Raw genomic sequence first — 56889 nt, forward strand, 5'->3', positions numbered from 1 at the left:
GGTCGCGAGGCGCGATGGCGCCTCGCGGATCATCGCGGCCGGTGGATCGTCCTGTTCTTCTATCCCGCGGATTTCACGTTCGTGTGCCCCACCGAGGTGATGGGCTTCCACCGAGAGCGTGACGCGTTCCGCAAGCTGGGCGTGGAGATCCTCGGCGTCAGCGTGGACTCGGTAGAGAGCCACCGGGCCTGGGCGCTGGAACTGGGGGGAATCGACTACCCGTTGCTGTCGGATGTGGATCGCTCGGTCTCCACGGCGTGCGGCGTGCTGGATCGTCGAGCGGGCGTGCCGCGTCGCGTCACGTTCATCATCGACCCCGAGGGGGTGGTGGCCTACGTGGTAGCGAGCCACCATAACGTCGGACGCAGCGTGGAGGAGACGCTCAGGGTGGTGGCGGCCCTGCAAACGGGCCGACTGTGCCCCGCGGATTGGCATCCGGGGGATCCTACCTCTGATTTGGGTCCCAAGTACTGACGCGTGGCCGCTCTGGATGACAAGCGGCGCCGCATCGAACAGCGCGGCCGCGTCCGCGAATTCGTGTTCGGGATCCAGGATGGCCTGATCAGCAACCTGGGGCTGGTGTCGGGCATCCAAGGCGCGACCGCGGACCTCACCATTGTCCTGATCGGCGGCATCACCGCCGCGGTGTCCGGCGCCATCTCGATGGCCGCAGGGTCGTATCTTTCCTCCAAAGCGGAAAAGGAGATTTTCGACGCCGAGATTCGCGCCGAGACCGAGCGATTGACCGGGGAGCCCTACTTGGCGCAGGAGGCCGTGCTGGAGTCGCTTCAGGCCGAGGGTCTGCCCCGCGAGAACGCGTACCGGGTCGTGCGCCTCCTGCAACCGCGTCCGGAGATCATCCTGCACACCTACCACGAAAAGGTGTTGGGGCTTGGCCGCGCCGAGATCAACCGCCCAGTACTGGCTGCGTCGGTGATGGGGGCGTCGTTCACCGTCGGCTCGATCGTTCCCCTCGTGCCCTACGTGTTGGCGCCGGGGCATCTGGCGTTGCCCGTGTCGGTCGCGGTGTCCACCGCCACGCTCTTCGGCGTAGGAGTGTTCAAAGGTGTCTTGGCGAGGAGGTCGCCGTGGCTGTCGGGTCTTGAATTCTTCGCGATTGCGTTGGGTTCCGCCGCCCTCGGGTACGGCCTCGGCCTTGCGATCAGCGCGCTCAGCGGGTGACGTGCGCCTGAACCGACATGACCCTGGGCATCCGCCTGCTCCTTGAGCGGGCAGTGGAAACCCGTGTACAATGCGTGCGCTGAGATGATCGGACCGATCCCTTCGCGATGAAATTCCACCGCCGCAACGACCCCCTCCTTGAGGCCGTCCGAGAGATTCAAGAGTACTGCGAGATTCACCATCTGCCCGTGTTCTCCGGATACCTGACGCGCGAACACGAGACCGTCGCGGTGTGGAACGTCACGCGAAGCCGAGACTGGAAAGCGTTCTTAGACCTGGCGGCGTCTCGTGGAGTCGGTCTGGTCTACCTGGACTGGGTCATGTTTGACGAGCACCACGTCGACGAGGCGCTGATCCGCGGGGATGAGACTCACGAGACGGCGGAAACCGATCCGCAGGTGGACGAGTACAACCGGGAACTTGAGAGTTTCCGAACGCACGCGGGGTTGACCGGCGTCATCGAGATCGCATTCTCCCTGGCCGGGGTGTGGCACGTCTTCGAGTGGCAAGCCGAGTGGTTTACCGAGTTCGAACGCTGTGTGGACGCGTGGGACGAGGGCGCGTATCATCCGAGGCGGCTGCCGAGGGCTCGTCTCCACGACTTGGCCAATCAACTGGTCAACCACCCCAAGTACCAGGTCTGCCAGAGCAAGGCGCAACGACGATATCTCCTGGAGCAGTTGCTCGGCCGGGAGTTCGAGTCCGTTCGTGCATCGGACGTCACGGGAGTGCTGGACCGCGCAGAGGCGATCTTTGAGTTGGAGATCAAACCCTTGGAACGCAGCTATCTCAAGCAGCGCGCCCGTGAACTCAAGGCACAAGGCCTGTCGATCGACGCCATTGCCGGCAGCCTGGGGGTGTCGCGGGCCGCCGCCAAAGGCCTCCTCGCGGGGTAGGAGCCCGTCCGGGCAGGGCCATCTGCGGCGTTGCCGCTCTCTTCAAGGTGCCACGGCCGCCTCACCGTCTCGTCGGCGCTCGTGGCTCGGCGCCACTTCTTCGTGGCGCCACTCGCCTCACGTACGCACTTAGTACGCTGCGCTCCGGTGCTCGCGGCGCCTGGCATCTGGCCCTTCGCGAACGGGCTGATGCTACAAAGCCTTGTCGATTTCTACGTGCAGAGCGATTTCTCGCAGGATGTCGGCGACCTTCGCGCACGCGTCGTGCGGGCCCAGGTAACACGCGGCGCGACCGGTTTCGTGGGCTTGCAGGGTGATCGCGAACGCGTCTTCGGTCGAGACGCCGGTGGCTTTCTGAACCTGTCGGACCACGTCGTCGAACGCGTGGACGTCGTCGTTGTACAGAATCACGTGGAACGCGTCGCCCGAGGAGCCGCCGCTTGTCGACTCCTCGCGACGGCTCGGAACCTCCACGGCGCGCGACGCGGCGATCATCGGGACCCGAGCAGTCGGGTGAGTTCGGCTTCCAGGGTGCGCACCCACTCGACCAAGGGCACCTCCGCGTCGACCACGATCTGAAACTTCCCCGCGGGTGTCCGCGTGACGCGGCCCGGGCTCTCGGGACTCAACGGGATTTCGATCGCCTCCCGGTGGATGCCGAGGCGATCGGTGACCGCAAAGATTTGGTTGATCTCGTTCATCCGGACGACGTGGAGCGGCATGTCGCTTTCAGGCTGATGCAAGCAGCGCCCGCAGCGCGGCGGGGTCGGTCAGGGGCGCCGAGCAGGTGAACCGGCGGCAGACGTACGCGGTCGGTCGGCCGTCCCGCAGGGGCTTGCCTCTCGCAGCCTCGGGCACCATCGCACCGTCGGCACGCTCGGCCTCCGTGACGGTGAGCGTACGGTTGGGCAGATAGCTCCCGTGAACCGCCCGCAATAACGCGCGCGCGTCTGCGTGTCCGCGCGGCCCGATGATGACGACATCCACCGTCCCTTCGTGATACAAGTCCAGGGCGCACAGCAGATTGGCGTACCCGAACGGATTGTCTTCCATCGCGCGGCCGGAAAGCGTGAAGAGGCGTTCGGCGAAGTCGCGGTAGGCGGCCACGCCCAGGTACGCGGCCAGACGGAGCAGGGTGAACGAGGCCTGGGACGAACCCGATGGAATCGACTGGTCCGCGCCGGAGAGGGGCCGCGTCACGAGGACCTCGTGATCGTGGCTGGTCACGTGCAAGCCGCGACCGTCTTGGGCCCAAAACTGCGCCAGGACGGTATCCGTGAGTTCCCGAGCCCACTCCAGGTGTCGCAGGGTCCCCGTGGCCTCGTACACGTCGATCAGCGCATTGGCCAGGAAGGTATAGTCATCCAGGTATCCGTTGAGTTTGGCACGGCCATCCTTCCACGTGCGCAACAAGCGACCGTCCCGCCACAATTCGCGGGCGATAAACGCCACGGCGTCTTCCGCGGCCCCGACGTAACGCGGTTCGTCGAGCGCGGCCCCGGCCCGCGCGAGCGCGGAGATCGCCAGGCCGTTCCAGCTCGTGAGGATTTTCTCGTCCCGAAACGGTTTGACGCGCGTTTCGCGCGCCGCAAACAGCCGGCTCCGCGACGCCGCGAGTTTGGCGCGGACCTCCTCGATCGGACGGTTGAACTCCACGGCCAGGGCGTCCTCGCGCAACATCACCCGAAGGATCGTCCGGCCTTCGAAGTTACCGCGCTCGGTGACGCCGTACGCGCGGCAGAAAACCTTGGCGTCCTCGGGTCCCAACACTCGTTCGATCTCCTCGGGCGTCCACACGAAAAATTTCCCCTCGTGCCCCTCGCTGTCCGCGTCCTGGGTGCTGAAGAACCCGCCGCCGGGATGGCGCATCTCCCGCAAGAGGTAATCGGCGGTCTCGCGCGCGACCCGGGCGAAGTCGGCGTCGCCGCTGGCCTGGAAGAGATCGAGCGCCAGGGGAATCAACAAGGCGTTGTCGTAGAGCATCTTCTCGAAGTGCGGGACGAGCCATTGGCCGTCCACCGAGTAACGGTGAAACCCGCCGCCGAGCTGGTCGTAAATCCCGCCGGCCGCCATCATCTGAAGGGTGAAGGCGGCGCGGCGTCGAGCCTCCGTATCACCGCTGGCTCGGGCATGGCGAATGAACAGTTCCAGGGCCATGGTGCTGGGAAATTTCGGTCCGGTGCCGAAGCCGCCGTGCATGGGTTCGAACAGGCGGGTGAGCGACTCCGCCGCCGACGCGATGAGATCCCGGCCCGGAACCCCGTCGGCGGGTTCAGGCGTTTCGATTTTGTCGAGGATCGCCACCGCCTGCTCACCGGTGTGCGCCAGATCCTGGGCCTTGTCCCGGTAGGCGGTTGCGACCGCTTCGATCACGCGGGGAAAGCCGGGCATGCCGTGTCGGTCTTCGGGAGGGAAATACGTGCCGGCATGAAAGGGTTTCCCGTCCGGGGTCAGGAACATCGTGAGCGGCCAGCCGCCGCCTCGACGGTTGAAGACTTGGAACGCGGTCTGGTAGATCTGATCCAGGTCGGGCCGCTCTTCCCGATCGACTTTGATGTTCACGAAGTGCCGATTCATCAGCGCGGCGATGTCTTCGTCCTCAAACGATTCGTGTTCCATCACGTGGCACCAATGGCACGCGGAGTAGCCGATGGAGAGCAGCACGGGCTTGTGCTCGGCCCTCGCTTTCGCAAAGGCCTCCTCGCCCCACGGATACCAGTCGACGGGGTTGTGCGCGTGCTGGAGGAGGTACGGGCTCGTCTCGTGAACGAGGCGGTTGGAGTGCCGCGGGGGAGAGGTCATTTCCGTCACATCGGAGATCGCGCAGCGCGCCGAGCGACGGGTATCTTAATACGATCGCCTGGCGCGTGTAAACACCGCGCGGCCCGGCGGCCGCGCGCGTGGGCCATCCCGTCGTGATCCGATGAGCGGGTGGACCTTCTCCGGCCGTCGGTCTCTTCCGGCCTTTCCCGGCTGGCGAGTCGCGTTGGGGCCGGGCATCGTCTGGATGGCGCTGGCGCAGGGCAGCGGCGAGTTGATCTGGTGGCCGTACGTGGTGGCCAAATACGGGTTGACGTTCCTCGCGCTGCTCGTTCCCGCTTGCCTGCTGCAATACCCGGTCACCGTCGAAATCGGTCGGTACACCTTGCTCACGGGAGAAACGATTTTTCAGGGCTTCTTTCGGCTCAACCGCTGGTTGGGGATCGTTCTCTGGATTTTGATGACGCTCTCGTTCCTGTGGTTCGGGGCGTTCGCCTCGGCCGGCGGGACGGCTTTGGCGGCGCTCACGAATTTCCCTTCCGGGTGGACGGCACGAGGTCAGACGCTCTTCTGGGCCTATGCGTCGATTGCGGTGTTCGTCCTCGCCGTGCTGTTCAGCGGCGTGGTCTATGCGACGATCGAACGGTTCATGAAAGCCGTGGCCGTCGTGACCGTGGCGGGCCTGCTTTGGGCGTGTCTCCAACCCGAGGTCCTGTCGGTGGCGCCCGCGTTCCTGCAGGGGCTCGTGTCGCTCTCGACCCCCCTGCCGCGGCCGTGGGATCCGGCGGATGCCACCAAACTGCTCACCGCCGTCACGTTCGCGGGGTTGGGGGGCTTCTGGATCTTGTTCTATTCCTACTGGCTGCGCGACAAAGGCTGCGCCATGGCGGCGCACATCGGTCGGATCACGGGACCGCTGGCCGGCAAGCCGGAGGCGATTCCCGCCGAAGGCCACCTGCCGGAGGATTTGCCGGAGGCCGAGGCGAGGTGGGGGACGTGGCGGCGCTACCTGTCGGGCGACGCGCTGATCGGCATCGGAGGGAACCTCGCCACCACGCTGATGACGTGCCTGCTCGCGTATGCCTTGTTGTTCCCCCAGGGGCTGCTGCCGCAGGACTACGAACTGGCCGTGGTCCAGGCCCGGTTCTTCGAGGTGAGTTGGGGCGCGTTCGGCAGGATCCTCTTTTTGCTCGTCGCCGCCGCGTTCTTGACCGATACCTGGCTCGCCACCGCCGACGCGGTCAGCCGCATCCAGGCCGACATCGTGTACACGTTGTTTCCCCGAGCCCGCCGCCTGGAAGTGCGGCAGTGGTACTACGTGGTGCTGGGCGTACTCACGGTGATCACGTCGCTCACCATGTTGGTGGCGGCTCCCGGTCCCTTGATTCTCACCAGCGCCGTGATCGGATTCGTCGGCACCGTGATTTTCCCGGTGGCGTTGTGGCGACTGAACCGAAGATTGGCGCCGCAACTGCCCGCGTGGGCCGCGCCGAGTCGGGCGTCACAGGCGCTGCTGGGCCTGTCGTTTGCAGCCTACGTCGCGCTGGCGCTGGCGTACCTGGCCGCATTGGTCGGGTCGTGGTAGGGCCGATCGACTTTATTGAATGATGGTCAGCTTGGTCGCTGCGGCGGTCACGACCTTGACCTGCTCGATGACCGCGCTCGCGATCCTGCCGAAGGCCTCGGCTTGCGGGGAGTTCGGGTGTGCGTCCACCACCGGACGGCCTTCGTCGCCGCCGACGCGAATCGCCAAGTCGATCGGGACTTCCCCCAAAAACGGCACGCCCAGCGTTTTGGCCGCGGCTTGTCCGCCGCCGTGCGAAAAAATATCCGTGCGTTCCTTGCAGTGCGGGCAGAGAAACGAGCTCATGTTCTCGACGATCCCCAACACCGGGACGTGGACCTTCTGGAACATGGCAAGCCCCTTGCGGGAATCCAGCAGGGAGACCTCCTGCGGCGTGGTGACGATCACCGCGCCGGTCAAGGGGACGAGCTGCGAGAGCGAGAGCTGCGCATCGCCGGTGCCCGGGGGCAAGTCCACCACCAGGTAGTCCAACTCGCCCCAGTCCACGTCGCGCAAGAACTGCTGGATCGCGGAATTGATCATCGGCCCGCGCCAGACCACCGGGCTGTCTTCCGGGATGAAAAATCCGATCGACATCAGTTTGACGCCGTAGCGCACCGGCGGGCGGAGTTTCTGCCCCTCGCTGCCGTGCACGTCGGCCTGTTTGATCCCCATCATCAAGGGTACGTTGGGTCCGTACACGTCGCAGTCGAGCAGGCCCACCCGCAAGCCGCGTTGGGCCATGGCCACGGCCAGGTTGACGGCGACCGTGGTCTTCCCGACGCCGCCTTTGCCGCTGCTGACTGCGATCGTGTGCTTGACGTGAGGAATCAGGCTATCCTGATCCGGCATGCCGTGCTCCTGTGGAACAACCCCGAGCGCGTACACGCGGCTGCCGTGCACGCGGGATGGGAGTGGCATTATAAGAGGCCGTTCTCCGGGAAGTCAATTTTGGCGGGGCGGGGGTAGGTGTGACGGCTCGTCACTTACCAGGGGTCGAGGGCTCGACGACCACCACCCGGTTTTTGCCCTGTTTTTTAGCCTGGTACAACGCCTGGTCCGCCAGGTCGATGAACGCGGTGGTCGATCGAATGGCATTGCCGGGCAGCGAGGCTACGCCGATGCTCACCGTGATCGAGTTCGGCGGGCTTTGTTGCGGGAAGAAGGTGTGGTGCATCACCATTTCCCGGATGCGGTCCGCTACGTGGCCGGCTCCGCCCGGGTTGTTCTGCGCAAGGATGACGAGGAACTCGTCGCCGCCGTATCGGACCGCGAAGTCGTAGCCGCGCAGCGTGGTCTGCAGCAAGCGGCCCACGGTGCGCAGCACCTCGTCGCCTGCCAGGTGCCCGTAGGTGTCGTTGATGGCTTTGAAGTTATCCACGTCGATCATCAAGCAGGAGAGTTTCAGGTCGTGACGCTGAGACCGTCTCAGCTCCCGCGTCAGTGCCCCACCCAGGTAGTTCTGGTTGTAGAGGCCGGTCAAGGCATCGATAATGGCCTGCTGTTCGATCGACCGCATTTGCGCCCGCAGGCGCAGCATCACGCGTGTACGGGCGACCAGCTCAGCCGGGTGGTACGGTTTGGTCAAGAAGTCTTGCGCGCCGTGATCGAAGGTCAATAGTTTCTCTTCGATCTGGTTCTGCGACGTCACCATGATGACGGGAGTATGCTGGAATCGGTCGTCTTGTCGGATGGCGGCGAGGAGCTTCAGGCCATCCATACGCGGCATCACGAGGTCCGTGATGATGAGGTCGACCGGCGATCCGGCCACATGCTTGAGCGCCTCGACGCCGTCCGACGCCTCCAGGATCTCCAGGGAAGGGTCGGACTCCTTCAGAATCCGGACCAGGTCCGCTCGCAGCGCGGCGTTGTCGTCAACGACCAGTATTCGCTGAGCCAAGGGGATGCTCCGCAGCACTTCGCTAATTATAGCGAGAAGAAGTGGCGCGCCCAGAGGGATTTGAACCCCCGACCTACGGATTCGTAGTCCGGCGCTCTATCCAGCTGAGCTATGGGCGCGCAACAACTCTCGTGGTCAGCGCTACGTCGCTGGTACGCCCTCTTTGAGGGACAAGCCGTAGCGCGGGTGCGTGAACGGATGCACCGACGGATACATAGAAAACAACCAAGCGTCAAAGATCGGGTTGCCCGCTTCGACAACGGTCACTTTCACCGCCGGATTCTCGGGTCGGTCCGACACGGAGGTGAACACCGAATCCTGGATCGTGAAATCGGGCAAGAAATCCCCGACCTCGAGCGTCAATGACGTGTTCGGTACTGCAAAGCGACTGCGCAGCGGCACCGCATATTCGGTCGTTGCTCCCGTGGATTTGTCTTCCACCACGAGCCGGACCGCTCCCCACTTGCCCTTGACCGACTCCGGAACCACGGTGACCCCACCCCCCTGGATCTTGGGGATATCCGACGGCAGGCCTTGCTCCTCCGCGGGGGGAGCCGTAGAACCGGCCGGATTGCCCTGGGGGCAGCCAACGAGGCTGAGCGCGGCGAACAGAAGACCGACTAGGAAACGATTTGGCATGGTCAGAGCGATTTCAATGTCTGCAACATCTCAGCCCCGGAACCGCCCCGTTGTTTTTGCCGCCCGCTTCGCGGGGTGTGGCGGAGAGGGAGGGATTTGAACCCTCGGTAGAGGTTTAAGCCCCTACGACGGTTTAGCAAACCGTTGCCTTCAGCCACTCGGCCACCTCTCCTCAAAGCTCGCTGAGCCGAACCTGCACTGCGCCGGAGGCGCAGAACCCGGTGCCTCTCCACTCAGGTGGCGAAGCAACGTAGGCGCGAATTCCAGCGCCGAGGCTCGGAGAGCATCGGCCCTTAACCATCGATTTACGCTCGCTTGCGGGACGCTTTGGTTTTCCCTTCGCGAAAAGCCCCTGATTGTAGGAAAATCCCTGGCGATTTGCAATGGCTCGCAGCCTGTCCTTATAATCCGCGGCATGCGTCCGTATGTTCTTCTCCTCGCGGCGATGGTGGTGGTCGGCTGTACGCGGACCAAAAGTCCCGACCCCACGCCGGATCTGTTTTCCCTCAGCGGGACCTACCAGGTGGGCAACAACCCGACCTTCTTGGCGTCGGCCGACTTCAACGTGGATGGCGTTCCGGACCTGGTCACGGCGAACATCAACGGCCAGAACGTGTCGGTCCTGTTGGGCCAGGGCGACGGCACGTTCGCGGAGCGGGTGCGTTATCGGGTGGGCGAACTCCCTCGCACGTTGGTGGCCGTGGATTTGACCCAAGACGGGATACCGGACTTGGTGGTGGCGAACAACGGGAGCAACTCGCTCTCCATCCTTAAGAACCGAGGCGACGGCACGTTCGCGGACGCGGAGCACCGGCCGGTCGGCCGGTCGCCCCTGGCGCTGACGGCCGCGGACTTCAACGGCGACGGGCTCGCCGACCTGGCCGTGTGCCTGCGTTTCGACCACCTGGTCGTGCTGCTCGGCGACGGCTCGGGCGGGTTTCTGGATTGGGGGGCGTTCGACCCCGGGGACACCCCGGCCGCGGTCGTGGCAGCCGACTTCAACGGCGACGCCTTCATCGATCTGGCGGTCGCCAATAGCGGAAGCATGAAGGGAAACGTCGCGATCTTTCTCGGGGACGGCGCCGGGCACTTCAAACCCTCGGGGGAATACGGAAACCACATCCGACCCATCCACATGACGGCGGGAGACTTCAACGGCGACGGCTACATGGACCTCGTGGAAACCGACGGCCCGCGCAACCTGCTGACGCTGTTCCTCGGCAAGGGTGACGGGGCGTTCGACCAAGGCCACGGATTCGCCGCGGAGAGCGGTCCGGTGTTCGTCGCCACGGGCGACTTCAACCGGGACGGACGTCTCGACGTGGCAGTGACCAATACGGTCAGCCACAGCCTGTCGGTCGTGATCGGGAATGGGGACGGCAGCTTCCGGTTCCCGCCGTTCGACTATCAAACCGACCGCGGTCCATTCTCCGCGGTGGTGACCGACTTCAACGCGGACCGGGTGCTCGACGTGGCCATCGCGCATTTTCAAAGCGAGAACGTCACCGTGTGGTTGGGAAAACCACCAACCGGGCCCGGGAATCAGGAAGGGTCCGGGATTTCGCCGGGGTCCGCGTAGGAACGGTCCCCACGCTGCTGGCCTGTCTCGCGCCGCTCAGCTACTCCACACCCTTTTTGCCGCCCTTCACTTTGACGACGAACCCACAGGCTGGAGTACGCCGCGGTCAAGGATCTCTCGAGGTTCTGGGACACCGCGGGGATCGCTACGTCGGATTCCTGTCGGTTGCCCTCAACTACCTGCTCTGCACCAAGGGCGCGAAGCACAATGGGCGTCTCGCTCGCTCAGGTGGCGAAGCAAGACGCGCCTTTGTTGCGAGGATCGGAGGGGGTAGGATTGCTGCGCCACACGCGAGGTTAGGCACAATTACATGGCGCGCCCTTGGCGCGCAGCGTGTTCGAACCCAGCGCGGGTTCTCAGCCTACCCCCAAGTCATGTGGCTGTGATGAAGGTCAAGTTCGTCTTGCAGCCTCGGCGCGGGAAGACGCGCCTCCGTTGCACACCGCAAGCGAGGATCGGAGGGGGTAGGATTCGAACCCACGTCCCTTTCGGGATACGGTTTTCAAGACCGTCGCCTTCGACCACTCGGCCACCCCTCCCAACCTCGCTTGCGTGGCGGAACGTAGGCGCGGTTTCCCGCGCCGAGGCTCCGAGATGCTTCTGACCTTTTGCCTTCTCCCATCCTCGCTTGCGTAGCGCAACGTAGGGCCGGTTCCCAGGCCCGAGGCTGCGAGATGCTTTTGACCTTCGCCCTCTGCGATCCTCGCTTGCGTAGCGCAACGTAGGGCCGGTTCCCAGGCCCGAGGCTGCGAGATGCTTTTGACCTTCGCCCTCTGCGATCCTCGCTTGCGTAGCGCAACGTAGGGCGGTTGCTTGCGTAGCGGATAGCCCTAAATCCCCCCATCCCCCCTTTGTCAAAGGGGGGCAAGGGGGGATTCGCCGTTGATCTACCTCTTAGTACGTCCGTTCCTTCGGCGGATATTTTGTAATCGCCACGGGCAAGTATTCAAGCCTCGGGCCGCCCGACGTGTAGTAGGCCATCGTATGCTTCAGCCACTTCGCGTCGTCTCGATTCGGAAAATCGCGACGCGCGTGGGCGCCGCGCGACTCTTCGCGGGCGATCGCCCCGGTTACGATCGTCTCCGCCAGATCGACCAGCGAGCCCAACTCCAAGGCCGAGACCAGTTCGGTGTTGAATACGCGACTCTTGTCCTGAATCATCACCGCCGCCGCGCGAGCTCGTATGTGGGTCAACGCGGCGGACGCGCGTTGAAGCCGTTCGCGCGTGCGAAACACGCCGACGTCGTCACCCATGGTTGCGCCCAACGCGTCGCGAACCGCGGCCACGCGTTCGCCCGAGCGCCGGTTACGGATCGCCTCGATGCGTTCGCGATCGCGGGCCAGCGCTTCGCGCCCCACGCCGTCGGGTTTTGCCGTGCCCCGGATCTGTTTGACGGCGTCCTGCGCGCTGCGGCGGCCGAAGACGATGGTGTCCAGCAGCGAGTTGCCGCCCAGGCGGTTGCCGCCGTGCACGCTGACGCAGGCGCATTCGCCGGCGGCGTACAGACCCGGGATCGAGGTCCGGCCCCACGAGTCGGTCTTGATTCCGCCCATGCTGTAGTGCGCGCCCGGGCGGATCGGGATCGGGGCTTCGATCGGGTCCACTCCCACGTAGGTGATCGCCAGTTCGCGGATCTGCGGAAGGCGCTCCAGGATCTTCTGCCGACCCAAGTGGCGGAGGTCCAGCAGCACGCAGTCGTTCACCCCGCGTCCGGCCTCGATCTCCTCTTGTTCCGCGCGCGACACCACGTCGCGGCTCGCCAGCTCCAGCTTGTTGGGCGCGTACCGAGCCATGAAGCGCTCGCCGTTCGCGTTGAGCAGGTGCCCGCCTTCCCCCCGGGCGCCTTCGGTAATCAGGATGCCCGTGCGCTTGAGCGTGGTGGGGTGAAACTGCACCATCTCCATGTCCATGAGGGGCGCGCCCGCGCGGTAAGCCATGCTCATCCCGTCGCCGGTATTGATCAGCGCGTTGGTGCTCAAGGCGAAGACGCGGCCGTACCCCCCGGTGGCCAGAATCACGGCGTTGGCGGCGATGACCTCCAGCTCCCCGGTGAGGACGTTCATCGCCACACACCCCCGGCACGCGCCGCCCTCGATCACCAAAGACGTGACGTACCACTCCTCGTACGTCCGCGCCGCGCGTTTGACGAGCTGTTCGTACATCACGTGAAGCAAGGCATGGCCGGTACGGTCCGCCGCGTAGCAGGTGCGGGCGTAGCTCGCGGCGCCGAACGGACGCTGGGCGATCCTGCCGTCCGGGGTCCGGCTGAAAATCGCGCCCCTGCGCTCCAGGTCAAAAATGTCCTGAGGCCCTTCCTGACACATCACCTCGATGGCGTCCTGATCGCCGAGGTAATCGCTGCCCTTGACCGTATCGAACGCGTGCGACTCCCACGAATCTTGGGGATTGATCGCGGCGTTGATCCCGCCCTGGGCGGCGACCGAGTGGCTGCGCAGCGGGTGCACCTTGGAAATCAGCGCGACGTCCACGTCGGGCGGCGCTTCGATGGCGGCGCGCATGCCCGCGAGACCCCCGCCGATGATCAGAATGTCGTGGGAGAACAAGTCGCGCACCCCCTCCCTTACCCTCCCCCCTTGAGGGGGAGGGATGGGTGGGGGGTCCACCTCACCACCGGCTTCCTCGCCGCCAGCACTTCGTCCAAACGCGACCTCGGCGTGGTGTGCGGCGCGCCCAGCACCAACTCCGGTTGCTCCTCGCATTCGCGGGCGATGGCCAGCATGGCGTCGCAGAACGCGTCGAGCGTTTGGCGCGACTCGCTCTCCGGCGGCTCGACCATGATCGCGTCTTCGACCACCAGCGGGAAGTTGATGGTGGGGGGATAAAACCCGTAGTCGATCAGCCGTTTCGCGATATCCCAGGCGTGCACGCCCTTGGCGCGCTGACGTTTGGCGGAGAAAACGCACTCGTGCATGCACGCTCGGTCGTACGCCACGTGGTACGCGCCCGCCAGTTTCGCGCGGATGTAGTTGGCGTTGACGATCGCGTGACGACTGATGTCCGAAAGGCCCTCCGCGCCCAGCCGACGCACGTATGTATACGCGCGTACCAAGATGCCGAAATTACCGTAAAAGGAATGCAGTCGGCCGATCGACTGCGGGTGATTCGCCTCCAGATAGTAGCGGTCGCCCTCGCGTTCCACGGTCGGCGTCGGCAGGTACGGGATGAGCGGGGCTTTGACGCCGATGGGGCCCGCGCCGGGCCCGCCGCCGCCGTGCGGCGTCGAAAACGTCTTGTGCAAATTGAAATGCACCACGTCAAAGCCCATGTCTCCGGGCCGGACCAGGCCCAACAAGGCGTTCAGGTTCGCGCCGTCCATGTACAACAACGCTCCCGCGTCGTGCACGATCTTGGCGATCTTCACGATTTCCTTCTCGAACAGCCCCAGCGTGTTGGGGTTGGTGAGCATCAACGCGGCGCACTGCTCGTCGATCAGCTTCGACAAGTCGCCGACGTCCACCAATCCCTCGCTGTTGGAGTGCACGGTCTGGACCTCGTACCCCGCGAGCGCGGCGGAGGCGGGGTTGGTGCCGTGCGCAGAGTCGGGAATCAGGACCCGGCGTCTAGGCACGCCTCGCGCGGCGTGATACGCGCGGATCATCAGGATGCCGGCGAACTCGCCCTGCGCGCCGGCCGCGGGTTGCAGCGAGACGCGGTCCACGCCCGCGATTTCCTTCAATTCCTGTTCGAGCTCCCACATGAGGCGCAACGCGCCCTGGGAAAGCGTGTCGCCCTGCAGGGGGTGCGCCATGGCTGCGCCGGGATGTCGAGCCATCTCTTCGTTGATTTTGGGGTTGTACTTCATGGTGCAGGACCCCAAGGGGTAGAAGCCCACGTCCACACCGTAGTTGTCGCGCGACAAACGGGTATAGTGCCGGACCACGTCCACCTCGCTCAGCTCAGGCAGGAGGGGATCTGTTGTCCGGCGCATCCCCGACGGGATGGCGTCGGAGGTCGGCGCGGACACGTCGAGGTCGGGCAGACGGTAGCCGCGGCGGCCCGGCGTGCTTTTTTCAAAGAGCAACGGTTCAGGCATCAGAGTCCTCTGAAAGATTTTGTTCAAGGGTTCAAAAGTTCAAGGGTTCAAGGATTCTATCGCGATGTGTTGAATATCTTGAACCCTTGAACGCCTTATCGTTTCCCGAGCACCTCCACCAGACGGTCAATCTCCGCGCGCGTTCGTTTTTCAGTCACGCACAGGAGCCAATGGTTCGTCCACGCGGGGTCGAGCGTTCCTAAGTCGAGTCCGCCGATGATCCCGGCCTTCAGCAGGGCCGCGTTCAGGTCCGCGGGCGGGCGCGGCGTAAGCACGACGAACTCCTTGAAGAACGGCGCGGCATACGGGCGCGAAAAGCCGGGCAGCGCCGCGAGCCGGTCGGCGGCATAGTGGGCCTTGGCCAGGCACTGCTCGCCCACCTCGCGCAGGCCGCGAGGACCGAGCGTGGCCAGATAGATCGACGCGGTCAGCGCCATGAGCGCCTGATTGGTGCAGATGTTCGAGGTCGCGCGTTCGCGCCGGATGTGCTGCTCGCGCGCCTGCAGCGTGAGGCAGTACCCGGGGCGGCCTTTGGTGTCCACCGTGGCGCCCACGATGCGGCCCGGCAGTTGGCGCATGAAGTCTTTCTTGGTCGCCATAAAGCCCACGAACGGTCCGCCGAAAGACATCGGATTCCCGAGGGCCTGGCCTTCGCCCACCGCGATATCCGCGCCCCAGGCGCCGGGCGGGACCAGCAGCCCGAGCGAAAGGGGATCGACCGACGCCGCCACCAGCGCGCCGTGTGCGTGGGCGATTCGCGCCACGGCCTCGACCTCCTCCAGATTGCCCAGAAAGTTGGGGTGTTGGATGAGGACCGCGGCGGTCTCTTTCGTGACGGCTCGTTCGAGGGCCTTCAAGTCGGTTCGCCCGTCCGCGAGTCCGACGTCATGAATCGGATGCGCGATGCCTTGGAGGTACGTCGCCACCACGGCACGATAATGGGGATGGATCGCCCCCGCCGCCACCAGCTTCGCGCGCTTGGTCACCCGGCAGGCCATGAGTGCGGCTTCGGCCAGAGCCGACGCGCCGTCGTACATCGAGGCGTTGGCCACGTCCATGCCGGTGAGCTCGCAGATCATGGTCTGAAACTCGAAGATCGTCTGCAGCAGGCCCTGACTCATCTCCGCCTGGTAGGGCGTATAGGCGGTGGAAAATTCCGATCGCGAGGCCAGAAACGGCACGATAGTAGGGATCGCGTGGTCGTACGCGCCGGCGCCCAAAAAACAAGCGTGGCGATCCGCGTGGGTGTTGCCGTCGAGCAGGCCGCCGATCTCGCGGCGCACCTCCAGTTCGGTGAGCGCGGGCGGGACCGCCAACGGCCGCGTCAATCGCGCGCTCGCCGGAATTTCCTTGAGCAGGTCGTCAAACCGCTCGACGCCGATCGCAACGAGCATGGCGCGGTGGTCGTCGGCGGTATTCGGCATGTACTCCATTACTGGTCCTTTCGTCCCCCCACTTATCCCCCCACCCTTCCCTCCCCCGCAAGGGGGGAGGGTGATGGAGGAGAAGACCGTCTCGTGTAGAAGGGCGGCTTCACGATCACGGCCTGTTTGCGTTTTCCGCGAATGTCGATTTCGATCGGGGTTCCAACCGCGGCGCGGGCTGCTTCGATATACCCCATTCCGATGCCCTTGTCGAGGGTCGGCGAGAGATTCCCGCTGGTGACCGTCCCCACGGCGTGGCCGCCGGCCATGATGGGATGGCCCTGCCGCGGCACGCCTTTGTCGATGAGCTCGAATCCCACGAGCCGACGATCAACGCCTCGCTCGCGTTGCGCCGTGAGCGGCGCCTTCCCCACAAAATCCGCCCCGCCGAAGTCCACGACCCAGTCCAACGCCGCCTCCAGCGGAGTGGTCGTCTCGTCGATCTCGTGGCCGTAGAGGGCGTAGCCCATCTCCAGGCGCAACGTGTCACGCGCGCCGAGTCCTACCGGAACCAAGCCCAGATCCTTGCCTCGGGCCAACGCCTGCTCCCACAGCGCCGCGATCGCCGTCTGGTCCGCCATCACTTCCACGCCCCACTCGCCGGTATACCCGGTGCGCGCGATCAACAGCGGCCGGTCCTGCCATGTGCTCTGGACGAACGTGTGGAGCCGAAACGGCGCGGGCAACGGAACCGCGAGGCGCGCCAGCACGTCCCGCGTGCGAGGTCCTTGCAGCGCGATCAGCCCGGTGTCCAGCGTCCGATCGATGACCGAGACTCCGGCCGGCCGATGACGTTCGAGCCACGCCGAGATTTTGAGGCGGTTCGCGCCGTTGACGATCAGCAGCCAGTCTTCGGCGGCTTTACGGTACACAAAGATGTCGTCGAGGATGGTGCCTCGTTCGTTGCATACCAGAGCGTAGCGAGCCGAGCCCGGCGTCAGGTCCGCCAGATTCCTGGTGACCAGCGAGCGCAGGTACGCACCGGCGCCGGGTCCGCGCACCTCGATGCGCCCCATGTGGCCGATGTCAAAGGCGCCGGCGGCGCGGCGAACCGCGAGATGTTCGCCCACGGTGCCGGCGTACGCAATGGGCATGTCCCAGCCCGCGAAGTCCACCAGCTTGGCCCCAAGCGCCCGGTGGTGGTCGTGCAGCGCGGTAGCGAGCAATCCGCCCGTCGATGTCTTCACGTCGTCGCCTCCCCCAAGTAAGCGGCGCGCACCTTGGGATCTTCCAGGAGCGCGGCGGACGGCCCCTGCAGCGCGATCCGCCCGGTTTCCATCACGTACGCGCGTCCGGCAAGAGCCAAGGCCGCTTTGGCATTCTGTTCCACCAGCAACATCGTGGTGCCCGCGCGGTGGATGGCGCGAATCATCTCAAAAATTCGCTCGACCATCAATGGGGCCAGTCCCAGCGACGGTTCATCGAGCAGCAACAGGGTCGGGCGCGCCATCAACGCGCGGCCGATCGCGAGCATCTGTTGTTCCCCGCCGCTGAGCGTGCCGCCGAGCTGCCGGCGCCGTTCGCGCAGCAGCGGGAAGTAGCCGAAGACCTGGTCGAGCGAGGCCGCGATCTCGCCGCGGTCGCGCCGCGTGAGGGCTCCGGCGTGCAGGTTCTCCAAGACCGTAAACCGGCGGAAGATCCGTCGTCCTTCCGGTACGTGCGCGATTCCGCGGCTCACAACGTCTGAGGCGGCGAGTCCGCTGATGGTCTGCCCCTGAAAGCGGATAGATCCTCCGGACACGGGCGTCGCGCCCGAGATCGTCATCAACGTGGTGCTCTTGCCGGCTCCGTTGGCGCCGATCAGCGCCACGATTTCGCCGGCGCGGATTTCCAGGTCGATGCCCTTGACGGCCTCGATGGGGCCGTAAGACACGCGGAGCCCGTCAGTGACCAGCATGGGACGACGAGCCCGCGCCTAGATACGCCTCGATCACGGCGGGATCGCGTTGCACCGCGCCGGGGGAACCCTCGGCGATCTTGACGCCGTAGTCAAATACCACCACCCGGTCGGACACGCCCATCACCACCTTCATGTCGTGTTCGATCAACAGCACGGTCACGCCATTGTCGCGAATCCGGCGGATGAGCGCCATCAGCGCCAGAGTCTCGGTGGGGTTCATGCCTGCGGCGGGTTCGTCGAGCAGCAGGAGTGACGGTCGACTCGCGAGCGCCCGCGCAATCTCCAAGCGTCGTTGCATGCCGTACGCCAGCTCTCCCGCGATGGCGTCCCCTGCGTCGGGAATCCCCACGAACTCCAGCCAACGGTCGGCGGTCTGTTCCGACGCTCGCGCCTCGTCGCGGGCGTAGGCCGCTCCCATGATGGCATCGAAGAGGCCCGACCGCTCGCGGCAATAACCGCCCACCAGCACGTTCTCGCGGCCGGAGAGTGTGGGGAAGAGTCGCACGTTCTGGAACGTGCGGGCGATCCCTCGCGCGGCAACGGCGTGAGGCGACAGTCCGGTCAGCGGCGCGCCGTCGAAGATGATGGTTCCCGCGTCGGGACGCACGAGTCCGGTCAAACAATTGAAAAAGGTGGTCTTGCCCGCGCCGTTGGGGCCGATCAGCGCCGTGATTGCGCCGCGGTCGATGGCAAAGCTGACGGCGTCAAGAGCCTTCAGGCCGCCGAATGCCTTGGTCACGCCCGAGGCGTCCAGCAGGGCGGTGTCCTTCATCAGGCGCCTCTGGCTCGCCCCATGGGCGCGCGACGGCCAAGCCCCTCGGGTCGCCACGCCATCATCGCCACTAGCGCGGCGCCGAACGCGAGCATGCGGAAGTCGTCCACGCCGCGGAGCAGCTCGGGCAACACCACGATGATGACCGCGCCGGCGGCCACTCCCATGACGCTCGACATGCCGCCCAGCACGACCATCGCGAGGATCACGACGGACTCGAAAAACGTGAAACTCTCGGGCGAGACGAACGCGTAACGAGCGGCAAAACACACGCCCGCGACGCCGGCCCAGCTCGCGCCCAATGCAAACGCCAGCACCTTGAGGCGCGTGGTGGGGACGCCCACCGCTTCCGCGGCCAACTCGTCGTCCCGGATGGCCATCAAGGCCCGGCCGATCCGCGACGCGCGCAGGCGTGTGTTCACCACGATGGCGAGCAACGCGACCGCCAGCGTGACGTAGTAGAACTGCGGAGGGCTGGTGAGCGTGATCGGGCCGATCTGCGGTCGGCCGACGTTGAGAATGCCGTTGGGCCCGTTGGTCACCGAGTCCCAGTTGACCAGGACGAGATGCACGATTTGAATGAATCCCAACGTCACGATGGCGAGGTAGTCTCCGCGTAAGCGCAGCGTGATCATGCCCAGCAGCAGACCACACGCCGCGGACGCCAGCGCTCCCAGCGGAAGCCCGACCCAGAACGAGACGCCGAGGCGCGTGGACGCGATGGCGTAGCTGTAGGCGCCGAGGGCGTAGAACGAGGCGTACCCAAGATCGAGCAGGCCTGCGAGCCCGACCGTGGTTTGCAGGCCCAGCGCGAGGACGACGTACAGCCACGCGAGCGTGAGCACGTCGAGCACGTAGTTGTTCAGCGTGAGCGGGGCGGCGAGCAACGCCAAAATCACGACGGCTTGCACCCCGCGGTTGGAGATGCGGGCGCTGGGTGGGACCAGGGCGGCGAGTGATTTGGCGGAGGCGGTCAGTCCGCGGATCGCCCTGGGATGGCGACGGCCAAAGGTCCACCCGCCGAGCGCGAGGGCGATGATCACCGCCGTCGCGAGAGCCGGACGCCATCCGCCCAACGGCAGGAGCAGCGCGCCGACCACTGCAACGGTCCACCACGCCGACCACCGGACTGCTCCTGCCCTGATCATTGACAAGGCGTCACTCCCGTCCAATCGTGCGGCGCTGGGCGACAAGACGGCTGCGGATGCAAGGCGGAGCGAAGTCTCGCGCGCGCAGCGTACTGGTTCGTACGTGAGCACGAGAGACGACGCGACAACGCAGCAGACGCTGCCGTATCGGCGCCCAGATCATACTTTCTCGGGGATGCGTTCACCCATCAATCCCGTCGGACGAACGAGCAGAACCAGGATCAGGATCACGAACGCGATCACGTCTTTGTATTCGTTCGAGATATATCCCGCGCCAAGGCCCTCGGCGATCCCGAGCACCACGCCTCCCACCATCGCGCCCGGGATGTTGCCGATCCCGCCCAACACCGCGGCGGTAAACGCCTTGATCCCGGCCACGTATCCGATGAAGAAGTTGACCACCCCGTAGTACATCGCGACCATCACGCCCGCCACCGCCGCCAATGCCGAGCCGATCACAAAGGTGGCGGTGATCACGCGGTCGATCGGAACACCCACCAGGCTCGCCATCTTGGGGTCCTGCGCCGTGGCCCGCATGGCCAGCCCGAGCCGCGTGCGGCGAATGACCACCTGCAGGCCGGCCATGAGGCCGGCCGAGATGCCCATGATCGCGAGCTGCAGGCTGGTGATCGTCGCGTTGCCGACGGAATACGTGGTCGGCGGATCGCCGAACGCGGGGAAGACTTTGTCGCTGGACCCTTGCGTGAGCATGACCACGTTCTGAAGCAGGATCGAGACTCCGATCGCGGAGATCAGCGGGGTGAGGCGGTGGGTGCGGCGGAGCGGCCGATACGCCGCGCGCTCCACGGTGGCCCCGACCGCGCTGCAGTAGACGGCCGCCAGGGCGACCGCCGCGATCACTGACCACAGCGGCGCGCTCTGGGTCCAGCCCCAGGCGGTGAACACGGCCAACGACAGAATACCGATATACGCCCCCAGCATATAGATCTCCCCGTGGGCGAAGTTGATCAGCTCCAAAATCCCGTACACCATGGTGTACCCGAGGGCGACGAGTGCATAGACGCCGCCGAGGGTCACGCCGTTGACGAGTTGCTGGACGAACATGGATCGATATCAGACGAAACGAGTGTGCGCCGGTTGGCCGGTCGGCCGGTAAGCCGGTCGGATCAGGAAAGGCATGCGGTCAGGATGTAACGGGCGCACCGGCGAACTGGCGAACCGGTTAACCACCCTCGACCGGCGTCCAGTGTTGCTCGAACACCCCGTTCTCGACAATCCACACGATATAGGGGGCGTTGAGCACGTCGCCTTTGGTATCGAAACGGATCTCGCCTTGGGCCCCCTGGTGAGTCCGGCCCCGAATCGTTTCAGCCACCTTCGCGCCGTCGGTCGTGCCGGCAGCGGCAATCGCGCTCAACAGGACGTTGGCGGCGTCGTACGCGTAGATCGAATAGGGGCCGTGAGGGCCGAAGCGTTGGCTGTACGCGGCGAGGAAGGCTTGCGCTTGCGGAAGGTGTGACGCGTCCGGACCGAACGTGAGAAACGTGCCCTCGGCCGCCGGCCCAGCGATCTCCAGAAATTTTTGGTCGTAGGTTCCGTCGCCTACGATGAAGGGAGCGGGCAGGTTGAGTTCGCGCGCTTGTCGGACCAGGAGCCCGGCCTCGGGATAGATGCCTCCAAAGTAAATGACGTCCGGTTTGGCGCTTTTGACCGTGGTCAACACGGCGCGAAAATCCTTGTCCCCTTGCGTCACCCCGCTGGAGAACACGACTCGTGGTCCCTCGCCGAGGGCCTTGGCGAATTGTTCGGCCAGTCCCTGGCCGTAGGTAGTCTTGTCGTGCAGCACGGCCACGGCGCCCGTGGGGTAGCGGGCGCGCACGAACTGCGCGGCGACCGGGCCCTGCTGGTCGTCGCGGCCGCAGACGCGAAAGATCGTGGGGAATCCCTGCTCCGTGAGCTGCGGGTTGGTGGACGCGGGCGTGATCATCACGACCTTGGCCTGGTTGTACACGCCGGAGGCCGGAATCGACGCGCTGGAATTCCAGTGGCCGATCACGCCGACCACGCCGGAGTTCACGAACTTGTTGGCGACCGCGACCGCTTGTTTGGGATCGTGCTGATCGTCTTCAACCTGAAGGACGATTTTCTTGCCAAGCACGCCGCCCCTGGCGTTCCACTCGTCGACGGCCAATTCCACGCCGTGCCGCAGATCCGTGCCCATCTTGCTCTGATCGCCGGTCATGGGTCCGGCGGCGCCGATCTTGATCTCGTTGGAGGCCTTCGGGGTGCAGGACGCGGCCAGGAGCCCGAGAAGGAGTGCGAGGATGGTCAATGGTCGGGAAATGGTCACCGCTCTGATGCGTCCTCTGTGGAACAAGAACCCGGACCGGCTGAAATCGGCCTAGCTTACAAACCCCACCAGGGGTTGTCAACGGCGACGACTAAAAGTACGCGTTGACGCTGATCAGCGCCTCCCGCCAGTCGGGTCTCGCCTTCCATCCCGCCCGCACGTCCCAGTCTTTCGACAACGTGTAACGCAATTCGAGGTTGCTCACGAGGTCCGACGAACGGTCTCCAAGAAGGAACGCCCTGTAGCTGGCAAAGGCGTGCGCTCGCGCCTTGGCGGTGAGGTCGAAAAGCAGGCCGCCGGTGGCGCCGGGGCCGGCGCGATACCGTTCGTCAAAGATGGCGCCATACTGCGCGGCGAGTTCGCCCAACAGATACCAGACTTCTCGGCGCCACCATCTACTCTGCGCCGCACCTCCGATTCCGAAATCGAGACTGGGCGCGCTGCGATCACGGAACGCAAGGTCCTCCACCGGGAAGAACCCGGTACTAATCTGCCACGATGGCTTGGCGACCAGGCGGTTGTATGGGGTCAGCGAGATGATCCGGATCACGTCGAGGCGGTTGAGGTTCACCCCGGAAGCCCGGTTGTAGCGCAACACGGTGTTCATGAACTCGAGGTGGGTGTTTCGGGCGTAACCGCTTTCGTCGCCCAGGAGATCGTGCAGCGCCGGCCGGAGCGCGAGTTGCCCGAACCACTGCCCGGACGATCGGCCGCCGCCTAACCCAACGCGCGCCGTGCCATGCCCTGTTTCGGGCGGCGGTGGGGCGGGTGGAGACGATTCGTCTGAGGCGATGCGCAGCGCGGCACGCTCCAGCAGGATGTCACGCTGCAGCGCCTTGGTGCGGTCGGCGTCGTCCCCCTTCTCGCTGGGAAGTCGGTACGCCAGATGTCCGGACGCCACATCGAGAATCAATGCGCGGCGCTCATCAGGCAATGCCATGAAGTCAGGGGCGTGCAACACCGCAGGGTTGCGCAGGACGGCGAACAGCCAGGGCTCCTCGTCATGGCGCAGCCGCGATCGACGGTAAGAAACTTCAGTCTCGCGGGCGGGCCGATACGAGATGCGATCCACCAGGCCCGGCGAGTTGAGCAGCGCGCGGATTGTATCCGAGGGAATCGTCCACCAGGTGAACTGCTCGGTCAGGTGGAGGGAAGGGTCCGCCGCATCGAGGAGCGACAAGAGATGATACGAGCAATTCTCGTCGAAAAAGTAGTAATCAAAGTAGGTGGTGCCCATTTCCCACGCGTGTGCAAGGAGCCGCGCGATCTGCCCCTCTGTGAAGGTCAGGCGATATTCCCAGATATCCCTGCTTTCAATGTCGGTGTACTCGCGGGTCTTGACGTAATACGGCGTAATCGAAAACCGGCCTGGTAAGCCGCCACTCACACCCAGGATGATGGATCGCAGTGACGTGGGGGTGTTGGTGTCGGCGGCGAAGTTGATGGTGTAATCCAGCAGGCGACTGGTGTCGGGCCGGCCCTTGCGATCAATCCGGAGCAAGGTGTGGCCGAACATCGACGACGGGTTGTTCAAGTACGCCGAGGGGAAGACAAACGTGACCGACTCCGGGTCGAGCGCGGCGACCCATTGCCGGAACCGAATGCACTCCTGCTCGGAGAGTCGGGTCGGATCGAATCCGAGGCTCGCCTTCAACCACTGGTACCGGGCGACGAAGCGGCACTGGGGGTGTTGAATGTCCGGGCTCTCCAGCGTTTCCGAGAAGAACGCCGCCAGCGTGGCTTCCAATTCCGCCTCCGAATTGTACTTTCCGTCGTGAGCCAGAAAGAATCCCGGGCCGTCGGCTTCACTCTTCAGTCCCCCCAGTCGTGGCTTCCGGTAATGCATCAACACCTGCCACTCCCGGCTCTGGGCGAGCCCCTTCGCGCGCGCGTCAGCGATGAGCTCACTCAGATACGTCGAGTCGGGACGCGAGGGCTGCCCGAAGCTTCGGTCGACGAGGCCGATCACCGATCCGGTTATCAGCCCGGCGAACACGCAATACGCCGATAGCCGCGGACGTACCCACGGCGTTTGAGTCGGGCGCCACACGGCACCAAGAAAAAGGGCTCGGACAACCCAGGGGGTTGGCGAGCCCTTTTTCTGTGACGCAGAGATCGTCAGATCGGAGATGCGACGCTCGCTAGCACCGGGTCCGCTGCAAGGACCGTCTGGAGCGTGGCCAACATTTGAAGGGCATCCGTATCAGCAGTTGGGAACAATACGGAGTAGTGCTCCTGCGTCAGATGGAAGAAACGTGGTTGCAGGTCCACCGGCACCCCGATCAAAGTGGCCAAGGAAACGAGGTGCTCGCCATGGCCCTGCGCCATGTCTTCCGAGAGATTTTCGATCGTGGCCTGGGCGTACACCGCGGCCTCGTGTTCACGGCTGACGATCCCGTCCTGCGAGCAACCAGAGGTTCCGGTCGTCATCCCGAAGGTTTGATTGCCGGAGGTGCCGTTGGTTGTCGCGGCAAGGATCTGAGGAAGGAGGCCACGTTGCCCCTGAAAGAGCAGGTACCCTAACCCGCAGCCGGGTCCGCTTTTCGCCATAGGCCCACTGGTGCCGGGTAACTTGACCGACATGTCTTTGTCTTTCTCCGCCGCGGACGCGGGTGTCCACGCCAGCGCGACGGCAAAAGTTGCTGCCGAACACGTGATCAGTGCACGCTTCATCTGTTTCCGCATGATGACCTCCCTGTTGAAGTGAACAGCCAGCCCACGCGCCGCACGGATATAGCACAGCGTCGTGAGAGTTGCAATACGGGTGAGTCGGGCGGGTTACAGCCAGTGCCTGGCGAGGCGTTGTGACTCGGTGAGGAAGAACGCTTTGATGTCCTCCCAGACCAAAGGAGCCAGCAGCTTCGGGAGTGGTTCGCGCTCCGCGTCCTCGAAGTAACAAAGGGACTTGAGAATGTGCGCGCGGTTGTACGCGATCCGCCGAAATTTCACATCGAAGTCCCGGAGCAAGTCGTCCAAGGGCCTGCTTCGGGTGCAGATCGTATAGAGATCAACGAAGTCCCGGCGGCTCCCTCGGCTGGCCACCGCATCGATCTTCATACATCCGATATCCCGTAGGCTCGCCAGATTGATCCCCAGTCCGGACACGCAGGGATCGAGCAACGGGTATGGGTAGTGAAGAAACGTCAGCCTGGTTCCCTCAAAACGGGCGTGGACCGTTCCGGGTGCGGCTTCGACGCCGTCGAGTCGGCCTAGGCCAGAGAGCGTGTGGACAACGGCGTCCGCCTCGAACGAATCCGCGGAGAAAAAGTCGAGGTCATCGGATACGCGGTGGCCGAGTTGGAGGGCGACGGCGGTGCCACCGGCCAGGTAAAACGGACCGAGGACACCGGCGCGGCTCAGTGTGTCCAGATGGCGCGGTAGGTCTGCTGGAACGACTTCGACAAACACCGTACGTCCTTCGCGGGGACGTCAAGCACATTGGCCCAAAACCCCGCGCTGCGTCGAGACAACCGGCGAGTCGAACGCACGACGTCGACTACGCGCTCCCGGGGATAGGTCGCAAATAGCCACCGGACGGCGTCTTCGTCGCCCGATTCCAAGATTCGTTCGATCAAAAACACGGCGTGGGATGAGAGATCGACCGCGCCGGGGTCCACGTCCCATAGGCAGGACTTGACCGAAGGAGGAAGCACGCCCCACTATACCACGAAATCCCGTGCAGGGGTGAGGCGACTGGAGCTAGGGCGTTCGTCCCGGTGTGTCTGCGATTTCGTTCACGATTCGCTCCACCGCTTCAACCGGGTCTTGGGCGTCGCGGATGGGGCGCCCCACGACCAGGAAGTCCGCTCCCGCGGCGATGGCCTGAGCCGGGGTGTTGGCGCGGCGCTGGTCGTCTCCCGGGACTGCGGCCCAAGCGGGGCGAATGCCGGGTGTGACGACCACGAACTCGGGCCCGAACTGGGTCTTGACCACGTGCGCCTCGTTTGCCGAACACACGACGCCGGTGCATCCGGCATCGCGAGCAAGCGCGGCGCGGCGGAGCACAAGGGCTTCCACGGTGAGGTGCGGGTCATACCAGCCGGCGGCTCGTACGGCCGACGCGTCGGTGCTCGTCAACACCGTGACCCCCAGGAGCTGAGTCGCGGCGAGGCCGGGCGATGCGGCGGTCAACCGCTCGCTGGTTTCACAGTGAACCGTTAGAAAGCGGACGCCGTAGCGCTTGGCGGCGAGCCCGGCGGCGCGCATCGTGGCCGGGATGTCGTGAAATTTCAAATCGAGGAAGATGCCCGCCGTGGTGTGCTGGCGGATGGCTTCAAGAATCGCGGGACCCGCGCTCACAAACAGCTCCAACCCCACCTTGAACAGGCCGACGCGGGAGCCGATCCGCTTCACCAGATCCAACGCTTGCGGTTCCGACGCGAAGTCGAGCGCGACGATCAACCTTCCACGAGCTGCAGCGTGAAGATCCACGGCCGGGACTGTAGCGATCCGCGCGATCTCTGTCAATGAGCGAAAGCACTGCCTGATCGGACGGCGCTCGATATTTCGATATAATCCGGTGTGAGTTGACGGACCGAAACCCGTTGCTACACTGAACCACTGTCCGGATGCGGCACCGTGTCCGCAAGGAAGGTGCGTCATGGGTCAGGCAGACAGTCGTCGAGAGTTTACGCGGGTTCGCCTCGCCGTGGGCGTTGAAGTGGACCAACCGGGTCGGCCCAAGATTTCGGGGCGCGGGCGTGACCTGAGCGTGAAGGGCGTCTACGTTGAGTGTTCGAAGCCGCTCCCACCGTCCACGCCGTGCGATGTCACGATCGTGCTCTCGGGAACCCCCGAGCCCATGCAGGTGCACGTGACCGGTCGCGTCGTGTACGCGGAGCCCGGCGGCATGGGCATCGAGTTCGTCGAGGTGGACGTGGACAGCTTCATCCACCTTCGGAACCTCGTCCTGTACAACTCCGTGGACACCGAACAGGTGGAGCGGGAGTTCGCACAACACATCGGATGGAAGCGCAAAGGCTGACCGCGCAACGTTCGAAGCCGAAGGCTCACCCGAAGATCACCCGAGTGCAACGAGCGTTTCCGCCAAAAACAGGGAGGTTTGAGGCGGAACAGGGGCTAAACTCAGCAGGACAACAGCAACAGATTGCAAAGCCTCGCGCCGGGGAATCCGGCGCTCATTTTGCGGCCCGCTTTGCGGGGTGTGGTGGGCGATGCTGGTATCGAACCAGCGGCCTCTTGCGTGTGAAGCAAGCGCTCTACCACTGAGCTAATCGCCCGATCACTGCCGAATCAAGGAGTTGCATTGTACTGATCCGCCCCGGCCGAGTCAATTGTGCTCTGTTTGTGCTCGGCCACGGAACGAGTATTTGCCAGATAAATGACGCCAGGCAATCACCGACGTTTCTGGCAGCCGTTGAACGAAGCCGTAGCGGGGTCTGTTCCTTTCGGCGGATGAAGGAACGAACGGCGTGGAGCTGTGGACGAGCGAGGGAACCGATACCGGAACTACGTGTCACCAAAACACCGGGACCGGTACGCGTCTGGTCCTGAACATCAGACCCTAAGGCTAAGGTTGCTGCGGGGAGCCTTCCTTGTCCGTGGGCAGCACCGAGGGGTCGAACAGTACGGTGTGGGTGGCGCTGATCTTGATCTCCACGCGTCTACCCCGCTCGTAGACCACGTCCGAGGGTTGGCTGGAGTGCAGCGACCGTCCCGAAGCGAGACGGACGGTGTAGACGTTTTCCGAGCCCCGAAACTGGCGCGACAACACCACCCCTGATCCGTCGGGGGTGGGCACCAGGGCCACGTCGTCCGGCCGGATCATCACCGACACGACCATCCCGTTCGGGAATCCTGACGTATTGGGGAACGGACCCAGTTCGGTCTTGACCTGAAGCCCGTCGACCGCGCCCGGAACGAAATCGGCCTGGCCCACGAACTCCGCCACGAACGGCGTGGTCGGCAGATGGTACACGACCTCCGGCGCCCCGAGTTGTTCCAGGCGCCCGCGGTTCAGCACGGCCACGCGGTCGGCCATGGCGAACGCCTCTTCGTGGTCATGCGTGACCAGCACCGTAGTGGCGCCGGACTGCTGCAGAATGGCATCCACCTCGGCCCGCATGCGCGAGCGCATGTCCGGATCGAGATTGGAGAATGGTTCATCGAGCAAGACCACGATCGGGTTGGGCGCAAGGGCCCTGGCCAGGGCCACGCGCTGCTGTTGCCCGCCGGAGAGTTGGTGGGGGTAGCGGTGCTCGAGCCCGGTGAGTCCCACCAGGTCCAACACCTCGGCCACGCGGCGGGTCTGGTCGCGCCGGTCCATCCGGTGGAGGCCAAAGGCCACGTTTTTCGAGACCGTCAGGTGGGGGAAGAGGGCGTAGTCTTGAAACACCATGCCCACTCCGCGCTGTTCCGGCGGAACCCAGAACCCGGCACCGGCCACGCAGGCTCCGCCGAGTCGGACCGTGCCCTCGGTCGGTGTCTCAAACCCCGCGATGAGGCGCAGCAGCGTGGTTTTCCCGCAACCGCTCGGTCCCAGCACCGCCAGCGTGTGCCCTCGGGCCACAGTGAGGGACAGGGCGTCGATGGCGGGCGCGTGTTCGGGGTGATACTGTTTCGTCACACCGGCCAGCTCGATGACGGGGGTCGTGGCGGTCACGGCGGAGTGGACAGTCTTTCCGGGGCGGTTGTGGACGGGTGGCGCCCGGAACAGCACCGGCTCGGGGGTCGTTTCATGAGAGGCTCGGAACGGTCAAGTCTGAAAATGAAAACTAATATCATCGTGCCCCATTGTCAAGAGCGGGACTGCGCCAGCGGGCTTCCTGTCATTGGTCAGCGCAGGCTCAGGAGGTACAGGTCGAGGAACAGGTAGACGAACCATCCCGCCAACAAGAGGAACCACCCGCCGATCAGGATGAAATCCAAGGTAGTGTGAAACGACACCGAGAAGTTCTCGGCGACCATGGTCGAGACGTCTTCGATCGCGTCCAGTTTTTGCTGGATCGAGGTTTGCCACGCTTCGAGGTGGAACTTCTTGGCCAGCAACGCATATACCCGCGCCGCGTACCAATCGCCGATCAGCTTGATCCGATGTTCCGCCGCTTGGGATTCCAGGAGCGTTTCAGCGCGGATTTTGAGGATCTCGCGGAGCACGGCGCGAATCTCCCGGCGGCGAAACCGGGATCCCATGGGCGTGGTCCGGAGCATCTGCGCAATGTGGGCGAGTCGGCGATCGAGCGCGTGATCCGACATCCGCAGACGCAGCAATTGGAGGTTCGCGATCTCGATGAGTTCGATGTTGGCCTCGAAATCCGCCTGAGGGTCGAAGAGGATCGCGCCGTCCCAGTCCACGATGATCAAGTCGTCCTTGCCGTACTTGATGTTGGCCTGCAGCGTGGCTCGGACCTCCTCTTCGTCGAGGGGGAGACGTTCGTCTTTGATCAGCCCGACCAGCCGCTCACCGTGCAGCGTGAGAAACACCTCCGGGTCTCCCTGGTAGTTCGCGATACAGTACACCCGGTACTCTTCCTCGAACGTGAGGTCACCTCCCAGCCGAACGAGGGCGGCGCGACACGCGTCGATGAGTTCGGTGTGCAGCTCGAACAGCGGGTCGGTGAGCAGATCATCCACGTCCATGCTGATCTCGGCGACGGCGAATCCCGGGTCGTACGTTTTCACCACCCGGATGGCGCGACGGCTCGCCAAGGTGATCGGCGTGCTCTCGATCATCTGTTGCCGCGGCATGAGATCGCCGTAGTTCGGCGCGGCCTTGGAGGGTTTGGAGGCCAGCGGGCCGGCTGGTGCGATGCGCGCGGCGACGGGGCTGATGACGAATCCGATCAGGCGGGCGGGAATCGCCAACGCGGCGCGTTCCATGGGCGGATCATACGGACGGGCCGTTCGGGGTGTCAATTCGGCGGTTTCGGGGCGCCGGAGGCGCATCCTACACCGGTCTTCTGGCCCGCGGATCGTTCGGGATTTCTCCTTGACTTCCGCGTCCAGCCTCCCCTACACTGGCGCCGATGCAAGCCGACCGTCCGGGGGTCGCACTGGCCACCATGCAGGACGTCTGGGACTTTTATCGGACGGATCTGCAGGGCGTAGAGTCGCATATCCAGAAGCACGTCGATTCCGGCGTCCCGCTCATCAATCAAGTCGCGCTCTATATCCTGACCAGCGGGGGCAAGCGCATCCGGCCCCTGCTCCTCATGATTTCGGCCCGCTTGAACGGCTACGACTCGCCGGGGGATCAGACGGTCACGCTGGCGAGCGCGATCGAGTACATTCACGCGGCTACGTTGCTGCACGACGACGTGTTGGACGACGCGTCGTTGCGACGCGGGAAGGACCCGGCGCACGCGTTGTGGGGCAACCGCGCGACCATTCTGGTGGGGGACTATCTCTATACCAAAGCCGTCTGCCTTGCCGTCCAACTCGGACTGTTGGAGGTGGATTCCATCCTGGCGCACGCGTGCCGCATCATGGCCGAGGGCGAGGCGCTGCAACTGCTCCACTGCGGCGACCTGGCGCTGACGGACGGGGACTACCTGAAGATTGTGGAGTGCAAGACCGCGGCGTTGATGTCCGCGGCCTGTCGGTTGGGCGGCGTGATCAGCGGCGCCGGCTGGGACGAGAAGGAGGCGCTCGGGCGATTCGGCCGCTACCTGGGTATCGCGTACCAGGTCGCAGATGACACGCTGGACTACATCGCGGACCAGGGGCGGCTGGGAAAAGCGCTGGGCAAGGACCTCTCCGAGGGCAAAATCACGCTGCCGTTGCTCCACCTCCTGCGAACCGCCAGCGGCGACGAGCGCCGTCTGGTGGAAACCGTGGTCCGCGAAGGCCAGGCGTCGCCCACACAATTGCGGGAGATCCTCGACCTCATGCAAAGCCACGGGTCCACCGCCTATGCCCTCGACGTGGCGCGGCAACACATCGCCATGGCGCAACAGAGCCTCGAGGTCTTCGACAACGGTCCCCACCGCCAAGCCCTGGCCGCCGTGGCCGACTTCGTCGTCACCCGCGACCACTGACCCATCCAGGTCGATCAGCGCCGTTCGGCCGACCTGCGTTCGGGGCGCAAAGATGATGGCTCCACGAATCGCCTCAATCGTCAGGCCCATCGCGATCGCCTTGCTGCTCGCGGTATCGTCCGTGGCATGTACCTCGGCGGAGCGCGCCGCGCAAGAGGCTTACGAACTCGCGCAGTTCGAACAGAAACAAGGCAATGCCGAACACGCGCGACAGCTTTACCAGGAGGTCATCACCAAATACCCCGACACGTCGTGGGCTAAGAAAGCCCGCGCCGGCTTGTCGGAACTCCAGCCTGCCCAGCCCTAGCCCGCCGTCGTTCGATACCGATTGCCGCAGGTTCGCAAAGAGGGACCGGAAACCCTCGCTCGTCTGGGCTAGGATATTCCCGTAGAGAATTTCGCAAAACCTCGTAGGTTTACCAGTTACGTGGGCGATTCTTTTTCAGTAGAGTCCCGTTCATCGGAAGAGAATTCCGGAACGGCCAGCGAAGGTCGTACACCTTTAACCAACCGAGAGGAGACGCTCGATGAGAATGATCGGTTTCGCTTTGGTCGCCCTGGTGGGAGCACTGGTGTCGTCCGCTCTCGCCCAAGAGGGAACGACCAACATGGACATCCTGATTCAGAAGGTCAAGGCCGATAAGAAGTTGCTCGTGGCGGCGAACATGGACCTGACCGACGCGGAGGGCAAGGCGTTCTGGCCCATCTATGACGCGTATCAAAAGGACCTTCAGGCCGTCAACGAGCGACTGGGCAAAGCGATTGCCGGGTATGCAGAGGCTTATGCCAAGGGACCGGTTCCGAACGACACGGCGAAAAAGGTCTTCAACGACGCGCTCGCAGCGGAGGAGGCAGAGTTGAAGTTGAAGCAAACCTACCTGCCCAAACTTGAAAAGGCCGTGTCGGCGGCAAAGGCCGTTCGGTATCTCCAGATCGAGAACAAGATCCGGGCCGCGATTCGGTACGAACTCGCCGACCAGATTCCGCTGGTCGATTAACACGTCGGTAGCGGTCAGCTTCCGACGAGCGCCACCTGGGCCTCGCGCCGGAGATCGGCGTCTCATACGAGATCGACTACGACGTGCGGGCAGTCCTGGCGCTGCGGTACAATTACGGCCTCGAGGCGTCGGACACCACGCTCCAGTACTGGACCGTGAAACTCGGGATCGGGTGGTAACGCGCACTCCCGACCGGAGCGAGCAGCATGATGCCGGTCACGGGAACTCTCCGCCGTTAGAACCACTCGCCGATGTAGAAGTACCAGCCGTCGGAATCTTGCCGCGTGCGTAGTCGACCAAGAGATTGACACGATGCTTCTCCGAGGCCATCCAGCGTAGTCCAAGCCCCCAGCTCGGCAAGGTGTCCTCGGTGGAGCGCTCCCGTCGTCGGAGCGATCGCCGACTCCCGTCCCGACCGTCGCGAATCGCAGATCGTCCTCTAACGCCGCTGCGGCGGTTGTGGTAATGTGGAGTCCTGTTTCGTACCCTAAAAGACGCAACGCCTGCGGGCGTGTGGCGTCGGCCACACGGAGCGCCGATATGACATCGAGCACGCCGCCACTGACGCACCGGCCGGCCTGGAAGGCCCTCGAAGCCCATTATCAGGAGGTCAAGCATCTGCATCTCCGCAAGCTCTTCGCGGATGATCCCCGGCGTGGCGAACGGATGACGGCTGAGGCGGCGGGCATCTACCTCGACTACTCCAAGCACCGCGTCACCGACGAAACGCTCGCTCTCCTCGTTCGCCTGGCCAACGAATCCGGGCTGCAGACGCGGATCGACGCGATGTTCCGCGGGGAGAAGATCAACGTCACCGAGAACCGAGCCGTCTTGCACGTGGCGCTGCGCGCTCCGAAAGGAGCGTCCATCGTTGTTGATGGCGTCAACGTGGTACCGCACGTTCACGCCGTGCTCGACAAGATGGTGGATTTCTGCAACCGGGTCCGGAACGGCGCGTGGAAGGGGTATACCGGCCACCGCATTCGCCATATCGTCAACATCGGCATCGGCGGCTCCGACCTGGGACCGGTGATGGCGTATGAGGCCCTCAAACACTATAGCGACCGCGGCCTGACCCTCCGGTTCGTCTCCAACGTCGACGGCACGGATTTCGCGGAAGCGACACGCGACCTCGACCAAGCAGACACGCTGTTCATCGTGTCATCCAAGACCTTTACCACGTTGGAGACCATGACCAACGCGCACACGGCGCGCAACTGGCTGCTCGCCGGCTTCGGGGGTGACGTGAAGTCGGTGGCGAACCATTTCGTCGCCGTGTCGACCAATGCCGGGGAGGTCACGAAATTCGGGATCGATCCCGCGAACATGTTTGGATTCTGGGACTGGGTCGGCGGGCGCTACTCCATGGCTTCGGCCATCGGCCTTTCGACCATGCTGGCCGTGGGCCCGGAACATTTTCGCGCCCTGCTGGACGGGTTTCACGAGATGGACGAGCACTTCCGCACCGCGCCGTTCGAGCAAAACCTGCCCGTGCTCATGGGCCTGCTGGGCATCTGGTACAACAACTTCTTCGACGCGCAGTCCGTTGCGGTCTTACCCTACGATCAGTACCTGAAGCGCTTCCCGGCTTACCTGCAACAATTGATCATGGAGAGCAACGGCAAACGCGTGGCGCTCGACGGAGCCGGGGTATCCTACCAGACCAGCCCGGTTTACTGGGGCGAGCCCGGAACCAACGGCCAACACTCGTTCTATCAGTTGATCCATCAGGGGACCAAGTTGATTCCGTGCGACTTCATCGCCTTCAACCATACGCTGAACCCACTTGGCCGGCACCACGATATACTGCTCGCAAACGTTTTCGCCCAGGCCGAGGCGCTCGCGTTCGGCAAGACGGCCGAAGAAGTCAGGGCCGAGGGCACGCCGGATTGGCTCGCGCCCCACCGGGTGTTCGAGGGCAATCGCCCGTCGACAATGATCCTGGCGGATCGCCTCACGCCGGGCACGCTCGGGAAGCTCGTCGCGCTCTATGAACACTGCGTGTTCACGCAGGGCGTCATCTGGAGCCTTGACTCATTCGATCAGTGGGGTGTGGAATTGGGCAAGGTGTTGGCCCAGCGGATGATTCCGGAGATTGAGAGCAAGGCAGACCCCACGCTCGCTCATGACAGCTCGACCAACGCCTTGATCCGTCGGGTCCGGAAATCGAAGCAGACGAAATGAACGCGTTCAACCCTGCACAGGTATTCGGAGAAAGGAGCCGGGGATGCAGCTCGGGATGATCGGGCTCGGCAGGATGGGAGCGAACATGGTGCGGCGGCTGCTCAAAGGCGGCCATCGCTGCGTGGTCTTCGACCGGTCGCCGCAGACGGTGAAGGATCTGACCCAGGAGGGGGCCGTTGGGTTCAACTCGCTCGCGGACCTGGTGAAGAGCCTGGAAAAACCGCGGACGGTGTGGTTGATGCTCCCGGCAGCGGTGGTGGACCAAACCATCGCCGACCTGCTCCCGCATCTCCAGGCGGACGACGTGGTCATCGACGGCGGCAACTCCTATTACATTGACGACATTCGGCGCGCCAAGGAGCTCGCCCCGCGGAGGATCCACTACGTGGACGTGGGTACCAGCGGGGGGGTGTGGGGACTGGAGCGGGGCTACTGCATGATGATCGGGGGAGAACAAGAGGTGGTCAAGCGCCTCGATCCGATCTTCGCAGCACTGGCGCCCGGCGTGGGCGACATCCCGAGGACCCCGGGGCGCGAAACGCTCGGCGGCACCGCCGAGCAGGGCTACCTGTATTGCGGGCCCACCGGCGCGGGGCACTTTGTCAAAATGGTGCACAACGGCATTGAGTACGGGCTCATGGCCTCATATGCCGAGGGGCTGGGCATCTTGCGCGCCGCCAACGTGGGCACGCGATCACGCCAGGTCGACGCCGAGACCGCGCCCTTGCGCGACCCCGAGCACTACCAGTACGACTTCAACCTCCCCGACATCGCCGAGGTGTGGCGCCGCGGCAGCGTGATCGCGTCATGGCTGCTGGATCTCTCGGCGGCCGCGCTGGTCAAAGATCCGAGCTTAGCGGGTTTTGCCGGCCGGGTGTCGGACTCGGGCGAGGGGCGCTGGACCATCAAGGCCGCTATCGACGAGGCCGTGCCGGCCCACGTCCTGACCGCGGCCCTATACGAGCGCTTCAGCTCGCGGGGCGAGGCGGATTTTGCGGACCGACTGCTCTCGGCGATGCGGTACCAGTTCGGGGGACACGTCGAGAAACCGAGCGGCAAATAGCGGGCTCGCCCGGCAACGTCCCCCCGACGGAAGACCACTGCTGACCACCTTGGAGACGCGCTCCTGAAGATCACCGTCCTTCCGGGAGCCGAGGCGGTGGCGCACGAGGCGGCCAAACACGTTGCCGCGGAGGCGCGCGCAGCCGTGGCCGCGCGGGGCCGGTTTGTGATGGCCGTCAGCGGCGGGCGCACCCCGTGGCTGATGCTGCGGGCCTTGGCTGCTGAGGATGTTCCGTGGCACGCGGTGCATCTCGTGCAGGTGGACGAGCGTGTGGCGCCCGCAGGACACACGGAGCGCAACATGACCCATTTGCGCGACAACCTGCTCTCGCCAGCCTCGCCGCCCCCGGAGCAAATCTACGCCATGCCGGTGGAATCGCCCGATCTGGAGACTGCGGCAGCGGCGTACGCCTTGATGCTCGAGAAGATCGCCGGCACGCCGCCGGTGCTCGACCTCGCCCACCTCGGTCTTGGATCCGACGGCCACACCGCCTCGCTGGTACCCGGGGATCCCGTCCTCGAAGTCACTGACCGTGATGTCGCGGTGACCGGTGTCTATAAGGGGAGACGGCGCATGACGTTGACGTACCCGATGCTCAATCGTTCCCGGCGCATCCTGTGGCTGGTGACGGGTAGCGAGAAGGCCGTGATGCTCGCGCGTTTTCGCGCTGGCGACCCGTCGATCCCGGCTGGAAGAATCAGTCGGGAGCAGGCTCTGGTGCTCGCGGATCGGGCGGCGGGACAGCCGGGACCCCAGTGAAGTACGGGCACAACGGTCGAACCTAGCCGGGGATATCGGCGTCACTTCGTACGAGTCGGATATCTGCTCCACGCTTCTCGTACGTCCACTCGATCTCCAAGCCGTACAGGGCCCTTTGCCCGCTTCCAGCGCTGAGAATCTCGCCGGATCAGAATCAGTGACATCCCCCAAACGGGGGGATCTGCGAAAACACCCCATCTGGGGCATAGGACTTTCTCCCCCGATTGAGACATGCTCAAAATCGCACATCGCTCAATACGTCGACGCGGCGCACCCGTGGCGCGTCGGAACGCGGGAGGACAACATGAGATGCCAACGATGCCAAGGCTCCATGAACTTGGATCGATCGGACGACCGTTCTCGTCTGATCGAGCGATGGCGGTGCGAAACGTGGCGGTGCAGCCAGTGCGGGGAACGTATCGACGTCATCGTGCTCCGCCAGCGCGCAAAACCCGAGTGGAGTACGCCGAATGCGTCGCTCCGACCACACGTGGCACAAACCAGCCCTCTGCCGTCTCTCGCTTCGCAGGCGGCGCTGCGAGAGACGAGCACCGTTTGACAAGGGCGCAATGAGGGATCTTCTTCGGCGCCGCTCAGACCGGAAAGAACACGAACGGGTACGTCACGATGATGATGCCGTCGTAAAGGTGTGGGAATTTCCACATTTTAATGCGGCTGGCCAAGGCTTGTTCCAGTGGGGCGTGGTCCATGGTGGTAGAGACGATGCGGGTGTCAATGACCTTGCCGCTGGAGTCGATGGAGAACTCCACCGAGATAGTGCCCTTGAGCGTGGGATTGGTGCGCAGTTCTTTGTTGTAGAGATAGATCAGGCCGTTCTTGTATTGCTCCACCACGCGGGCGATGGCGTCGTAGTCGATCGCAGCCCCTGACCCTGATCCGCCGCCTTTTAATCGAATTCCCACGCCATCGCCGAGTCGTTGCCCGCTGCTGCCCGTTCCCCCAGTTCCGGTCCCGCCCGGAATTCGAGCGAGCGCGACTTGTTGACCTTGCGCGAGCTTGGTGCGATCGCCGCTCCCGAGCGTCTTGGATTTGGCCACGGCTTTGTCCACCAGGCCGGTGTCGCGCGAGACGGACTTGGCCACAATGGTCCGGTTGCTCTTGGTCGTGGGAGCGGTGATCAGATCCGCCGAAGACAAGGCTTGGGTCAGGCGCTGGCTCTCGATAATGTCGCTGAGCCCGCCTTTTTCTTCCTCCTCGATCAATGACGCGAGCAGCCCGCTCTGTTTGACGATCTCTCGATTCTGTTGCGCCGAGTTCTTGGGTGCGGCTGCCGGCTTTTTCTCAGCCTTGGGTTTTTCGGGCGCCTTCTTTTCTTGGGGGGCGTCCGCGACTTTGGGTTTCTCGGGCGTGGCCACGATGGGCGGGGGCTCCAGAATGAGCTTGGCGACTCGCTCGGGTAAATCCTGGATATCCGGATGCTCGGGAAGAGGCATATGCACTATGGTCACGATCGCTGCGGCGAGGAGATAGAACCCCAGCGAGAACCGCAGGGTTTTCTTAAACAGCTCGTCGTCTGAATGCGGGACAATAATCATCCGCGGTCTCCGTTAGTGATCTGCTCTTTTTGAATCACGGCGAGCGCGATGTGAGGAAACCCCGTTTGGGCGCAGGTGGCCATGAGCTTTTTTAGCAACTGGAACGGAATCTTCTTGTCGCCCATGATCGTGATGTTGCCCGTGAACGTGACCGAAGACGTTTTCTGCGCCATGGCGCGAGTCCGGTCCGCCAGCCGAGTCAGCTCCTGCTTGACCGGTTCCAGGATGTTGTCGGGCTGGGCAATGGCTTGCGCCACGCTCATGATGCGCTTGCCGTCAACAAAGATCTCCTTTTCCGTCACCAGCAGGGCCACGGTCGCGCGGGGGGCCTTTTCCGCGGTGGACGCGGGCAGCTTCAAACCCTCGGACGACGGCAGGGCAGCCTCTTCACCGGCAATGTGCACCAGGAGAAACAAGAGCAGGATGGTGAAAATATCCATGAGGCTGATGAGGCTCAGAGAGACCACGCCATCACGGCCCCGTCGATTGTGCAGTCGGTCTCGGAGCTTCATGCGCGTTTGACCTCGCCGATGGAAATGTCCGGGAACAGTTCCTGGGACGCCCCGGCTTCGCGGCACACGTCCATGACTTCTACCAAAGACTCGTACGCCACGTCGGGCTCGCTCAGCAGGATTACCGACTTTTCCTGCGGGTGGGCGGCTTTGACCCGTTGGAGGATCGTGGTCAGGCCCGCCAGGTCGTATTTGCCGTTTTGCAGCGCGAGCCTCGTCACGTCCAGGCCGCTGCCGCGCACGCTGATGGCGTCCAGGTGCAGAGCCACGATCAGTTTGAATGGTTCCTGCGCGGGCGGGGTGGCAGCTTGCGCGCTGGAGGCGGTGGGCAGATTCAGGTCCAGTACCGCGAGCCGCGAAAACACCACACCCGTCAACAAGAACGGGATCAGCACCACCATGAGGTTCATGAACGGCGTGATGTTGAGCGAGTGGTCGTCTCGGCCCTGGCGGCGCCTCCGTCGCTGCCGCACGCTATTTCGCATGCACCGCTCCTTTCATGCCGACCGCGCGGCGCGCCTGGTGCATCTCCGCGCCGTTGGAATACCCGTCGGCCCCGTCTTCGCGCGCGGTCTGTCCCGCGAGGTTCACGAGCCGAAGCGAGTACTCCTCCACCGTGTCGATGACGCGATTGGTGCGGCTCTGCAGGAAGCCGTACACCAACATCAGCGGCACGGCTACGATCAACCCGAACGCCGTGGTGTTCATGGCCACGGAAATGCCTTTGGCCAGCAAGGTGGCCTTTTGCGAGGGGTCGGCCAGCGAGACCGCGGTGAAGGCCTGGATCAAGCCCACGATCGTGCCCAAGAGTCCCAGCAGGGTGGCCACGTTGGCCAGGTTCGGCAAATAACCGAGCCGTGCTTCCAGTCGCGGGATGACCTGCATCATGGCTTCGTCCACACTGCCCTGGACGTCTTCCCGCGTGAACGACCCCTTCATGCCGCGGATGCCGGCTGCGAGGACGCGATGAAGGGGCGTGCGGGACAGCGTGCAATGACGGACCGCCTCGTCCATGCGACGACCTTGGATGGGCGACGCAATCTGGCCCCACAGCCGTTCGGCATTGGCTCCGGAGCGCGCGATGACCACGATCCGCTCCACCACGATCGCGGTGGCCACCGCGAGCACCAGGAGGATCGGGTACATGAAGAAGCCGCCGGCCTGAAAGAAGTTGATAAACGTCGACACACTCATCATTGGAGACCTCCTCTTGTTGCGTTGCTGGTTCCTTGCGAGAGTTGGCGTTGAAAGCGCGCGCGATCAACGGGTTCGAGTAGTTCCTGCTGAAAACTGCGTCGCAACGGGATGTCGCCCTCGACCGCGGAGGTGTCTTTCCACGGCACCACGTACACCACGTGGGGCTTTTCCAACGTGCCCTGGATTTCCGTGCCCTCCATCAGAAAGCGCTCCACGTTGGCACTCGAACCGCCTGTCCTCGTTTGCGTGGGAGCGGTGTCAGCGGCCCATGACGTCTCGACCACGAGCACCAGCGTCGCGAGTCCGAGTGCGGCGACGGGAAGCCTCACGGGGTCTCCCTGGCGCGTTCAACCCGCTTGTGCAGCGCGGCGATCCAGATCGTGACCTCTTCGCGGCCTTCCCCGCCGGATGCCAAATAGGTTTCGTAGTGCTGGATCGCCTTCTCGGGCTCATTGAGATAGAGGTCGTACAGCACCGCGAGATTGTAGGTGGCGTCTCGGAAATCCGGCGCGACATCAAGGGCTCGGCGGTACGCGTCTTCAGCCTGACGAAACTCGCCCTGTTCCCGCAGCGCCAGGCCCAGGTTGTAGTACGCCTCGGGGTATTGGGGTTGAATCTCGATCGCCTGTTGATACGCGGCTACGGCTTCCGGCAGGAGGCCCAACCGCTTGTAGACCACGCCGAGGTTATTGTGAAACACGCTCACGTGGGGATAATTCGTCCGCAGGTTCTCGAATACGGTGCGAGCTTCCTTGAACTTCCCGTCCTCCACCAGGGTGGTGCCTTTCTGGAACGACAAGAGGACCTGGTCCAGTTTTTGGGCCTCGGCTGCGCGGGCCTCGTCGCTCCGTGCGGAGGCTGGAGCCGGTGTGGGCGATGCCGGCGGCAACGTGGCTCGGGTGCAGCCGGCCGCAGCCGCCAGCAGCAGCCACAGGATCATTTTCTGTTGAGGGCGCGTCGTCATCGTTCGGCCGTGAGCAGTCTGTCAATGATCGACGAGAGCGGTTGAGCCGTCAACGTCTCCACATCGATATTGGACGTGATCCGCTCGGTTCGCTCCGGCCGCTTGTAGAGCGCGGGCCGCAATTCGGCCAGCCGGTCATAGCTCTTTTTGACCCACTCGTTGTAGGCCCCGGGTTGGCTCGAGGCCCGCTGCACGTTGCTGGCATAAGCGTGGATCGCTTTCTCTTCGAACGGGAAGGCCTTTTCCTCCAGTTGGAACTTGTACTCCTCGACTTGGTCGGGAGTCAGCGTTTTGGGCAATTCGGCTTCGAGCAGCGCAGTCTTGAAGTGCTCGAACACCTCGCCCAGACGATAGGCGGACGTGGCGACCACGTCGAAGTAGCGGGACTCCGCGGCGCGGGTGTAGAGCGTGATCGTCTTGTCCAATGCCTGGGTCTTGCTCTTGAGATTCTTTTTGAATGGCTCCTTCAGCGCGATCTTCTTGAGCGATCGGAACGACTCCTCGGCTTGTTGGAACACGGCTTGTGCCGCGAACACGGTGCCGGGGGCCTCGTGTTCCACCCTGACAAAGAGTGCGAGCGCTTCTTTGTTTTTCCCCTGGCGCTGGCGGATGACGGCCATTTTCCACAGGCCTTCCGGCGCGTCCGCGTGTTTGGGGAAGCGCTCCGTGAATTGCGCGAACGCTGCGAAACTCTTCTCCCACTGGGACGCCTTTTCATAATCAAGCCCGGCGGTCCAGAGAATCTGGGGGGCCTGCGTCTGATGCTGGGGCATCTTGGCCGCGGCTTCAAAGGCTTCGGCTGCCTGGAGCCACTGTTCGCCTTGCTCGTGGATCAACGCGATGTGGAGCGCCGCCTTGGCGCCCAGGTCGGACTTGGGATCACGCTGGAGCAGTTGCTGGTAGGCCACGATGGCTTCTCCCGGCTGTTTGAGCGTTTCGTATAGGGTGGCCGCCTCGAATAGTGCGCCGGCCGCCAGCGGGCTGTCGGGAGCTTCCCGGGAAATCCCGGCGAATGTCTTGGCTGCCTCGCCGAGTCGATCGGCTTTCCTGTGCCGCTCGGCCTGTTTGTACATGGCTGCGGCCAGTAGATCGCTCATCTCACGTCGTTGTACGCTGTCCGTTGTCGGGAGAAGCGACAGGGTGAGCGCATATGCGGCGCGAGCCTCATCGAAGCGGCCTTGCCGCATGTACGAGTGGGCGATCAGCTTCTGCGCCGTGGCGGTGCCCGTAAATTTTGGATACCGGGCCAGAACCTGCCCGAGCACCTCTCGAGCCTCCGCGTCGCGTTGTTGCTCGAACAGGATCTCGCCGGACTTGAGCAGGACCGTCGGGGTTCTGGTGTCGTTGGGGAACTGCTCGGCGAACCGTTTGGTCAACGCGACGAACCGCTCTTGGCCCTTTTTATCTGGAAGCTTCTCCGCGGCCACGATGGCGGAGTACGCGGGCTCTTTGTCCACCGGCACCCCGGCGTAGCCGTATGCCACTGCTTCGTACGCCGCGGCTGCCAGGGCATACTCTTGGAGCGCCAACAGAGACTCGGCGTAGAGCAGATGCACTTCTCGCGTCTCCTTTTCCACGGGGAACTCTGCGAGGAACTGGCGATACCACCTGACCGCTTCCCGGTGATCGTCGGGCTGTTTGCTCTCTCGCGCACCGGCGTGGGCCGAGATTCCGAGTCGGTACAAGCTGTCTTTGACCAAGGGGCGCGAACGGCCGCGGCTGGTTTCGTCGTTGGCCCGATACCAGGCGCCGGTGCTGAGGTAGCTGTTGACGAGTTCAACTCTGGCGTTGCGAGCGGCGTGGGTGTCCTTCTGCTTCTCGTACGATTCGATCACGTACGACGCGAAGATCGGTGCCATGCCGTGCATAGGGTGTTCCCGGACAAAGGTTCGATACGTGTCGATGGCCTTCTGAGTTTGGCCCTCGGCCGCGTACTGGTTCCCCATCATGAGATAAAGGTCTTTTTCGTAGACGGCTGAACCGTGTTCCTTGAAGTAAACGGCCATGGGACCGGGCCCACCCACACTGCGGAACGAGATGGCTACGTACGTCAGCGCCTCCCACACCAGAGAACCGGGATCAGCGGCCAGGTCCTGTTGATCAGCGTTCTTGCGGTCGACCAACTGTAGAAAATTCTCGATCGCGTGTGGATAGGCTTGCAAGTTGAAATAGGTCCACCCCAGTTTGTAGCCCGCCTTATCCTGCAGGAACGGGTCATCCATCGAGATGGCTTGCTCATACGCCTGGGCCGCCTGTTCGAACCGACGACTGTCGAACTCGAACTCGCCGATTCGAAAGTACGCTTCCTGGCGATGGGGGCTGGTCGGATAGTCGGTGACCAGTCGCGTCAGCAGCGGCTGGGCCAGCTCGCGGCGACCAGTCTCCGAGTAGGCGCGTGCTAGCGAATAGAGCACGTGATCCTGACCGTGGAACGTGGGATCGGTGCGGAGCAATTCTTGGTAGGCTTGGATCGCCTGGTCATAGTTCACCAGCGGCGGAGGACCATCCGGCCGGTTCTCATAGGCGTCCATCTCGGCGAGAAACCGTTGGTGCGCGCGCTCCAGGTAGAGATCCCCCAAGCGTTTGAGGGCTTCGGATCGCAGGTCCTGATCCGCCTCGCCGTACTGCTTGAGAAACTCTTCATACCCAGTGATGACGTCCGCCTTCCGAATGACCGGCGCAGCCTGCTCGACCACCGGCGCTTTGGGTTGAGGGCTCGCGGCTCTCACCGGAAATTGAGCCGTTGCGGCGCCGTTGGTGCCGGCGCATGCTGTCAGCAGCAACGCGGCGCCCAGATACCATGTTGGACGGATGGCGATGAAACGCGTCATTGGGTCAAGACGTCCATGATGTGAACCTGGCTGAGCCGAGCCACGGCGGCCATGGCCTCCATCTGGCCGCTGCGTTGATCCACCGCTTTTAGTAGCAGGGCCTGCAACGGCGGCAGTAGTTCGGCTCGGAGGTCGATCAGCTCCCCCCGATACGCGACCAGGTCCTGTCGAATGGCCTGGATACGCTGACGGAACTGGCTGAGTTTCGTGTCCAAGCCGTTGATGGAGTCAACCAGCGCGCGTTGGTCGTGGTCCGCCTGTTCCAGGTCGATTTGCACTTGTATGATCGCGCGCTGAAGGTCGTCGCGGCGTCCGGGAACCTCGGTAAGGATGGTCCAGAGCCGCTCGCCCTGGAGCATACTGAGCCAGCGGTCCGCGTTGTTCCATTGCGCCTTGAGATCCTCGATCTGTAATCGATCCGACTGACCACTGGGCCTGAGCCGCGCGATGGTCTCGCCCACCGCGCGGCTCTGACCACGGGCCAGGGCCAATTGGCTCAAGACCGAGGGGTCGCTGCCGAGCGCCCATGCCTCGGCGGTTTCGTGTTGGACGGCCTGGTCGAGCGCGGCCTGCAACTGGTGCTCACGCTGTCGGAGCGGCGTGACAGGGTTTTGGGTGAGAAACCCCCGGACGGTCGGCACACGATCCCGGAACACGGCCTCGCGGTGATCGACCATGACCTGGAACACATCCGAGTCAGCGAGCTTGCGGGCCAGGTACTGCTCAATGGTCCCCAGTTCTCCGTACTGTCTGACCCAGAACCGGAGGCCGTCGTCGTCCAATAGCGGGCCGATCGGGCTGTCCAGCACCGCGGTCATATCCGTCAGCAACCCGCTGAGGCGATCGCGGTCTTTGATGAGCCCCCGCATTGTATCCAATGCTTGTCGCTCGCGGCGATACGTGTCGAGCGCCTTGCCGTACGCGTGAAACGCCTCACCGCGAGCGCCCATGCGGTCGTAACAATGGCCGATCGTGGTCAGGGCTTCGAGGGCATACGGATGATTGGGCGCTGCGCGAAGGAGGGTCAGAAACGCGGCGAGGGACTCGGCGTACCGCTGCTGATACAGGTGAACCCACCCCGCGCCGAACACCGCGTCAGGGTAAAACGGGCTCGTCTGGGTGATCGAGGCGAACGCCGGTAATGCCTCGTCGTATCGTCCGGTTTCTGTGAATAGTAAGCCCAGGGTCAGACGGCTCTTTTCAGCCAAGGCCTGCAGTAGCGCGTCGTCCTCAGGTTGCAGGCCCCCCAACTCCTCGAGCATGCGGCTCGCTTCGTCCACGTTCGCCAGTTGGGTATGTGATTTGGCGGACGTGAGCTGGGCAAAGGGCCGGTAATCGCTGGAACCGGGAATGGCGGTCATCACGTCGAGGGCCCGTTCGAAATTTCCGAGCGCGTAGTGGCTCATCCCGGCCAGGTACGCGGCGTGATCCATTGACGCGAATGCGGGGTCGGGCGTGAGTCGTTCAAACGTGGAAACGGCGGCTTGGTAGAGCGCACGCGAGTATTGGAGCCGCTCGATCAACAACAGCACCTGGTTGCGGTCCTGACCGGAAGGGAACGCTGATACCAGTTGGTCGAAGATCACCGTGGCGGGGCGATGCATACCCCAGGCCACGTACAGACTACCTCGAAGCAGTCTCACGTGGTTGAGCGTGTCCGTGTCCGTGTGTACGGTCTCCTCCAGAAGTTTCAATCTGGTGGCGGACGTCAGATAATCATCGAGGAAAAAGTGATAGTAGGCTTCCCTTTTCAGCGCGTCGGTGGTGGACCCGGATGTTCGCGGTTCCGCGCCGGATGCCGGCGCAGCCTCGGTCACACCCGTGGGTTGGGCTTTCGGAGGCTGGGGAAGGTTGATCGACGGGTCGGCCCACGCGTGCGCCGACCACAGTCCCAGCGCGAAGAAGAGGATGTTACCGCCACGTTTCATACAAGAACTCGGGTTGTTTTTTGGCGGTGTCGTCGCGGATCACCAACTTGATGAACGCCGCGCCCTTCTCCTTCTTGAGGGGGATAGTCTCCGCGCGTTTGTAGTCCTGACCCTGAGGGCCTTTGCCCGTAAACACCGCGGCCAGTTGATGGTCTCCGACCTTGAGGTTCCCCATATACAGGCGTTGAACCCCGCCCTTTTTCAGCGCCGTGACTTCGCGATCGGTGTAGAGGTAGCTGGTGACCAAGGTGTCGTTCACCATGAGCTTTACCGAGTCTAGGGCGAAGTAGTTTCCCCCATCCACGCTAAGAAACACCACCACCGATGAGTCCTCCGGGTACAGCAGTTCCTCCTGGAGCCGGAAAATCTGGGTGTTGAGGTCGATGACGTCGTCCTTGAGTTTCTGGATTTTGACGTCCAGGGCATCGATCTGCTGTTCCGGCGGTTGGAGGTCTTCAGCCGCAACGGGAAGCGCGAAGAAGAGAAGCAGCGGAAGCCAACGGCATTGTGGGATGCGTCCGTACCGCCTCATGGTTGCGAAGTCCTTTGTGTCGTGGTGGTGGCGCCGAGGCCCAAGCCCGTGAGCCCCGACGAGAGAAACATCTTTCCGTTACGGTCGATAATGATGGCGTCTACGTCTTCCAATTGTTCGATGAGCGCGAGACCGCGTTCAGGGCCCAGCACGAACACGGTGGTCGACAACGCGTCGCTGGTGGTGGCGTCGGGTGCCAGGATGGTTACACTGCGGCAGAGGGTTGCCGGGTAGCCGGTCCTGGTATCGAGGATGTGGTGATACCGCACGTCGTCCTTGATGAAAAATCGCTCGTAGTCGCCGGACGTTGAAATCGCCTGGTCCTCCAAGGGCAACACCGCGAGGATGCCGTCCGCCTTGTCCGGATCACGAAGGCCGACGCGCCACACGTCGTCGCCGTTTTTGCCCCTGATCAGCGTGTCGCCCCCGGCCATGACCATTGCGTTGCGGATTCCGTGCGCGTTGAGCACGGTCATGGCCCGGTCCATGGCGTACCCCTTGCCAATGCCCCCGAGTCCGATTTCCATCTGAGGAGACGGAAGAAAGACGGTAGATTGTTCATCGTTGAGTTGAATCTTCCGATAGTCCACGAACGGGAGTTGAGCGTTCACCGCGTCAGGGGAGGGGAGCACGGCGTTCCTGAAGTTCCAGAGCTTACCGACCGATGCGAATGAGATGTCGAACGCGCCGTCGGAGACCTCCGAGAAAACGAGCGATCGTTTGATGACACCGAACAATTCGCGACCCACCGGTACGGGCGCCACACCGGCCTGTTGGTTGATTCGGGACAGCTCGGTGTCCGACATGAAGTTGCTCATCAGTCGTTCCAGGCGGGACACCTCGGCGAACGCCGCGTTGACGGCGTGCTGAAGGTGGTCCCGATCGTCACCGACGGCTTTGACGATCACCTGGGTGCCCATCAACACACGTTCCTCGGAGACCAACAAGGGTCGTTCCGTTGGTGGTGAGGCCGCGGCCCTCTCGGCGAGGGCGCTCAGCAGCAATCCGCTAGTAAGTAAAGCCAAGGCTTGTGTGTAAGACATGGGCCCTCTGCGAGTACAGTGCGCCGGTGCGCGGATCCGTGAAGTTGTCGTAGTCGTACATCAAGAAACTATAGCTGACCTGAACCGAGAGATTTTCCAGACCGTGCCAGTGAAACCCCCGGGGTTTGTATTTGAGAGATGCGCCAATCCACTGGTCTGAGAATCGCGAGAGCTCCTTGTCCCGGGCCCGGTAGATCTGGGTTGAGGGGACTCGGTCGCCGTAGAAACTGGCTTGCCCCTGACGATAATATCGATAGAACGAACCGAGGAGCCACTCGTTCCGAACGTACCGTTGATACTCCACCTGGCCGGTGTGCGAGGCGACGGCGAACGTGTCCTGGTAGTAGCGATAGTCAAATTTCACGGAACTGCGCTGTCCGATCGAGAGCTCTCCCGCTGAATCGGGGACGAAACCGAAACCGGTGCGAAGCACCCATGCGTGGCCGGTTCGGGAGTCCGGATAGTTTTCGGGCGCCAACCCGCCACTGTCCAGGATCACGCTTCGATACGGGTTGTTGAGGAATCCGGAGTCGGCTGTGCCTTCGTAATTCACTTGAACCAACCATCGCGGACTCAACGATTGGGTGACGCCTGCGGAATAGATCGTGCGGTTTGCGTCCTCCTGGCCGAAGGATGGGTCGCCGTTCTTCTCCACCGTGTCCCAAGATCGTGCGAATCTGAGGTTGAGCGTCGTGTTTTTCTCGAATAGGTCGTGCGCCATGGCAACCGCGATAGTGTTCGAGGTGTAGTCGGACTCGTGGCTCGTGGTGTAGGTAATTCCCGTGAGCACGTCGCTGTGCAGGACGTCGGTGCCCACGGTATATTCTGTCCGGCGTTCCTTGTAGGGGCTCGCTTGGGTGACGACGTCGATGGACGCCGAGCTGACCAAGTCGATCCGGGCGCCTGCTTTCACGGACATCCGGTTGAGCAGTTCCTTCTTGACGATCATGGCTGGTCCCTGGACCATGATGCCGCCGCCGTTGTAGAGGTTGTAGCCTACTGCCGTGTCGTCCTGGGGTGGTTCTACGGCCTCGGCCGATCCCAGCACACCGGCCAACAGCAAAACGCTCCCTGCGGTTCCAATGCGCGCGTGCACAATCACCGGCAGCCGCACCCTCCTCCACTTCCGCTAAATCCGCCGCGAGATCCTTCCAGGACCTCCTGGACGTGTACATGCCACTCGGTTTTGAGCGCATCCGGGTCGAACAGCATGATTTCGTTCGCCAGATACTCCCGTTCCCAGGGCTTCACGCCGGCGCAGCCGGCCAAGGTCGCACTCATCAGCAAACCCCAGAGCAAACCCCAGAGAATGACGATCTTCACGTTCACCGCACTACTCCTTCAGCAGTGCCCGGATTTCTGCCTCGTAGCGGGCAGGCTCGGCCGGGCCGAATCCCCAGTGTACGTGGCGAAGCGAGCCGTCCTTGGCGACCACGAACGTGGTGGGCATGGTGCGGATCTGATAGACGTTCGAGGTCTTCCCGGCGGGGTCGAACAGCACGGGAAACGAGAGACCGAGAGCCGCGCTCATCTGCGCGCCGTGGGAAGAGACCTTGTCGATATTCACGCCCAGGATTTCCAGCCCCAGGTTCTGGTATCGGCGGTACAAGGTGTTGAAAAAAGGCAGTTCTTCTTTACACGGGGTGCACCAGGTCGCCCAGAAGTTGACGAGCACGACGCGGCCGCGCAATTCGCTGAGTTTCACGTTGCGGCCGGTCGAGCTTTTCAGCGTGAAATCCGGAGCCTTCTTCAGCCCGCCCGAGACCTCCGACAGACCCGTGGAATTGAACAGCAGCACGGCCGACAACGAAACAACCAGTAACGCGAGGGAGCGAGGTAGCGACATGGCGGTCCTCAGAAAAACACGGCGAGGGCGATGGTGCCCTCGAGGTTGTAGGTGAGTGTCTTCTCGCCGGTGACATCGGTCTCAAACATGTGGAGCCTGAAGTCGGGTCTGACGCTGAACCAATCCGTGACGAACAGTTTGTACCCGGTCCCCACCTCCATGCTGAAGTGGTTCCGCTCGTCCATGTTGACTTGGCCCAAGCCCGCGACCAAATAGATGGTGGAGTTGATCGTCCGTTTTCGCGTGAGAAAGATCTGACCCGGGAAGAGGTCGTACGAAGCGCCGACGCTCCAGTACCACAGGTCGTCGTTCACCAACAACGAGCGACCGGTCAGTTGGCGAAAGGCGGTCTGGTCCACCTGCGATCTCGCGTAGCTGGCTTCGAACGCGATGTCTTCGGTGACGTGGTAGGTGAGTCTCAGCCCGTACACACCCGACGCGCCGAAGCCGTCGGGGGCGTAGATTCCGGCATACGGGCCCAATTCGAACCGCTCGGTGTCGAGGCGGGCTTCCTTCAGAGGGCGATCCTCGGCCGGTGGTTTGATGACGGGTTCCTCCTCGATCGGAAGATCCTGGCCGTGAGCCAGCGCTCCGAAGTGGAATCCGGCACCCATTACCACGCCGATCACCGTCATGATCCACATTCTCCTCGTCATCGTCGAAGGTTAGAAGCGGAACGACAGGCCCGCGCTGTATTCCTGGAATTCCCGCGTCCGTTCGGTGCTCATGAAGAGGGTGAAGTGCCGGATATCCACTCGTCCTTCCAGGTTCCTGAACAGCGGAACCGCGAACCCAGCGCCGGCGTACGCCGCGGGAAACGTTCCTGACTCGACGTTCACCAGGAGACTCGTCGGGCTTACGTGCGCCACCCCGCCCCCGATGGTCCCGCTGAGGGCCAACCACCGAGCGCGCCACGGGGTCACGACCATGCCTCCGTGATACAGTTGGGTCCCGCCCAGGTCCCCCGACACGAAGCCTCCGTTCGCCTCCAAGGCCAGAGAGTCGATGAGGGTATAGGTGACGCGCACATACAGGGCGGGTTCTCCGGAAAACGTGCCGGCGCTCCATCCCAGCGCGGTTCTCCCCGCGACGATTTCATCGAAGATCCGCTCCGTCCAACTCTTCCGGTATCCTGCTGCCAACAGCGTCTTTTCGATCTCGCGCCGATGAGCCCATCCCTCGGTGCCGTTGCGGAGACGGATCTCGTACCAGTCCACGCGTCGCTTCAGCAACGCGATGGTTTCGCCCTTTTCCGCCACGTAGAATACGGGATAACTGCTTCCCGGCCCGGTATGGATCTCCAGAAAGGGCTCGATGATCACCGCTTCTCGGAAGACGGGATCCTTCCCAAACACGGCTGTGGGGCTGATCACCAGCCCCACGCACGCGATGCCGACGAAGAGTCGCCATCTGGCGGTCGCTCGCACGCTCAAATCGGGCTCTGAATCCAGCCCAGGATCGCGACGTAGTCCGGATCAGCAGTACTCAAAAAAATGTCTCCCCCCAAATGCTGAACGCCTCCCGCGGCCAGCGCCAATGGTTTGGTGAGCAGCTTGCTGGTGGTCGGGTTCGCGAGGTTGGCCATCCCCGCGGCCGAATCTTGATTGGCGAGCAACTCGTCAGCGGAACACGAGTTGCCCGAGCAATCAAAGATCCGAAAGCTTCCGCCGGGCCCGCCTGAGTTGGGGTTGCTCTTGTCCCGGTAGTGGCACCCGGCCTGCGAGCACCCCCGAGCGTCGAAAATGGGCTGAATCGTAGCGGCGAACACGGTCTGGTCCAACTGGCCGATCGCCTCCTCCCCGCCGGGCTCGACCTGGCCGCATCCCGCGGTGAGGAGCGCAACCGTCGCCGCCACAAGTATAGCCCCCTTCCCTGGTTTGCCGGCCCTTCTCACTGCGCCGCAATGATCCAGTTGAGAATGGTGGTGTAGTCCGCGTCCGTGGTCGCCAGGGGAGCGGGTGTAACCGGCTGGCCGTTCACCAGCATCGGCACCACGCCCGTGCCTTTCACGAACAACAGGCTGTTGGCCGGATTGGTCACGTTGACGCGAGCGGCCGTCGCGCCGAAGTCGCCCTCGGGATCTCCGGTCAACACAAAATTGCTGGCACCGCCCGCCACGTGGCAGCTCCCGCAGCGTTGTTGCAGGATGGGCTGGATCGTGGCTTCGAACACGGCCTCGTCCAGATTCGCGCGGCCCGGGTTGGTGATGACGTCGTAGTTGCTGAACTGGGCGCCCAGATCGATCCACTCCACCATGGTTCGCTTGTCTTGAGCGGCCAACATTCCGGCATGGTTGTTCGCGTCTGAGGCCGGCAGGCTCAGCGACGAACGGAGTTCCTCGCCGAAGATGCGCTCGACCAGGTGGCTTTGCCGCGATTCGCCGGGTACCACGAGCTCGGACCCGTTCATGTCGCCCTCGAGCAGGGTTGTATACGAGATGGGGAATCCCAGTCCCGACAGATCGCCGCTCAAATCAAGATTCCCGCTCGGTGTGGTCGATGAGTGGCACGACACGCACTCCGCGTCGAAAATCGTCTGCACGTGATCGGTGTAGTCGATCACTGCAATCGTTGGTGCGACCAGCGTTGACGGCACCTGGTTGAGCGCGATCGAGTCGGCCGCTGCCCGCTGAGGCTGACCGCGGCGGGGAGAGTGGCAGCCATTGCAGGTCCGGTTCTCGCCGGGCCTGACTTGCAACCAGTTTTCCTTCACCTTGAATGAACGCCCTTGGCTGTCCACGACGTGAAGCGTTAACGACGTGTCGGCAGGAACCGTGACCCGGAATGAACCGTCCGCAGCCACCGGGGCGTAGCCGAGAATCTTCTGTCGCTCGAACTCGGTCAAGCCCATGTCCTCCACCCCCACGCCGGGTTGGCTCGGCACCGCTTGGACGATCCGCACCTGCTTCACGACCTGCAACGAGGGGTTACCGGTCAGCGTGGCGAAGTCGATGTTGCCGTTGCCGTCCCTAGGAATCGTCACGCCCAGGACGGCGTTGGACAGGGCGCGGTTGGCTTCCGAGTCATACACACTGGCGGCGGCGAGCACGCCGGTGGTTCCGAACGATTGACGGTTCGCCAGCTTCGTGGGTTTGGCGGTGGGAATGTCGGTGGCGGCGGCCACGGCCATCAACGGCACCGGCTCGACGTAGACCCGCTGGGTGCCGGCATCAGGAACCTTGATGGGTTTGAGCGTGCCGTCCGCGTTGTTGAGCATCCAGATGCCGTAGCGGGGGTCCTCACCCTCGGTGACAACTCCCGTATCCTCATCTTCCATGTCCTCGACGACTTTGCCGGTCGAGTAGGAGACCAGGTACCGGTCGGTGCCGTCGGGAACCGGGTACGCGCCGTGATACCGGCCCACGTCGGACGCTTCACGTCCGGTGGGAATCACCTGGGTACCGGTCAATTGCAACGACGAGGTGTTGGCGTTGTCGGCTTCAGCCACCACGTTCACCACGCCCAGGGCTCCGCCTTCGAACGTGCCGGTGAGCGGCATCATGGTGCCGATCATGCGTCCGTCCGAGAGCTCGCGCAGATCCAAAAACGAGTTCACGCCGGAATGTGATCCGTATTTGACGAAGAGATCCGTGCCGTCCGGCTCCATGAAGAACATCGGAAACTTGTTCTCTCCGCCCAAGTGCTCCCACCGGCTGAACGCGATGGTTCCGTCCCGCAGAACAATGGGGTTGCGATCGTGGCTCTGGTTGAACGAGATCTGAACCACCTCCCCGCTGTCGCAGGCCGGTTGGCCAGCGAGGACCGGCTGGGTGCGGTCCAGCATGTGAAGGACCGTGGATCGCCGGCGTTCGTACTCGTCGAGGTGCCCGGGGCGGTCCGACGAGAACACGATGCGGCCATCCGGGAGATACTGGGGGTCCACTTCATTGTCCGCACCGCACGTGAGCTGCACCGGCGCGCTCACCCGCGTGCCGTCCGCGTTCACCTCGACTTCATACAGGTGCCACCGGTCCGCGCTGCTGGTCCGCATCGCAAACACGACGCGGAACTGCTCTTCGGTGGTTTGCAGAAAGATTTCGGGATCCGACACATCACCCACGCCGTTGGTCAGGTCACTGGTGAGGTTGCGGAGCGTGCCTGAGGGCGTTGCGGGTACAAGCGTCATCAGATCGCCGCCGGCCTCGAAGCGAATGGGATCCAACGGATCACCCATGGCGTCCACGCTGCGCGCGGCGAACACGATGCCCGGGATGTCGTCCTGGGCAATCGGACTTTCCCCGGTAGAGCACGACCACACCACCAGCCCGCCAACCAGGGCCACTATGGCTCCGAACATCCATCCGAACACTGGTGATTGCGTTTTCATAGTGCCTCCGTCAAGCTGCCTTGTCGGGACAAATGTTGCAATTCAGATGCTAGCCATCGGTACAAAATGGTGCATTCCAAGCGTCCATGCGAACCTGGAAAACCCCAAAACACGCCGCTTTGTGAATCCATGGATCACGGTTTTGTGATTGAACGCGTAATGTGTGAACCTGAAGCCTCAGCCCGACTGCGAAAAATCTCGTCATTCGACGGTAAGGATCGAGCGCGACTGGGAAGGGGTGTGGGTCCGACATCGGCGTGTGGTGGGCTTCGCTCAGCCGGGCTTCACCGCAGCAAGGACGACGCCGTGTTCAGAGCTGGGCGCTGGGATCACACATCGCTCGTGCCACTTATCGGTCCGGTATCGATACGCCAGGACACTCATGCGAGCGACCCAGTCCGCAAGTAACAGGCTCCACACCGCAATGAGATCCAGGTTCAAGGCGACGGCAAACAGCCAAGCCAGCGGGACGCGGATGCCCCAGCTTCCGACCACCGTGCTCCAGAACAGGACCGGCGTATCGCCCGCGCCTCGCAGTGATCCGGATAGAACGAGTGTGATGGCCAGCGGAATCTGGAGGACGGCCACGATTTTCAAAAGCGGTGCTCCCAGCGCGATTACCTCGGAGTCCTGGGTAAACAGGCGGAGCAGTGGTCCGGGAATGCAGAAGAACACGATTCCCATGCCGACCATGATCATGAGCGCGAGACGGTTGGCCTCTCGGTGGGCGATGGTGGCCTCCAGAATTCTTTGGGCTCCCACGCGTTGTCCCACCGCGGTGGTGGCGGCCATGCCGATCCCCAGACCAGGTAGAAAGGCCAACGCTTCAATGGCCATTCCAACCTGATGGGCGGCGTACGCCGCGGTGCCGTAGAGCATCACGACTTTGAGGTACATGAGTTGCCCGGTTTGCTGCAGCAACCGTTCGCCCAAGACGGGAAGACCTACGCGGGCCACCTCGCGCATCAGCTCCGGATGAGGTCGTCCCGTTCGCAGATACCGTCTCCGGAATCCCACCACAAGCAGATACACGGCTCCGACTGTTTCCGACACCGCGGTGGCAATGGCCGCGCCCAGCACGCCGTAGCGCGGCGCGCCCCAAACGCCGAAGATCAATGGATAGGCGACGGCCAGGTGGACCACGTTCATGAGCACTGCGGCCCGAAGGGGCGGCCGGGTGTCTCCGGTTCCGTACATGATCGCAGAGAGTAGATTGACCAGCAGGGAGCACGCGAAGAACGAGAAGATCACGCGGAGGTACGGAGCAATCAGGGCCAACACCTCGGGATGAGCTCCCAAAAAGACCGCACCCGCGTGGCTGCCTGATACGCCGAACACGCCGAGTGCCGCGCCGAGCAGGGCGCCGATGCACACGGAACGGAACGCCACCGCGCCGGCGTGGTCCTGCCGTTGCGCGCCCCACAATTGGGCGATGACCACGGTGGTGCCGGCGGACAGCGCCCAGACCACGGTCATCGCTACGAACATCATCAGTTGGCCGATCCCCACGGTCGCAATGGCCGCGGCCCCCAGGCCTCCCACCAGAAAGATGTCCACGACGGTGGTGAGTCGCTGAAGGAGACTGCTGAATACCACGGGGACGGCCAATGCCACGATCTCTTGACGAATGCCGTCCTTCATCGGATAGGCGTTGGGATAACCGCAGGGAACCCGTTGCGTGCGGCTAGCAAGATAGCACAGGGTTTGGCGATGTCCATTGCGGGACGGCGTTTCCTAAAAAACTGGTTGGAGAGTCGACATGCCAGAACAGTGCCAAGCATCTGAGGCGGCCGATTAGCGAGGAAATATCCCGTTTCGGAGCGAGGTGCCAAGAATCTGTCGTGAGTGCCGGTCTTTGAGCGCAGCAGGATCTCCTTCAGCCGGCTTGCTTCGATCGCGCGCACTACGGCGGCATCGGTCCCAGCCAGGGTGTAGCTTGGGTCGATATGACACGACCCCTCGGCTCGGATGAGCCGAGGGGTCGCGTCATGGGGGCCGTGGACCGCGGCAGTCCGCGAGACTTTACCCCGGTTTCTTCTCCTTGACCGCCTTGATCTCAAGTTTGATCTTCACGGTGTCGTCCTGATCGCCGTTCTTGGTATAGCTCTTTATCTCGTAGGTCATGGTGGGGAACTTGGCGACGTTGAAGGAGTCTGGACTCGCAAGTGGTCGTCGCGTCTCTTGTGGTCGGTGTTGGTTCCTTAGCGCTTCAGCCCCTTGATAAACTCGTCGATCGGCAGCCCCGGCATGGTCAGGAATTGCACCGTGCCGCGCGATCCAAGTTCCACCGAGATCCTGGCGATCGCGTGGTTGTCCGGCGCTTCTACCACGTTGACGAAGTCGTACGGCCCCAAGACGGCATACTGGGCCACAACTTTCGCGCCCATGGTTTCGATCTCCTTGTTCACTTCCTTGATACGGGCGGGATTGGACTTCAGGGTTTTCCGTCCGTCGTCGGTTAAGGTGCTCAACATGATGTAGGTCGCCATGCCAGCCTCCTTGGTGAAAGTGAGTCCCGAATCACGACGCAGTGTAGAGCGGACGATCCGGGAAACGCAAGCCGGCGGTGGCGATGCGGAACAATGGGGGTTTCCCCCGGCGTGGTGCCTTCGCGTACAATACGGGCACATCAGGAGGGTCGAGCGATGAAGACACGCATTGGTGCGGCGGCGCTGTTGTGGGCGGTGGTTTGGGGACTGGCCTCCTCGGTTGCGGCGTCCGGCTTGACGACCATCGATGGCGGACAGTTGGAAACATTGATGGCCGACGGTCGCCCCCTGGTCATCGTGGACGTGAGAGAACCGGAACTGTTCGCCGCTGGCCGCATCCGCGGCGCGATCAATATTCCGTACGAAGATGCCAGACGCCGCATTTTTAAGGAACTGTCACCGCAGGATCGGATCGTGTTCGTCTGCCACGGAGGACCTATGGGTGACGAGCTTGGTCACCTGCTTGCTGAAAATGGCTATCCGACCGTCTACAACTTGAAAGGCGGGATGAAGAAGTGGCGGGGAGAAGTGGTGCGCGGGTGAGCATTTCAGTCGCGTGGGTGTCGTCCCTCCCCGGGACGCTGACTTCCCTAGGATCTGGTGGTGCCGAGTTGACTGGTCGCGCCCGGGCTAGCCCGGGCGCGCGACGAACTGCGGCGCGCCTTATACGTGGTGCAGCAATCGGCCAATCAACTGGGGGATCAGCACCATGTGTTGTTGCGACAACTGGACTTGGAGGTGCTGGAGGAGGGTCACGTAGTAGTCTCGAGGAAAGGCGTAGTAAGCGATGGCGGCACAGAGGACGAGAACCAGCGCAAACATGGCGGTTTGTTTGAAGAACGGGAATACGCCGCGCCCCCAACCGAACATCCGGCGCCGATTGTTCGCATACTCCAGTCGCTTGAGCACCGGTTCTTTCTTGGTCTCATCCAGACTGACTTTGAGGGCGTCGAAGCAGTTGAGCGGCCAGATTAGCAGCACGATCGGTGTCACGAAGATAAGGGCGATCAGAATCCTTTCCCAGAACAGTCGGTCCGTGGCGGTCTCGAGATGGGGCCAGAAGAACCAAATGAGCAGGGCCGTGGGCACTGCAGAGAAGCCCAGCAGGCCGACCAACAGAAAAAGCGCTCCTTTCTGTGCCTGCCCATTCAGGAATTGCCCCCACCCTGGGAGCACCATCGAGCAGGCGGCTGGAATCCACGAGCTGTCGATGCCGCGGAACGGTTCGGTCCGGGCCGCGTTGGTCTGGTGATACGCCTGCTCCGCGCTGGACAACCAGACGAGCAATCCGGAAAGGTAGAACAGCGTCGCGGCCGTCAGGATCTGGGAGGACGTGACCGCGAGGCTTTTGAGCCACGCGAGTATGGGGTCACGATAGAGCCAGATCAAGACCGGGTCTGCATAGAAATTCACCATCAACAACAAGAGGAGGAGGGCGCCGATGCTCCGCTGATCGTGATAAATCTGACCGCCGCCCCAGACCAGGATCGACCACGAAAACGCCGCAGCCGGGTTTTTCTGAACGCGTGCTGGGG

At 63.4% G+C, this 56889-nt stretch carries 54 protein-coding genes and 4 tRNA genes (1 of these 58 only partly in view); 13 read left to right on the plus strand and 45 right to left on the minus strand.

Going from position 1 to position 56889, the window contains the following annotated elements; translation table 11 throughout:
• The 3 genes from AB1451_09320 to AB1451_09330 all read left to right on the plus strand — a co-directional run.
• Nucleotides 1-474, plus strand: a 474-nt coding sequence (locus AB1451_09320) for a peroxiredoxin (GenBank protein MEW6683106.1), incomplete at its 5' end; no start/stop codon positions are given.
• A 3-nt stretch (nucleotides 475-477) separates the two neighbouring features.
• Nucleotides 478-1182, plus strand: a complete 705-nt coding sequence (locus AB1451_09325; GenBank protein MEW6683107.1) for a VIT1/CCC1 transporter family protein — start codon at nucleotides 478-480, stop codon at nucleotides 1180-1182.
• Nucleotides 1183-1289: 107 nt separating this feature from the next.
• On the plus strand, nucleotides 1290-2078 hold the full coding sequence (locus AB1451_09330; protein ID MEW6683108.1) for a hypothetical protein: 789 nt from the start codon (nucleotides 1290-1292) through the stop codon (nucleotides 2076-2078).
• A 192-nt stretch (nucleotides 2079-2270) separates the two neighbouring features.
• Here the strand turns inward: AB1451_09330 and AB1451_09335 are convergent, their stop codons facing one another.
• The 3 genes from AB1451_09335 to AB1451_09345 are packed head-to-tail and all read right to left on the minus strand — an operon-like array spanning nucleotide 2271 to nucleotide 4880.
• A complete protein-coding gene (locus AB1451_09335) occupies nucleotides 2271-2573 on the minus strand; it encodes an ATP-dependent Clp protease adaptor ClpS (protein ID MEW6683109.1) in 303 nt (100 codons plus the stop codon).
• Nucleotides 2570-2800: a hypothetical protein gene (locus tag AB1451_09340; GenBank protein MEW6683110.1), complete on the minus strand. Its 231-nt coding sequence runs from the start codon at nucleotides 2798-2800 to the stop codon at nucleotides 2570-2572. The genes AB1451_09335 and AB1451_09340 overlap by 4 nt, the downstream gene beginning before the upstream one ends.
• A 7-nt stretch (nucleotides 2801-2807) precedes the next feature.
• Nucleotides 2808-4880: a thioredoxin domain-containing protein gene (locus AB1451_09345; protein MEW6683111.1), complete on the minus strand. Its 2073-nt coding sequence runs from the start codon at nucleotides 4878-4880 to the stop codon at nucleotides 2808-2810.
• A gap of 121 nt (nucleotides 4881-5001) precedes the next feature.
• On the opposite strand from AB1451_09345, the gene AB1451_09350 reads away from it, so the two are divergent.
• Nucleotides 5002-6423 (plus strand): Nramp family divalent metal transporter, encoded by a 1422-nt coding sequence (locus AB1451_09350; protein ID MEW6683112.1) that lies wholly within the window; start codon nucleotides 5002-5004, stop codon nucleotides 6421-6423.
• Between the two features lie 12 nt (nucleotides 6424-6435).
• On the opposite strand, the gene AB1451_09355 is transcribed toward AB1451_09350, so the two are convergent.
• The 5 genes from AB1451_09355 to AB1451_09375 all read right to left on the minus strand — a co-directional run bounded on the left by AB1451_09355 (nucleotide 6436) and on the right by AB1451_09375 (nucleotide 9113).
• On the minus strand, nucleotides 6436-7254 hold the full coding sequence (locus tag AB1451_09355) for an Mrp/NBP35 family ATP-binding protein (protein ID MEW6683113.1): 819 nt from the start codon (nucleotides 7252-7254) through the stop codon (nucleotides 6436-6438).
• Between the two features lie 130 nt (nucleotides 7255-7384).
• Nucleotides 7385-8302: a diguanylate cyclase gene (locus AB1451_09360; GenBank protein MEW6683114.1), complete on the minus strand. Its 918-nt coding sequence runs from the start codon at nucleotides 8300-8302 to the stop codon at nucleotides 7385-7387.
• 42 nt (nucleotides 8303-8344) lie between these two features.
• A tRNA-Arg gene (locus AB1451_09365) sits at nucleotides 8345-8421 on the minus strand.
• Between the two features lie 22 nt (nucleotides 8422-8443).
• Nucleotides 8444-8941, minus strand: a complete 498-nt coding sequence (locus AB1451_09370; protein MEW6683115.1) for a DUF2155 domain-containing protein — start codon at nucleotides 8939-8941, stop codon at nucleotides 8444-8446.
• Between the two features lie 78 nt (nucleotides 8942-9019).
• Nucleotides 9020-9113, minus strand: a tRNA-Ser gene (locus tag AB1451_09375).
• Nucleotides 9114-9356: 243 nt separating this feature from the next.
• On the opposite strand from AB1451_09375, the gene AB1451_09380 reads away from it, so the two are divergent.
• Complete coding sequence (locus AB1451_09380) at nucleotides 9357-10520, plus strand: VCBS repeat-containing protein (GenBank protein ID MEW6683116.1); 1164 nt, start codon at nucleotides 9357-9359, stop codon at nucleotides 10518-10520.
• 456 nt (nucleotides 10521-10976) lie between these two features.
• On the opposite strand, the gene AB1451_09385 is transcribed toward AB1451_09380, so the two are convergent.
• The 14 genes from AB1451_09385 to pyrF all read right to left on the minus strand — a co-directional run bounded on the left by AB1451_09385 (nucleotide 10977) and on the right by pyrF (nucleotide 26597).
• Nucleotides 10977-11059: transfer RNA gene (locus AB1451_09385), tRNA-Ser, on the minus strand.
• A gap of 355 nt (nucleotides 11060-11414) precedes the next feature.
• Nucleotides 11415-13085: an FAD-dependent oxidoreductase gene (locus tag AB1451_09390; GenBank protein ID MEW6683117.1), complete on the minus strand. Its 1671-nt coding sequence runs from the start codon at nucleotides 13083-13085 to the stop codon at nucleotides 11415-11417.
• 17 nt (nucleotides 13086-13102) lie between these two features.
• On the minus strand, nucleotides 13103-14575 hold the full coding sequence (gene gcvPB / locus AB1451_09395; protein ID MEW6683118.1) for an aminomethyl-transferring glycine dehydrogenase subunit GcvPB: 1473 nt from the start codon (nucleotides 14573-14575) through the stop codon (nucleotides 13103-13105).
• A 95-nt stretch (nucleotides 14576-14670) separates the two neighbouring features.
• Nucleotides 14671-16008: an aminomethyl-transferring glycine dehydrogenase subunit GcvPA gene (gene gcvPA, locus AB1451_09400; GenBank protein MEW6683119.1), complete on the minus strand. Its 1338-nt coding sequence runs from the start codon at nucleotides 16006-16008 to the stop codon at nucleotides 14671-14673.
• A gap of 23 nt (nucleotides 16009-16031) precedes the next feature.
• The gene (gene gcvT / locus AB1451_09405) at nucleotides 16032-17186 is read right to left on the minus strand and encodes a glycine cleavage system aminomethyltransferase GcvT (protein ID MEW6683120.1); all 1155 of its coding nucleotides are present in this window, start codon (nucleotides 17184-17186) and stop codon (nucleotides 16032-16034) included.
• Nucleotides 17183-17896 (minus strand): ABC transporter ATP-binding protein, encoded by a 714-nt coding sequence (locus AB1451_09410; GenBank protein ID MEW6683121.1) that lies wholly within the window; start codon nucleotides 17894-17896, stop codon nucleotides 17183-17185. Before AB1451_09410 ends, gcvT begins: the two co-directional genes overlap by 4 nt.
• Nucleotides 17883-18671, minus strand: a complete 789-nt coding sequence (locus AB1451_09415) for an ABC transporter ATP-binding protein (GenBank protein MEW6683122.1) — start codon at nucleotides 18669-18671, stop codon at nucleotides 17883-17885. Before AB1451_09415 ends, AB1451_09410 begins: the two co-directional genes overlap by 14 nt.
• Nucleotides 18671-19819: a branched-chain amino acid ABC transporter permease gene (locus tag AB1451_09420; protein ID MEW6683123.1), complete on the minus strand. Its 1149-nt coding sequence runs from the start codon at nucleotides 19817-19819 to the stop codon at nucleotides 18671-18673. The genes AB1451_09415 and AB1451_09420 overlap by 1 nt, the downstream gene beginning before the upstream one ends.
• A 159-nt stretch (nucleotides 19820-19978) precedes the next feature.
• On the minus strand, nucleotides 19979-20884 hold the full coding sequence (locus AB1451_09425; GenBank protein MEW6683124.1) for a branched-chain amino acid ABC transporter permease: 906 nt from the start codon (nucleotides 20882-20884) through the stop codon (nucleotides 19979-19981).
• Nucleotides 20885-21002: 118 nt separating this feature from the next.
• Nucleotides 21003-22130: a branched-chain amino acid ABC transporter substrate-binding protein gene (locus AB1451_09430; protein MEW6683125.1), complete on the minus strand. Its 1128-nt coding sequence runs from the start codon at nucleotides 22128-22130 to the stop codon at nucleotides 21003-21005.
• Nucleotides 22131-22221: 91 nt separating this feature from the next.
• Nucleotides 22222-24126: a DUF4105 domain-containing protein gene (locus AB1451_09435; GenBank protein MEW6683126.1), complete on the minus strand. Its 1905-nt coding sequence runs from the start codon at nucleotides 24124-24126 to the stop codon at nucleotides 22222-22224.
• Nucleotides 24127-24248: 122 nt separating this feature from the next.
• The gene (locus tag AB1451_09440) at nucleotides 24249-24815 is read right to left on the minus strand and encodes a DUF3015 domain-containing protein (protein ID MEW6683127.1); all 567 of its coding nucleotides are present in this window, start codon (nucleotides 24813-24815) and stop codon (nucleotides 24249-24251) included.
• Between the two features lie 93 nt (nucleotides 24816-24908).
• Entirely contained in the window at nucleotides 24909-25538 is a 630-nt protein-coding gene (locus AB1451_09445) for a nucleotidyl transferase AbiEii/AbiGii toxin family protein (protein MEW6683128.1), read from the minus strand.
• Nucleotides 25539-25829: 291 nt separating this feature from the next.
• Complete coding sequence (pyrF, locus tag AB1451_09450; protein ID MEW6683129.1) at nucleotides 25830-26597, minus strand: orotidine-5'-phosphate decarboxylase; 768 nt, start codon at nucleotides 26595-26597, stop codon at nucleotides 25830-25832.
• Nucleotides 26598-26730: 133 nt separating this feature from the next.
• On the opposite strand from pyrF, the gene AB1451_09455 reads away from it, so the two are divergent.
• Nucleotides 26731-27114: a PilZ domain-containing protein gene (locus tag AB1451_09455; protein MEW6683130.1), complete on the plus strand. Its 384-nt coding sequence runs from the start codon at nucleotides 26731-26733 to the stop codon at nucleotides 27112-27114.
• Nucleotides 27115-27295: 181 nt separating this feature from the next.
• Here the strand turns inward: AB1451_09455 and AB1451_09460 are convergent.
• The 3 genes from AB1451_09460 to AB1451_09470 all read right to left on the minus strand — a co-directional run bounded on the left by AB1451_09460 (nucleotide 27296) and on the right by AB1451_09470 (nucleotide 29969).
• Nucleotides 27296-27370 (minus strand) — tRNA-Val (locus AB1451_09460).
• 290 nt (nucleotides 27371-27660) lie between these two features.
• A complete protein-coding gene (locus tag AB1451_09465) occupies nucleotides 27661-28752 on the minus strand; it encodes an ABC transporter ATP-binding protein (protein MEW6683131.1) in 1092 nt (363 codons plus the stop codon).
• 173 nt (nucleotides 28753-28925) lie between these two features.
• Nucleotides 28926-29969, minus strand: a complete 1044-nt coding sequence (locus tag AB1451_09470) for a hypothetical protein (GenBank protein ID MEW6683132.1) — start codon at nucleotides 29967-29969, stop codon at nucleotides 28926-28928.
• A gap of 146 nt (nucleotides 29970-30115) precedes the next feature.
• Between AB1451_09470 and AB1451_09475 the strand changes: the two genes are divergently transcribed.
• From AB1451_09475 to pgl, 6 genes are all read left to right on the plus strand, one after another.
• Nucleotides 30116-31126 (plus strand): polyprenyl synthetase family protein, encoded by a 1011-nt coding sequence (locus tag AB1451_09475; protein MEW6683133.1) that lies wholly within the window; start codon nucleotides 30116-30118, stop codon nucleotides 31124-31126.
• A 55-nt stretch (nucleotides 31127-31181) separates the two neighbouring features.
• Complete coding sequence (locus AB1451_09480) at nucleotides 31182-31433, plus strand: hypothetical protein (protein MEW6683134.1); 252 nt, start codon at nucleotides 31182-31184, stop codon at nucleotides 31431-31433.
• 220 nt (nucleotides 31434-31653) lie between these two features.
• Nucleotides 31654-32124 (plus strand): hypothetical protein, encoded by a 471-nt coding sequence (locus AB1451_09485; GenBank protein ID MEW6683135.1) that lies wholly within the window; start codon nucleotides 31654-31656, stop codon nucleotides 32122-32124.
• Nucleotides 32125-32664: 540 nt separating this feature from the next.
• Nucleotides 32665-34308: a glucose-6-phosphate isomerase gene (gene pgi / locus AB1451_09490; GenBank protein ID MEW6683136.1), complete on the plus strand. Its 1644-nt coding sequence runs from the start codon at nucleotides 32665-32667 to the stop codon at nucleotides 34306-34308.
• A gap of 43 nt (nucleotides 34309-34351) precedes the next feature.
• The gene (gene gnd, locus AB1451_09495) at nucleotides 34352-35371 is read left to right on the plus strand and encodes a phosphogluconate dehydrogenase (NAD(+)-dependent, decarboxylating) (protein ID MEW6683137.1); all 1020 of its coding nucleotides are present in this window, start codon (nucleotides 34352-34354) and stop codon (nucleotides 35369-35371) included.
• 96 nt (nucleotides 35372-35467) lie between these two features.
• Complete coding sequence (gene pgl / locus AB1451_09500) at nucleotides 35468-36130, plus strand: 6-phosphogluconolactonase (protein MEW6683138.1); 663 nt, start codon at nucleotides 35468-35470, stop codon at nucleotides 36128-36130.
• A 593-nt stretch (nucleotides 36131-36723) separates the two neighbouring features.
• Here pgl and AB1451_09505 read toward each other — a convergent pair.
• The 19 genes from AB1451_09505 to AB1451_09595 form a co-directional block, all read right to left on the minus strand.
• The gene (locus AB1451_09505) at nucleotides 36724-37686 is read right to left on the minus strand and encodes an AgmX/PglI C-terminal domain-containing protein (GenBank protein ID MEW6683139.1); all 963 of its coding nucleotides are present in this window, start codon (nucleotides 37684-37686) and stop codon (nucleotides 36724-36726) included.
• Nucleotides 37683-38198 carry a biopolymer transporter ExbD gene (locus AB1451_09510; GenBank protein ID MEW6683140.1) on the minus strand — a complete coding sequence of 172 codons (516 nt, stop codon included), beginning with the start codon at nucleotides 38196-38198 and terminating at the stop codon, nucleotides 37683-37685. Before AB1451_09510 ends, AB1451_09505 begins: the two co-directional genes overlap by 4 nt.
• Nucleotides 38195-38683, minus strand: coding sequence for a biopolymer transporter ExbD (locus AB1451_09515; protein MEW6683141.1), 489 nt, complete (start codon nucleotides 38681-38683; stop codon nucleotides 38195-38197). The genes AB1451_09510 and AB1451_09515 overlap by 4 nt, the downstream gene beginning before the upstream one ends.
• A complete protein-coding gene (locus tag AB1451_09520; protein ID MEW6683142.1) occupies nucleotides 38673-39395 on the minus strand; it encodes a MotA/TolQ/ExbB proton channel family protein in 723 nt (240 codons plus the stop codon). The genes AB1451_09515 and AB1451_09520 overlap by 11 nt, the downstream gene beginning before the upstream one ends.
• A complete protein-coding gene (locus tag AB1451_09525) occupies nucleotides 39392-39724 on the minus strand; it encodes a hypothetical protein (GenBank protein ID MEW6683143.1) in 333 nt (110 codons plus the stop codon). Before AB1451_09525 ends, AB1451_09520 begins: the two co-directional genes overlap by 4 nt.
• Complete coding sequence (locus tag AB1451_09530) at nucleotides 39721-40359, minus strand: tetratricopeptide repeat protein (protein MEW6683144.1); 639 nt, start codon at nucleotides 40357-40359, stop codon at nucleotides 39721-39723. The genes AB1451_09525 and AB1451_09530 overlap by 4 nt, the downstream gene beginning before the upstream one ends.
• On the minus strand, nucleotides 40356-43190 hold the full coding sequence (locus tag AB1451_09535; GenBank protein MEW6683145.1) for a tetratricopeptide repeat protein: 2835 nt from the start codon (nucleotides 43188-43190) through the stop codon (nucleotides 40356-40358). The genes AB1451_09530 and AB1451_09535 overlap by 4 nt, the downstream gene beginning before the upstream one ends.
• Nucleotides 43187-45118 (minus strand): tetratricopeptide repeat protein, encoded by a 1932-nt coding sequence (locus AB1451_09540; protein ID MEW6683146.1) that lies wholly within the window; start codon nucleotides 45116-45118, stop codon nucleotides 43187-43189. Before AB1451_09540 ends, AB1451_09535 begins: the two co-directional genes overlap by 4 nt.
• Nucleotides 45102-45650: a hypothetical protein gene (locus tag AB1451_09545; protein ID MEW6683147.1), complete on the minus strand. Its 549-nt coding sequence runs from the start codon at nucleotides 45648-45650 to the stop codon at nucleotides 45102-45104. The genes AB1451_09540 and AB1451_09545 overlap by 17 nt, the downstream gene beginning before the upstream one ends.
• Nucleotides 45647-46693, minus strand: a complete 1047-nt coding sequence (locus AB1451_09550; protein MEW6683148.1) for an FAD:protein FMN transferase — start codon at nucleotides 46691-46693, stop codon at nucleotides 45647-45649. The genes AB1451_09545 and AB1451_09550 overlap by 4 nt, the downstream gene beginning before the upstream one ends.
• On the minus strand, nucleotides 46659-47795 hold the full coding sequence (locus tag AB1451_09555; GenBank protein ID MEW6683149.1) for a DUF3570 domain-containing protein: 1137 nt from the start codon (nucleotides 47793-47795) through the stop codon (nucleotides 46659-46661). The genes AB1451_09550 and AB1451_09555 overlap by 35 nt, the downstream gene beginning before the upstream one ends.
• Complete coding sequence (locus AB1451_09560; GenBank protein ID MEW6683150.1) at nucleotides 47792-48022, minus strand: DUF4266 domain-containing protein; 231 nt, start codon at nucleotides 48020-48022, stop codon at nucleotides 47792-47794. The genes AB1451_09555 and AB1451_09560 overlap by 4 nt, the downstream gene beginning before the upstream one ends.
• A 4-nt stretch (nucleotides 48023-48026) precedes the next feature.
• On the minus strand, nucleotides 48027-48539 hold the full coding sequence (locus AB1451_09565; GenBank protein MEW6683151.1) for a TlpA disulfide reductase family protein: 513 nt from the start codon (nucleotides 48537-48539) through the stop codon (nucleotides 48027-48029).
• 8 nt (nucleotides 48540-48547) lie between these two features.
• Complete coding sequence (locus tag AB1451_09570) at nucleotides 48548-49174, minus strand: outer membrane beta-barrel domain-containing protein (protein ID MEW6683152.1); 627 nt, start codon at nucleotides 49172-49174, stop codon at nucleotides 48548-48550.
• 30 nt (nucleotides 49175-49204) lie between these two features.
• Nucleotides 49205-49966, minus strand: coding sequence for an SH3 domain-containing protein (locus tag AB1451_09575; protein MEW6683153.1), 762 nt, complete (start codon nucleotides 49964-49966; stop codon nucleotides 49205-49207).
• A 2-nt stretch (nucleotides 49967-49968) separates the two neighbouring features.
• On the minus strand, nucleotides 49969-50394 hold the full coding sequence (locus AB1451_09580) for a hypothetical protein (protein MEW6683154.1): 426 nt from the start codon (nucleotides 50392-50394) through the stop codon (nucleotides 49969-49971).
• Nucleotides 50395-50429: 35 nt separating this feature from the next.
• Nucleotides 50430-52865, minus strand: a complete 2436-nt coding sequence (locus AB1451_09585; protein MEW6683155.1) for a hypothetical protein — start codon at nucleotides 52863-52865, stop codon at nucleotides 50430-50432.
• Between the two features lie 273 nt (nucleotides 52866-53138).
• Entirely contained in the window at nucleotides 53139-54506 is a 1368-nt protein-coding gene (locus AB1451_09590; GenBank protein MEW6683156.1) for an MATE family efflux transporter, read from the minus strand.
• Nucleotides 54507-55066: 560 nt separating this feature from the next.
• Complete coding sequence (locus tag AB1451_09595) at nucleotides 55067-55354, minus strand: GYD domain-containing protein (GenBank protein MEW6683157.1); 288 nt, start codon at nucleotides 55352-55354, stop codon at nucleotides 55067-55069.
• 156 nt (nucleotides 55355-55510) lie between these two features.
• Here AB1451_09595 and AB1451_09600 point away from each other — a divergent pair, with 156 nt between their 5' ends.
• The gene (locus AB1451_09600) at nucleotides 55511-55897 is read left to right on the plus strand and encodes a rhodanese-like domain-containing protein (GenBank protein MEW6683158.1); all 387 of its coding nucleotides are present in this window, start codon (nucleotides 55511-55513) and stop codon (nucleotides 55895-55897) included.
• Nucleotides 55898-56017: 120 nt separating this feature from the next.
• Here AB1451_09600 and AB1451_09605 read toward each other — a convergent pair whose 3' ends face one another.
• Nucleotides 56018-56889 carry the 3' portion of a hypothetical protein gene (locus tag AB1451_09605; GenBank protein ID MEW6683159.1) on the minus strand. The gene runs 76 nt beyond the window's last position, so 872 of the gene's 948 nt are visible here — the last part of the coding sequence; the start codon falls outside the window, past its right edge; the stop codon is at nucleotides 56018-56020.

The sequence above is a fragment of the Nitrospirota bacterium genome (genome assembly GCA_040757335.1).
Classification (GTDB): domain Bacteria; phylum Nitrospirota; class Nitrospiria; order 2-01-FULL-66-17; family 2-01-FULL-66-17; genus JBFLXB01.

What these genes read in the sequence shown, in the direction of transcription:
- AB1451_09350 (MEW6683112.1), top strand. Translation starts at nt 5,002, where the DNA reads ATGAGCGGGTGGACCTTCTCCGGCCGTCGGTCTCTTCCGGCCTTTCCC.
- AB1451_09565 (MEW6683151.1), bottom strand. Translation starts at nt 48,539, where the DNA reads ATGTCGCTACCTCGCTCCCTCGCGTTACTGGTTGTTTCGTTGTCGGCC.
- AB1451_09570 (MEW6683152.1), bottom strand. Translation starts at nt 49,174, where the DNA reads ATGACGGTGATCGGCGTGGTAATGGGTGCCGGATTCCACTTCGGAGCG.
- AB1451_09485 (MEW6683135.1), top strand. Translation starts at nt 31,654, where the DNA reads ATGAGAATGATCGGTTTCGCTTTGGTCGCCCTGGTGGGAGCACTGGTG.
- AB1451_09470 (MEW6683132.1), bottom strand. Translation starts at nt 29,969, where the DNA reads ATGGAACGCGCCGCGTTGGCGATTCCCGCCCGCCTGATCGGATTCGTC.
- AB1451_09515 (MEW6683141.1), bottom strand. Translation starts at nt 38,683, where the DNA reads ATGCGAAATAGCGTGCGGCAGCGACGGAGGCGCCGCCAGGGCCGAGAC.
- AB1451_09345 (MEW6683111.1), bottom strand. Translation starts at nt 4,880, where the DNA reads ATGACCTCTCCCCCGCGGCACTCCAACCGCCTCGTTCACGAGACGAGC.
- AB1451_09425 (MEW6683124.1), bottom strand. Translation starts at nt 20,884, where the DNA reads ATGTTCGTCCAGCAACTCGTCAACGGCGTGACCCTCGGCGGCGTCTAT.
- AB1451_09355 (MEW6683113.1), bottom strand. Translation starts at nt 7,254, where the DNA reads ATGCCGGATCAGGATAGCCTGATTCCTCACGTCAAGCACACGATCGCA.
- AB1451_09370 (MEW6683115.1), bottom strand. Translation starts at nt 8,941, where the DNA reads ATGCCAAATCGTTTCCTAGTCGGTCTTCTGTTCGCCGCGCTCAGCCTC.
- AB1451_09535 (MEW6683145.1), bottom strand. Translation starts at nt 43,190, where the DNA reads ATGACGCGTTTCATCGCCATCCGTCCAACATGGTATCTGGGCGCCGCG.
- AB1451_09545 (MEW6683147.1), bottom strand. Translation starts at nt 45,650, where the DNA reads ATGAGGCGGTACGGACGCATCCCACAATGCCGTTGGCTTCCGCTGCTT.
- AB1451_09335 (MEW6683109.1), bottom strand. Translation starts at nt 2,573, where the DNA reads ATGATCGCCGCGTCGCGCGCCGTGGAGGTTCCGAGCCGTCGCGAGGAG.
- AB1451_09480 (MEW6683134.1), top strand. Translation starts at nt 31,182, where the DNA reads ATGGCTCCACGAATCGCCTCAATCGTCAGGCCCATCGCGATCGCCTTG.
- AB1451_09380 (MEW6683116.1), top strand. Translation starts at nt 9,357, where the DNA reads ATGCGTCCGTATGTTCTTCTCCTCGCGGCGATGGTGGTGGTCGGCTGT.
- AB1451_09475 (MEW6683133.1), top strand. Translation starts at nt 30,116, where the DNA reads ATGCAAGCCGACCGTCCGGGGGTCGCACTGGCCACCATGCAGGACGTC.
- AB1451_09540 (MEW6683146.1), bottom strand. Translation starts at nt 45,118, where the DNA reads ATGAAACGTGGCGGTAACATCCTCTTCTTCGCGCTGGGACTGTGGTCG.
- gnd (MEW6683137.1), top strand. Translation starts at nt 34,352, where the DNA reads ATGCAGCTCGGGATGATCGGGCTCGGCAGGATGGGAGCGAACATGGTG.
- pgi (MEW6683136.1), top strand. Translation starts at nt 32,665, where the DNA reads ATGACATCGAGCACGCCGCCACTGACGCACCGGCCGGCCTGGAAGGCC.
- AB1451_09420 (MEW6683123.1), bottom strand. Translation starts at nt 19,819, where the DNA reads ATGATCAGGGCAGGAGCAGTCCGGTGGTCGGCGTGGTGGACCGTTGCA.
- AB1451_09530 (MEW6683144.1), bottom strand. Translation starts at nt 40,359, where the DNA reads ATGACGACGCGCCCTCAACAGAAAATGATCCTGTGGCTGCTGCTGGCG.
- AB1451_09600 (MEW6683158.1), top strand. Translation starts at nt 55,511, where the DNA reads ATGAAGACACGCATTGGTGCGGCGGCGCTGTTGTGGGCGGTGGTTTGG.
- AB1451_09520 (MEW6683142.1), bottom strand. Translation starts at nt 39,395, where the DNA reads ATGATGAGTGTGTCGACGTTTATCAACTTCTTTCAGGCCGGCGGCTTC.
- AB1451_09550 (MEW6683148.1), bottom strand. Translation starts at nt 46,693, where the DNA reads ATGTCTTACACACAAGCCTTGGCTTTACTTACTAGCGGATTGCTGCTG.
- AB1451_09505 (MEW6683139.1), bottom strand. Translation starts at nt 37,686, where the DNA reads ATGATTATTGTCCCGCATTCAGACGACGAGCTGTTTAAGAAAACCCTG.
- AB1451_09410 (MEW6683121.1), bottom strand. Translation starts at nt 17,896, where the DNA reads ATGCTGGTCACTGACGGGCTCCGCGTGTCTTACGGCCCCATCGAGGCC.
- AB1451_09415 (MEW6683122.1), bottom strand. Translation starts at nt 18,671, where the DNA reads ATGAAGGACACCGCCCTGCTGGACGCCTCGGGCGTGACCAAGGCATTC.
- AB1451_09330 (MEW6683108.1), top strand. Translation starts at nt 1,290, where the DNA reads ATGAAATTCCACCGCCGCAACGACCCCCTCCTTGAGGCCGTCCGAGAG.
- AB1451_09595 (MEW6683157.1), bottom strand. Translation starts at nt 55,354, where the DNA reads ATGGCGACCTACATCATGTTGAGCACCTTAACCGACGACGGACGGAAA.
- AB1451_09455 (MEW6683130.1), top strand. Translation starts at nt 26,731, where the DNA reads ATGGGTCAGGCAGACAGTCGTCGAGAGTTTACGCGGGTTCGCCTCGCC.
- AB1451_09440 (MEW6683127.1), bottom strand. Translation starts at nt 24,815, where the DNA reads ATGCGGAAACAGATGAAGCGTGCACTGATCACGTGTTCGGCAGCAACT.
- AB1451_09510 (MEW6683140.1), bottom strand. Translation starts at nt 38,198, where the DNA reads ATGAAGCTCCGAGACCGACTGCACAATCGACGGGGCCGTGATGGCGTG.
- gcvPA (MEW6683119.1), bottom strand. Translation starts at nt 16,008, where the DNA reads ATGGAGTACATGCCGAATACCGCCGACGACCACCGCGCCATGCTCGTT.
- AB1451_09585 (MEW6683155.1), bottom strand. Translation starts at nt 52,865, where the DNA reads ATGAAAACGCAATCACCAGTGTTCGGATGGATGTTCGGAGCCATAGTG.
- gcvPB (MEW6683118.1), bottom strand. Translation starts at nt 14,575, where the DNA reads ATGCCTGAACCGTTGCTCTTTGAAAAAAGCACGCCGGGCCGCCGCGGC.
- AB1451_09340 (MEW6683110.1), bottom strand. Translation starts at nt 2,800, where the DNA reads ATGCCGCTCCACGTCGTCCGGATGAACGAGATCAACCAAATCTTTGCG.
- AB1451_09590 (MEW6683156.1), bottom strand. Translation starts at nt 54,506, where the DNA reads ATGAAGGACGGCATTCGTCAAGAGATCGTGGCATTGGCCGTCCCCGTG.